General features: G+C 58.6%; 59 protein-coding genes, 1 tRNA gene, 1 pseudogene and 1 riboswitch (1 of these 62 only partly in view). Of the genes and pseudogenes, 21 read left to right on the top strand and 40 right to left on the bottom strand.

The annotated features are described in order from the left end of the window. The 5 genes and pseudogenes from PKC81_RS05410 to msrB all read right to left on the bottom strand — a co-directional run. Nucleotides 1-653: pseudogene (locus PKC81_RS05410) on the bottom strand (Fe-S cluster assembly protein SufB); the annotation flags it as partial. Next, nucleotides 650-1,054, bottom strand: a complete 405-nt coding sequence (locus PKC81_RS05415; RefSeq protein ID WP_324333881.1) for an SUF system Fe-S cluster assembly regulator — start codon at nt 1,052-1,054, stop codon at nt 650-652. The pseudogene PKC81_RS05410 and the gene PKC81_RS05415, both read right to left, overlap by 4 nt. A gap of 73 nt (nt 1,055-1,127) precedes the next feature. Continuing rightward, nucleotides 1,128-2,063, bottom strand: coding sequence for a helix-turn-helix domain-containing protein (locus tag PKC81_RS05420; RefSeq protein WP_324333883.1), 936 nt, complete (start codon nt 2,061-2,063; stop codon nt 1,128-1,130). 115 nt (nt 2,064-2,178) lie between these two features. Then, on the bottom strand, nt 2,179-4,200 hold the full coding sequence (locus PKC81_RS05425) for a PBP1A family penicillin-binding protein (protein WP_324333995.1): 2,022 nt from the start codon (nt 4,198-4,200) through the stop codon (nt 2,179-2,181). Between the two features lie 105 nt (nt 4,201-4,305). Continuing rightward, nucleotides 4,306-4,698: a peptide-methionine (R)-S-oxide reductase MsrB gene (msrB, locus tag PKC81_RS05430; RefSeq protein ID WP_298604543.1), complete on the bottom strand. Its 393-nt coding sequence runs from the start codon at nt 4,696-4,698 to the stop codon at nt 4,306-4,308. 89 nt (nt 4,699-4,787) lie between these two features. On the opposite strand from msrB, the gene PKC81_RS05435 reads away from it, so the two are divergent. Beyond that, nucleotides 4,788-5,306: a DUF4402 domain-containing protein gene (locus tag PKC81_RS05435; protein ID WP_324333885.1), complete on the top strand. Its 519-nt coding sequence runs from the start codon at nt 4,788-4,790 to the stop codon at nt 5,304-5,306. Between the two features lie 3 nt (nt 5,307-5,309). Here PKC81_RS05435 and holA read toward each other — a convergent pair whose 3' ends face one another. From holA to PKC81_RS05460, 5 genes are read right to left on the bottom strand one after another with little or no spacing between them, the layout of a single operon-like run. Then, entirely contained in the window at nt 5,310-6,338 is a 1,029-nt protein-coding gene (gene holA, locus PKC81_RS05440) for a DNA polymerase III subunit delta (RefSeq protein WP_324333887.1), read from the bottom strand. After that, a complete protein-coding gene (lptE, locus tag PKC81_RS05445) occupies nt 6,335-6,826 on the bottom strand; it encodes an LPS assembly lipoprotein LptE (RefSeq protein WP_324333889.1) in 492 nt (163 codons plus the stop codon). The genes holA and lptE overlap by 4 nt, the downstream gene beginning before the upstream one ends. Beyond that, complete coding sequence (gene leuS, locus PKC81_RS05450; RefSeq protein WP_324333891.1) at nt 6,823-9,396, bottom strand: leucine--tRNA ligase; 2,574 nt, start codon at nt 9,394-9,396, stop codon at nt 6,823-6,825. Before leuS ends, lptE begins: the two co-directional genes overlap by 4 nt. A 60-nt stretch (nt 9,397-9,456) precedes the next feature. Further along, nucleotides 9,457-9,885, bottom strand: a complete 429-nt coding sequence (locus PKC81_RS05455) for a DUF3576 domain-containing protein (protein ID WP_324333893.1) — start codon at nt 9,883-9,885, stop codon at nt 9,457-9,459. 38 nt (nt 9,886-9,923) lie between these two features. After that, nucleotides 9,924-10,298 (bottom strand): hypothetical protein, encoded by a 375-nt coding sequence (locus tag PKC81_RS05460; RefSeq protein WP_324333895.1) that lies wholly within the window; start codon nt 10,296-10,298, stop codon nt 9,924-9,926. Between PKC81_RS05460 and PKC81_RS05465 the strand changes: the two genes are divergently transcribed. Beyond that, complete coding sequence (locus PKC81_RS05465) at nt 10,285-10,896, top strand: hypothetical protein (protein ID WP_324333897.1); 612 nt, start codon at nt 10,285-10,287, stop codon at nt 10,894-10,896. The two genes, PKC81_RS05460 and PKC81_RS05465, sit on opposite strands and share 14 nt — an antisense overlap. Before the next feature lie 6 nt (nt 10,897-10,902). On the opposite strand, the gene PKC81_RS05470 is transcribed toward PKC81_RS05465, so the two are convergent. Next, the gene (locus tag PKC81_RS05470) at nt 10,903-11,406 is read right to left on the bottom strand and encodes a thiamine phosphate synthase (protein ID WP_324333899.1); all 504 of its coding nucleotides are present in this window, start codon (nt 11,404-11,406) and stop codon (nt 10,903-10,905) included. A 71-nt stretch (nt 11,407-11,477) separates the two neighbouring features. Here PKC81_RS05470 and PKC81_RS05475 point away from each other — a divergent pair, with 71 nt between their 5' ends. Further along, entirely contained in the window at nt 11,478-12,161 is a 684-nt protein-coding gene (locus tag PKC81_RS05475) for a YggS family pyridoxal phosphate-dependent enzyme (RefSeq protein ID WP_324333901.1), read from the top strand. On the opposite strand, the gene pdeM is transcribed toward PKC81_RS05475, so the two are convergent. Beyond that, nucleotides 12,135-12,821, bottom strand: a complete 687-nt coding sequence (gene pdeM, locus PKC81_RS05480) for a ligase-associated DNA damage response endonuclease PdeM (protein WP_324333903.1) — start codon at nt 12,819-12,821, stop codon at nt 12,135-12,137. The two genes, PKC81_RS05475 and pdeM, sit on opposite strands and share 27 nt — an antisense overlap. A 53-nt stretch (nt 12,822-12,874) precedes the next feature. Here pdeM and PKC81_RS05485 point away from each other — a divergent pair, with 53 nt between their 5' ends. Next, nucleotides 12,875-13,624: a rhodanese-related sulfurtransferase gene (locus tag PKC81_RS05485; protein ID WP_324333905.1), complete on the top strand. Its 750-nt coding sequence runs from the start codon at nt 12,875-12,877 to the stop codon at nt 13,622-13,624. A 6-nt stretch (nt 13,625-13,630) separates the two neighbouring features. Here the strand turns inward: PKC81_RS05485 and PKC81_RS05490 are convergent, their stop codons facing one another. From PKC81_RS05490 to PKC81_RS05515, 6 genes are all read right to left on the bottom strand, one after another. After that, on the bottom strand, nt 13,631-14,611 hold the full coding sequence (locus PKC81_RS05490; RefSeq protein WP_324333907.1) for a retroviral-like aspartic protease family protein: 981 nt from the start codon (nt 14,609-14,611) through the stop codon (nt 13,631-13,633). A gap of 79 nt (nt 14,612-14,690) precedes the next feature. Further along, complete coding sequence (locus PKC81_RS05495) at nt 14,691-17,225, bottom strand: ligase-associated DNA damage response DEXH box helicase (RefSeq protein WP_324333909.1); 2,535 nt, start codon at nt 17,223-17,225, stop codon at nt 14,691-14,693. Nucleotides 17,226-17,271: 46 nt separating this feature from the next. Continuing rightward, entirely contained in the window at nt 17,272-17,688 is a 417-nt protein-coding gene (locus PKC81_RS05500) for a hypothetical protein (protein ID WP_324333911.1), read from the bottom strand. Continuing rightward, entirely contained in the window at nt 17,685-19,070 is a 1,386-nt protein-coding gene (locus PKC81_RS05505) for a phosphoglucomutase/phosphomannomutase PgmG (RefSeq protein ID WP_324333913.1), read from the bottom strand. Before PKC81_RS05505 ends, PKC81_RS05500 begins: the two co-directional genes overlap by 4 nt. Before the next feature lie 124 nt (nt 19,071-19,194). Next, nucleotides 19,195-19,608: a hypothetical protein gene (locus tag PKC81_RS05510; RefSeq protein ID WP_324333915.1), complete on the bottom strand. Its 414-nt coding sequence runs from the start codon at nt 19,606-19,608 to the stop codon at nt 19,195-19,197. Then, nucleotides 19,608-20,390 carry a division plane positioning ATPase MipZ gene (locus PKC81_RS05515; RefSeq protein ID WP_324333917.1) on the bottom strand — a complete coding sequence of 261 codons (783 nt, stop codon included), beginning with the start codon at nt 20,388-20,390 and terminating at the stop codon, nt 19,608-19,610. The genes PKC81_RS05510 and PKC81_RS05515 overlap by 1 nt, the downstream gene beginning before the upstream one ends. Before the next feature lie 94 nt (nt 20,391-20,484). On the opposite strand from PKC81_RS05515, the gene panC reads away from it, so the two are divergent. Together panC and PKC81_RS05525 are read left to right on the top strand one after the other, a co-directional pair. Beyond that, entirely contained in the window at nt 20,485-21,327 is an 843-nt protein-coding gene (gene panC, locus PKC81_RS05520) for a pantoate--beta-alanine ligase (protein ID WP_324333919.1), read from the top strand. Nucleotides 21,328-21,425: 98 nt separating this feature from the next. Continuing rightward, the gene (locus tag PKC81_RS05525) at nt 21,426-21,722 is read left to right on the top strand and encodes a hypothetical protein (protein ID WP_324333921.1); all 297 of its coding nucleotides are present in this window, start codon (nt 21,426-21,428) and stop codon (nt 21,720-21,722) included. A 38-nt stretch (nt 21,723-21,760) separates the two neighbouring features. On the opposite strand, the gene PKC81_RS05530 is transcribed toward PKC81_RS05525, so the two are convergent. Both PKC81_RS05530 and PKC81_RS05535 read right to left on the bottom strand, forming a co-directional pair. Further along, nucleotides 21,761-21,836, bottom strand: a tRNA-Ala gene (locus tag PKC81_RS05530). A 49-nt stretch (nt 21,837-21,885) separates the two neighbouring features. Beyond that, complete coding sequence (locus PKC81_RS05535; RefSeq protein WP_298603488.1) at nt 21,886-22,512, bottom strand: TetR family transcriptional regulator; 627 nt, start codon at nt 22,510-22,512, stop codon at nt 21,886-21,888. 63 nt (nt 22,513-22,575) lie between these two features. Here PKC81_RS05535 and PKC81_RS05540 point away from each other — a divergent pair, with 63 nt between their 5' ends. Both PKC81_RS05540 and PKC81_RS05545 read left to right on the top strand, forming a co-directional pair. Then, nucleotides 22,576-23,457 carry a metal-dependent hydrolase gene (locus PKC81_RS05540; RefSeq protein ID WP_324333924.1) on the top strand — a complete coding sequence of 294 codons (882 nt, stop codon included), beginning with the start codon at nt 22,576-22,578 and terminating at the stop codon, nt 23,455-23,457. 112 nt (nt 23,458-23,569) lie between these two features. After that, entirely contained in the window at nt 23,570-24,514 is a 945-nt protein-coding gene (locus PKC81_RS05545; protein ID WP_324333925.1) for a metal-dependent hydrolase, read from the top strand. Here PKC81_RS05545 and PKC81_RS05550 read toward each other — a convergent pair. From PKC81_RS05550 to rplU, 3 genes are all read right to left on the bottom strand, one after another. Beyond that, nucleotides 24,511-25,098, bottom strand: coding sequence for a GNAT family N-acetyltransferase (locus PKC81_RS05550; RefSeq protein WP_324333927.1), 588 nt, complete (start codon nt 25,096-25,098; stop codon nt 24,511-24,513). The two genes, PKC81_RS05545 and PKC81_RS05550, sit on opposite strands and share 4 nt — an antisense overlap. Nucleotides 25,099-25,301: 203 nt before the next feature. Further along, nucleotides 25,302-25,571: a 50S ribosomal protein L27 gene (rpmA, locus tag PKC81_RS05555; RefSeq protein WP_115547506.1), complete on the bottom strand. Its 270-nt coding sequence runs from the start codon at nt 25,569-25,571 to the stop codon at nt 25,302-25,304. A 19-nt stretch (nt 25,572-25,590) separates the two neighbouring features. After that, entirely contained in the window at nt 25,591-26,001 is a 411-nt protein-coding gene (gene rplU / locus PKC81_RS05560) for a 50S ribosomal protein L21 (protein ID WP_324333930.1), read from the bottom strand. Nucleotides 26,002-26,220: 219 nt separating this feature from the next. Between rplU and PKC81_RS05565 the strand changes: the two genes are divergently transcribed. From PKC81_RS05565 to PKC81_RS05575, 3 genes are all read left to right on the top strand, one after another. Next, the gene (locus tag PKC81_RS05565) at nt 26,221-26,742 is read left to right on the top strand and encodes a hypothetical protein (RefSeq protein ID WP_324333932.1); all 522 of its coding nucleotides are present in this window, start codon (nt 26,221-26,223) and stop codon (nt 26,740-26,742) included. Between the two features lie 58 nt (nt 26,743-26,800). Continuing rightward, nucleotides 26,801-29,482, top strand: coding sequence for a phosphoenolpyruvate carboxylase (gene ppc, locus PKC81_RS05570; protein WP_324333934.1), 2,682 nt, complete (start codon nt 26,801-26,803; stop codon nt 29,480-29,482). A gap of 110 nt (nt 29,483-29,592) precedes the next feature. Then, nucleotides 29,593-31,422 carry a DUF885 domain-containing protein gene (locus PKC81_RS05575; RefSeq protein ID WP_324333936.1) on the top strand — a complete coding sequence of 610 codons (1,830 nt, stop codon included), beginning with the start codon at nt 29,593-29,595 and terminating at the stop codon, nt 31,420-31,422. 124 nt (nt 31,423-31,546) lie between these two features. Here the strand turns inward: PKC81_RS05575 and PKC81_RS05580 are convergent, their stop codons facing one another. Further along, on the bottom strand, nt 31,547-32,914 hold the full coding sequence (locus tag PKC81_RS05580; RefSeq protein ID WP_324333938.1) for a cytochrome P450: 1,368 nt from the start codon (nt 32,912-32,914) through the stop codon (nt 31,547-31,549). 237 nt (nt 32,915-33,151) lie between these two features. Between PKC81_RS05580 and PKC81_RS05585 the strand changes: the two genes are divergently transcribed. Next, the gene (locus tag PKC81_RS05585) at nt 33,152-33,997 is read left to right on the top strand and encodes a hypothetical protein (protein WP_324333940.1); all 846 of its coding nucleotides are present in this window, start codon (nt 33,152-33,154) and stop codon (nt 33,995-33,997) included. A 111-nt stretch (nt 33,998-34,108) separates the two neighbouring features. On the opposite strand, the gene PKC81_RS05590 is transcribed toward PKC81_RS05585, so the two are convergent. The 5 genes from PKC81_RS05590 to PKC81_RS05610 form a co-directional block, all read right to left on the bottom strand. After that, nucleotides 34,109-34,354: a hypothetical protein gene (locus tag PKC81_RS05590; RefSeq protein WP_298603509.1), complete on the bottom strand. Its 246-nt coding sequence runs from the start codon at nt 34,352-34,354 to the stop codon at nt 34,109-34,111. Between the two features lie 157 nt (nt 34,355-34,511). Further along, a complete protein-coding gene (locus PKC81_RS05595) occupies nt 34,512-36,254 on the bottom strand; it encodes a D-aminoacylase (RefSeq protein WP_324333942.1) in 1,743 nt (580 codons plus the stop codon). 60 nt (nt 36,255-36,314) lie between these two features. Next, entirely contained in the window at nt 36,315-37,670 is a 1,356-nt protein-coding gene (locus PKC81_RS05600) for an isoprenylcysteine carboxylmethyltransferase family protein (RefSeq protein WP_324333944.1), read from the bottom strand. 142 nt (nt 37,671-37,812) lie between these two features. Then, complete coding sequence (locus PKC81_RS05605; RefSeq protein ID WP_324333946.1) at nt 37,813-38,616, bottom strand: lipid II flippase Amj family protein; 804 nt, start codon at nt 38,614-38,616, stop codon at nt 37,813-37,815. A 12-nt stretch (nt 38,617-38,628) separates the two neighbouring features. After that, nucleotides 38,629-39,849: an argininosuccinate synthase gene (locus tag PKC81_RS05610; RefSeq protein ID WP_324333948.1), complete on the bottom strand. Its 1,221-nt coding sequence runs from the start codon at nt 39,847-39,849 to the stop codon at nt 38,629-38,631. Between the two features lie 168 nt (nt 39,850-40,017). Between PKC81_RS05610 and PKC81_RS05615 the strand changes: the two genes are divergently transcribed. Then, nucleotides 40,018-40,515: a hypothetical protein gene (locus PKC81_RS05615; protein WP_324333950.1), complete on the top strand. Its 498-nt coding sequence runs from the start codon at nt 40,018-40,020 to the stop codon at nt 40,513-40,515. A gap of 265 nt (nt 40,516-40,780) precedes the next feature. Here the strand turns inward: PKC81_RS05615 and PKC81_RS05620 are convergent, their stop codons facing one another. Genes PKC81_RS05620 through PKC81_RS05635 form a run of 4 tightly spaced genes read right to left on the bottom strand, consistent with a single transcriptional unit; the run spans nt 40,781 to nt 43,042 of the window. After that, nucleotides 40,781-41,155, bottom strand: coding sequence for a helix-turn-helix transcriptional regulator (locus PKC81_RS05620; protein ID WP_324333953.1), 375 nt, complete (start codon nt 41,153-41,155; stop codon nt 40,781-40,783). A gap of 12 nt (nt 41,156-41,167) precedes the next feature. Then, nucleotides 41,168-41,881, bottom strand: a complete 714-nt coding sequence (locus tag PKC81_RS05625; protein ID WP_324333955.1) for a DUF4386 family protein — start codon at nt 41,879-41,881, stop codon at nt 41,168-41,170. Nucleotides 41,882-41,891: 10 nt separating this feature from the next. Then, nucleotides 41,892-42,617: a hypothetical protein gene (locus PKC81_RS05630; protein WP_324333957.1), complete on the bottom strand. Its 726-nt coding sequence runs from the start codon at nt 42,615-42,617 to the stop codon at nt 41,892-41,894. After that, nucleotides 42,617-43,042 (bottom strand): hypothetical protein, encoded by a 426-nt coding sequence (locus tag PKC81_RS05635; protein WP_324333959.1) that lies wholly within the window; start codon nt 43,040-43,042, stop codon nt 42,617-42,619. The genes PKC81_RS05630 and PKC81_RS05635 overlap by 1 nt, the downstream gene beginning before the upstream one ends. Nucleotides 43,043-43,104: 62 nt before the next feature. Here PKC81_RS05635 and PKC81_RS05640 point away from each other — a divergent pair, with 62 nt between their 5' ends. Continuing rightward, nucleotides 43,105-43,683: a TetR/AcrR family transcriptional regulator gene (locus PKC81_RS05640; protein WP_324333961.1), complete on the top strand. Its 579-nt coding sequence runs from the start codon at nt 43,105-43,107 to the stop codon at nt 43,681-43,683. Here the strand turns inward: PKC81_RS05640 and PKC81_RS05645 are convergent. Continuing rightward, on the bottom strand, nt 43,680-44,246 hold the full coding sequence (locus PKC81_RS05645) for a TMEM165/GDT1 family protein (protein WP_324333998.1): 567 nt from the start codon (nt 44,244-44,246) through the stop codon (nt 43,680-43,682). The two genes, PKC81_RS05640 and PKC81_RS05645, sit on opposite strands and share 4 nt — an antisense overlap. A 65-nt stretch (nt 44,247-44,311) precedes the next feature. Next, a riboswitch (yybP-ykoY riboswitch) is annotated at nt 44,312-44,447 on the bottom strand. A gap of 33 nt (nt 44,448-44,480) precedes the next feature. Here PKC81_RS05645 and PKC81_RS05650 point away from each other — a divergent pair. After that, the gene (locus PKC81_RS05650; RefSeq protein WP_324333963.1) at nt 44,481-44,909 is read left to right on the top strand and encodes a DUF1801 domain-containing protein; all 429 of its coding nucleotides are present in this window, start codon (nt 44,481-44,483) and stop codon (nt 44,907-44,909) included. Nucleotides 44,910-44,917: 8 nt separating this feature from the next. Here PKC81_RS05650 and PKC81_RS05655 read toward each other — a convergent pair whose 3' ends face one another. Next, a complete protein-coding gene (locus PKC81_RS05655; protein WP_324333965.1) occupies nt 44,918-45,058 on the bottom strand; it encodes a hypothetical protein in 141 nt (46 codons plus the stop codon). A gap of 118 nt (nt 45,059-45,176) precedes the next feature. After that, nucleotides 45,177-45,974 (bottom strand): class I mannose-6-phosphate isomerase, encoded by a 798-nt coding sequence (locus PKC81_RS05660; RefSeq protein WP_324333967.1) that lies wholly within the window; start codon nt 45,972-45,974, stop codon nt 45,177-45,179. A 133-nt stretch (nt 45,975-46,107) separates the two neighbouring features. Between PKC81_RS05660 and PKC81_RS05665 the strand changes: the two genes are divergently transcribed. After that, on the top strand, nt 46,108-48,192 hold the full coding sequence (locus tag PKC81_RS05665; RefSeq protein WP_324333969.1) for a malate synthase G: 2,085 nt from the start codon (nt 46,108-46,110) through the stop codon (nt 48,190-48,192). 149 nt (nt 48,193-48,341) lie between these two features. Here PKC81_RS05665 and PKC81_RS05670 read toward each other — a convergent pair whose 3' ends face one another. Further along, a complete protein-coding gene (locus PKC81_RS05670) occupies nt 48,342-49,514 on the bottom strand; it encodes a M48 family metallopeptidase (RefSeq protein WP_324333971.1) in 1,173 nt (390 codons plus the stop codon). A gap of 93 nt (nt 49,515-49,607) precedes the next feature. Here PKC81_RS05670 and PKC81_RS05675 point away from each other — a divergent pair, with 93 nt between their 5' ends. Together PKC81_RS05675 and PKC81_RS05680 are read left to right on the top strand one after the other, a co-directional pair. Beyond that, entirely contained in the window at nt 49,608-50,021 is a 414-nt protein-coding gene (locus tag PKC81_RS05675; protein WP_324333973.1) for a response regulator transcription factor, read from the top strand. Nucleotides 50,022-50,115: 94 nt separating this feature from the next. Continuing rightward, a complete protein-coding gene (locus PKC81_RS05680) occupies nt 50,116-50,649 on the top strand; it encodes a DUF4199 domain-containing protein (RefSeq protein WP_324333975.1) in 534 nt (177 codons plus the stop codon). A 57-nt stretch (nt 50,650-50,706) separates the two neighbouring features. Here PKC81_RS05680 and trxB read toward each other — a convergent pair whose 3' ends face one another. Then, nucleotides 50,707-51,660 (bottom strand): thioredoxin-disulfide reductase, encoded by a 954-nt coding sequence (trxB, locus tag PKC81_RS05685; RefSeq protein WP_324333977.1) that lies wholly within the window; start codon nt 51,658-51,660, stop codon nt 50,707-50,709. A gap of 152 nt (nt 51,661-51,812) precedes the next feature. On the opposite strand from trxB, the gene PKC81_RS05690 reads away from it, so the two are divergent. Next, complete coding sequence (locus PKC81_RS05690; protein WP_298601223.1) at nt 51,813-52,130, top strand: 2Fe-2S iron-sulfur cluster-binding protein; 318 nt, start codon at nt 51,813-51,815, stop codon at nt 52,128-52,130. A gap of 175 nt (nt 52,131-52,305) precedes the next feature. On the opposite strand, the gene PKC81_RS05695 is transcribed toward PKC81_RS05690, so the two are convergent. Together PKC81_RS05695 and PKC81_RS05700 are read right to left on the bottom strand one after the other, a co-directional pair. Further along, the gene (locus PKC81_RS05695) at nt 52,306-53,571 is read right to left on the bottom strand and encodes a nucleoside transporter C-terminal domain-containing protein (protein ID WP_324333980.1); all 1,266 of its coding nucleotides are present in this window, start codon (nt 53,569-53,571) and stop codon (nt 52,306-52,308) included. A 4-nt stretch (nt 53,572-53,575) separates the two neighbouring features. After that, the gene (locus PKC81_RS05700) at nt 53,576-54,376 is read right to left on the bottom strand and encodes an NUDIX hydrolase (RefSeq protein WP_324333982.1); all 801 of its coding nucleotides are present in this window, start codon (nt 54,374-54,376) and stop codon (nt 53,576-53,578) included. A 115-nt stretch (nt 54,377-54,491) separates the two neighbouring features. Here PKC81_RS05700 and PKC81_RS05705 point away from each other — a divergent pair, with 115 nt between their 5' ends. Both PKC81_RS05705 and PKC81_RS05710 read left to right on the top strand, forming a co-directional pair. Further along, complete coding sequence (locus PKC81_RS05705; protein ID WP_324333984.1) at nt 54,492-55,061, top strand: sigma-70 family RNA polymerase sigma factor; 570 nt, start codon at nt 54,492-54,494, stop codon at nt 55,059-55,061. Beyond that, nucleotides 55,058-55,200, top strand: partial view of a hypothetical protein gene (locus PKC81_RS05710; RefSeq protein WP_324333986.1) — the start only. Its footprint extends 811 nt past the window's final position; 143 of the gene's 954 nt are visible here — the first part of the coding sequence; it begins with the start codon at nt 55,058-55,060; the stop codon falls past the right edge of the window. The genes PKC81_RS05705 and PKC81_RS05710 overlap by 4 nt, the downstream gene beginning before the upstream one ends.

Raw genomic sequence — 55,200 nt, forward strand, 5'->3', positions numbered from 1 at the left:
AGCTCCATCGGGCAGCGCACGCCTTCGGGGATGTAGACGAAGGTGCCATCCGAAAAGACCGCGCAGTTGAGCGTGGCTAAATAATTGTCGTGCATCGGCACAACCTTGCCGAGCCATTTGCGAACGAGCTCCGGATATTCCTTGATCGCCTCGCTGATACTGCGGAAAATCACGCCAGCTTTTTCCAGCTCCGCACGGAAGGTGGTGGCCACCGAAACGCTGTCAAACACCGCATCGACCGCGACCTTGCGTGCACCCTCGACGCCCGCGAGCACCTTTTGCTCCTCGATCGGGATGCCGAGCTTCTCGTAAACCTTCAGGATTTCCGGATCGACCTCGTCGAGGCTTTCTAGCTTCTTTTTCGCCTTGGGCGCGGCGTAATAATAGGCGTCCTGATAGTCGATGGGCGGGATGTTGAGCTTTGCCCAATCGGGCGGTGTCATTTCCTGCCACATGCGGAATGCCTTCAGCCGCCATTCGAGCATCCATTCGGGCTCGTTCTTCTTGGCCGAAATGAAGCGAACGGTGTCTTCGTTGAGGCCCTTTTCGGCAAATTCGGTTTCGATGTCCGATGCCCAGCCATGCTCATAATCGGCAACCTTGTCGGCTGCCTCGCGCGCCGCGCGGTCTTTAATCTCGATTTCGTCGGTCATGCTTGCACCAGGCTCGTCAATTTCACATCGGCAAGCGCACCGCGCACAGTCTTATTCACCACCGCCCAATGCGGTTTCACATTGCAGTCGGGTTCAATCGCGCAGTTGCAGCTTGCGGCATTGGTGCAGTTGGTCATCGCAATGGGGCCTTCGACCGCCTCGATAATGTCGGCGAGCGTGATCGCGGCAGCAGGGCGCGACAGTTGGATACCGCCGCCTGCTCCACGCACTGAACGCAACAGGCCGCCTTTGGTGAGGATGCTCACCAATTTCTGGACCGTCGGCAGGGCAATGCCGGTTTCATCGGAAAGCGCGGTCGCAGAGGTACGCGCACCCCCGCAATGGCGCGCGGCGGCACCCATAACGACAACAGCATAGTCGGCCATGTTCGAAAGCCGCATCGCGCGCTCCAGACTGATTCCACATAATCGGATTGGATTAGTCTGATTTATATGCGCCCCTCGGCAGGGAAAATCAACCCGGATAGGCCTCGAGCTGGCGAAAATTGTCCTTCGACAGCCAAACCCGCAGGATTCGGGTGTCATCGCTATCAAGCGCGCCGGGCGTTCTGCCGGTAAAATGGCGGATTTCCCGGATCATGTGCGGCTGATCGTAGAAGAGCGATTCGACCCGCGCACGCATTTCGGGCGTGGCATCGGGATCGCACAAAAGTGTTGCCGCGCGCAGGGCCCGATATTTGCGCATCAACTGTTTGGGCGAGGCGCCAAAATAGTTGCGGATGATGCGGGTCGCCGTGCTGCGCGATTGGGATAGCTTCGCAAACAGCGCCTCGACATCGGGATCGAACTCGCTCGAAATCCACTGACTAACCGTCTGGATCAGGGCAATATGGCTGGCGGGCACAGGCTTCAGGAACGGCAGCAGGAATGCCGTGGTCTGTTCGACCATGTCGCGCACCGACACGCTGCCTTTTTGCCGCCCTTCGCGAAACCGGTGCGCCATTTCGGTGATGCCATCCCCGAACAATTCGGCGGCGTCCACCATCCGGTCTGCATAGTCGGTTGCCGCCTTGCCGGTCAGCGCCACGAAACCCAGTGGCGACATCGCCAGCCCGAAATCTTCGAACGGCCCCTCTATATCGAATTCGGCATGCGCCATGCCGGGGCCAAATAATCCGACGGGGTCGTTCCAATAGGTCTGGCCGTCCTCGAACCGCAACGTTCCCCTGCCCTGCAGGTAGAAGACAATGTGCCCCAACGCCGCTGGTTGAGCATCGCGTACCCGCGGCTGATCGCAACGGAAATGGTAGAATTGGGTAACAAAGGGCGCGAGTTCGGGGGGCGGAACGAACTGCGCCACCTCGATCTGTGAGGACGTCACAAAGTGGCAAGCTGCGGAAGGCGCATCATCAGCAGCCGAAGCTGCACTGTCCATTCGTTCGATAGACATTTTTCGACCCCTGAAGACCAGGTGGAACCGGCCTCCGCGGGTCAGCTCTCAGTGCTACATAATGGTCAGGCGTCGATTAAAGTAAAGCGAAATAGAGCCTTACAAAACGACGTTGCTATCGCGGATCTGGGGCAGTCACAGTTTTGGGGCCAGTGTTGCGCGGGGTTGGCGGAGGTTGCGCGGCACCCTCCTCGTCTCCACCGCGGCCTAGCGCCTGATCGATCCAGGCCTCGTCCAATGCCTCCGGTTCGGTCAGTTCCGGAGGAATACCCCCTGCATCGCCGACAGGTTCGCCCTCGATTGGCATGCCATTCTCGTCGACCAGAATCTCCTCGCCATCCTCACCCAGCATCATCTCCTCATCTTCGAGCCGCTCGGGGAAGGTAACATCGGTGTCGAAATTCTCGACCGGGCGCTTGGCGACGGCCGTGCGCATGTAGGTCGCCCAGGCGGCGGCGGGCGCCGTTCCCCCCTGCAGATTGCCAACCGCGCGCGCATCGTCGCGGCCCATCCAGACACCGGTTGTCAAACCGGACGAGAAGCCGAGGAACCAGCCATCCTTGTTGCTGCTGGTTGTGCCGGTCTTGCCCGCGACCGGACGTCCGATCGACGCCGCGCGACCCGTGCCGGTGGCAACAGCGCTCTGCATCAGGTCGGTCATCGCACCCGCGACATAATCCTCAACCAGTTGGATCTGCCTTGCGGGCTTGTGCTGGTAGATCACATTGCCGTCGATAGTCGTAACCTTGCTGATCGCATAAGGCGTCACACTTCGGCCGCGCGCGGCAATCGATGCAAAGGCGCGGGTCATGTCGATCACGCGAGTTTCAGAGGAACCAAGCACCATCGCTGGCGTCGTCGAAATGGGCGTGGTGATGCCAAAACGCCGTGCCATGCTGGCAATGCTGCTGGTTCCGACCTCTTCACCGATCTTCGCAGCGACAGTATTCTTCGAATAGGCAAAAGCGGTGCGGAATGTGATTTCACCCGAATAGGTGCCGCTGCTATTACGCGGAGACCAGCCGTTAATAGTGACCGCTTCATCGACCACCTTGTCTTCGGGGCGGAAACCGGCCTCAAGCGCGGCGAGATACACAAACACCTTCCAGGCCGAACCGGGCTGGCGAAGCGCTGTCACCGCGCGGTTATAATTGCTGGTCGCGTAGTCGGTGCCGCCCACCATTGCGCGGACAGCACCGTCTCGGTCGATCGATACCAGCGCACCCTGCGCACCGCGCGGTACGCCCGCACGGATGGCATTGGTCGCAGCGCGCTGCATACCAAGGTCAAGCGTGGTCCAGACGTCGATCGGCTTTTCGGTCTCATCGATCAGATTGTCGAGCTGTGGTAACGCCCAGTCGGTAAAATAGCGCACGCTATCCTGCTTCGGCTCGGGCGCAAGCTGGACCTTGGCGGGCTCGACCGTCGCTGCCTCTTCGGGCGTGATCATCCCTGCATCCTGCATCACTTCCAGCACGACGCCTGCGCGCCCGATAGCCGCTTTGGCGTCGGCGGTGGGGGAATAACGCGAAGGGGCCTTTACAAGGCCCGCAATGATAGTGGCTTCGGCCAATGTGATGTCTTCGGCACCATGATCGAAAAAGCGACGGCTCGCGGCATCAACGCCATAAGCACCACCGCCAAAATAGACCTTGTTCAGGTATAGCTCGAGAATCTGTTCCTTGCTGAACTTCGTCTCCATCGCCATGGCGAGGATCATTTCGCGCAGCTTGCGGCCGATATCGCGGTTGTTGTTCAGATAGACATTGCGTGCCAATTGCTGGGTAATGGTCGAGGTTGCACGCAACCCGCCGCCATCGGTCAGGCTGACAAACACAGCACGGCCCAGGCCATAAGGATCGATTCCGGGATGATAGTAAAAACGGCGATCCTCGACCGCGACCATCGCATCCTTCATCTCATGTGGAATCTCATCGATCGGAATCCAGCGACCGAAACTTGGTCCAAGCGTCTGGATTACGGTGCCATCGGCTGCGCGAACACGGATCATCTGCCCGTTGGGTGATGATTTCAGATCCTCGAAGCTTTCGATTTCGCCCCGAGCAATCGCGACAAATATCCCTACGACCATCAGGCCCAAAAGGGCGATAACGGTTCCGACCTTGAGCGAAGTCATGGTCCAGCGTTTGAAGCGCGACCCTTCCGCTGCCTTATATCCAGCTTTTGCCATTGCCCAACCTGTTAATGGTTTGCCGGGAATCCGACAAGCGGGATTAAGGAACTAGTCCGGCTGAAAATCTAGCGAAACACTGTTGATGCAATAACGCAGACCATTTTCGCCCGGCCCATCGGGGAAAACATGGCCCAGATGCCCGTCGCATTTGGCACAGCGCACCTCGATGCGGATCATGCCATGCGATGTGTCACGATATTCGGCTATCGCATCGGGCGTTGCCGGTTCGGTAAAGCTGGGCCAGCCGGAGCCGCTGTCATATTTCGTGTTCGACCGGAAAAGCAACGTTCCGCAGCCACCGCACAGGAAATCGCCGTCCCGCTTTTCGACATTCAACGAACCGCTAAAGGCCCGTTCGGTGCCCGCTTCACGCAGCACATGATATTGCACCGGCGAAAGGCGTTGCCGCCATTCTGCTTCGCTGAGTTCCATTTTTTCCATGAATATAATGTGTGCCGCATAGGCCATGAGGTCAAGTGCGGTCGGAGAAATGGTTTTCACCGGAAATTAACCACATTCTCCGAAAATCTATGCAAATGTATCGGAACCTATCGATCCTTTTCTGCATGGGAGTCGCGCTGGCGTTGACGCCGGTCGCTTTCGCACAGGATTTCGGAGCGGATCTATTTGCGCGTGAATCCGGTGACAAGACGAAACCGCTCAACATCGAAATCCGCAGTTCGCTTGATTTCAGCCGTGCCACTTCGACGGGTGCGAGCGGCGGTAGCATCGCGATTGATCCCAATAGCGGCGCGCGCACGGTAAGCGGCGATATACTCGATCTGGGCGGTTCGCCTTTCGCCGGAAGCGCGTTAGTAACCGGAGAGTCCGGACGATCGGTACGCATTGAAATGCCGTCAACCATCCGCCTGAGCAGCGCGACGGGCGGCTCGGTTGAGATTGTCAACCTGCGTACCAACCTGTCGCCTGCACCCCGGCTCGATATGTACGGGCGGCTCGAATTTTCTTTTGGTGGCGATTTGTTGCTGAAAGGCAACGTATCCGGCCAATTCCGGGGGCGGATACCGATTACTGCGGAATATGAATAAGGCCTAGCGGCTGCGGGCTGCGGCGCGGGCGATGCGCACCAATTCTTCTTCAAGCACGGTTTCGGTCAGATCGGCGCCCGTCGCCATCAGCTTCGCCTCAACCTCCAGCAGGTGGGCATTGAGTCCTGCGAGGCGCGGTGCCGTCCAGCGTTGCACTTGTTGCGTGAAGGCGCCCTGCTCCTTCCAGAAGATTGCCCGGTTGGCGCGAACCACCGCCCCGGCATTGGCACCTTCCTCCACCTTGATACGCATTCCGGCAAGCAGGGCAATGCGTCGCTGAAGCGCGCGAACAATACGGATTGCCTCAATCCCCACAGCGCGAGCCTCGATGATGGTTCGACCCAGTGCCTTGGCATCGCCCGTCAGCACCTGGTTGACCAACGCGTTGATATCTTCTTCTGCTGTTTCGGCGGCGAGTGACGAAAGTGCCTGCGGCTCGACCGTCACCATCCGGTCAAGAGCGGAATCATAATAAAGCGATAGCTTCTCCAATTCCATCGCCACCAGTCGCCGATCCTGCCCGGTATAGCGCACAATCTGCGCCGCGAGCGTCCGGTCGATGCGCAGGCCGAGTGCGCCCGCCGCCGCAACGGCCTGATCAACCGCCTCTCCTTCGCTGGGCGGATAGCAGATATACGACAAGGCGCGGGAAGAGCCTTCGATCAGTGTCCGCAGCTTGCTGGTTTTCTTGAGGTCGCCCGCTGTTGCAATGACTGGATTGCCGGCATTTTCCGCTGAAAGCAGGTTCGCAACCGCATCCACCCCTTCTTCGCGCGCGAAGTGCAGCCTGATATGGCGCGCACCGCCAAAGAGCGATTGCGATGCCGCCTCATCAGACAGCAAGGCGGGGTCGCTCCGCAGCTTTGCGCTGTCAATCTCTATCGCCTCACTGTCGAGCCCAAGCCGCGCAATTAAAGCGCTCGCGATCGAAGCCGCTGCAGATTCATCCTGCCCGAAGACGAAAAACAGCCGGATATCATTCCGGCTTTCAATCGCGCCAATAAAATCCCGCTCGCTGAGCTTGCCGCTCATTGGGAATTTTGGGCGTAGAGCGACAGTCGCGTAACAATCTGTTCGGCAACCTTTTCCGTCAGATTCTCGAGCGCGGTGTTTTCTGCCGCGATTGTGGCATATTCCGAACTCACAACGTCGATGCCTGCATCCGAACCCGCCGTTGCGTCAAGCACGGTCTTGCTGCTTTCCAGATCAATTAGCTGATAGCGCGCGCGCAGCGTGCGCCGTTCGCGCGTGACGGTATCGTCCGCGCGAACGCCAAAGCCTTCGATCTGGTCATCCAGTTTGACTACCAGCCGATAGCGGGCGTTGCTGCCATGCGATGCGCCCAAACGGTCGTTCAGGGCATTGCGCATCAACCAGCCATTTTTGCCCTCGATCGCATCAACCGTGACCGAACCGAGCAACGCCGAAACCTGCCCCTGCGAACCACCGCTGTAGAGCGGCTTCATTCCGCAGGCCGAAAGCAACAGCGAAGCAAGGAATAGGGGCAGCAGTCGCATCATATAACGATATTCACCAAACGGTCGGGTACCACGATGATTTTCTTGGGGCTTGCGCCATCCATGGAACGCTGCACCTTCTCGCTGGCCAGCGCAAGCGCTTCAAGTACATCCTTGGACGATCCTTTGGCTACGGTTAGCGTATCGCGTAGCTTGCCCATCACCTGCACGGCGATGGTGACCTCGTCATCGACCAGCAATGCCGGATCATGTTCGGGCCAGGGCTGGCCCGCGATCAGGCCTTCATGTCCCAATGCGACCCAGGCCTCCTCGGCCAGATGCGGCAGCATCGGCGCGACGAGCAGCGGCAGGGTGCGGATTGCGGTGGTGCGCGACGCCGAAGGCGATGCCTTTTCAATGTCGTTGACAAGGCCATGGACCTTGGCAACGGCCTTGTTGAAATGCAGTGCTTCGATATCGGCGGCGATACCCGCAATCGCGCGGTGCAGGCTCTTGTCCAAAGGCGTCGCCCCGGCGTAGGCCGGGGCCGTTGTCGTTTGTTCCTCGGGGTTTTGGGTAGAGCCTTTAGCGGCCCCTGCCTGCGCAGGGGCGACGGAATCAACCAGCCGCCACACGCGGTTCACAAAGCGCCATGTGCCCTCAATCCCGCTTTCGGACCATTCAAGGTCACGCTCTGGCGGGCTGTCCGACAGCATGAACCAGCGCACAGCGTCGGCGCCATATTGGTCGAACATCGGATCGGGATCGACGACATTCTTTTTGGATTTCGACATCTTCTCGATGCGGCCACGCTCGACGGGCGCACCATCAATGGTGAATGCTTTGTCGCCCTCAAACTTGATTTCTTCGGGGCTCAGCCAAGCGCCTGCAGTCGACTTGTAGGTTTCGTGCGTCACCATCCCTTGAGTGAACAGCGCGGCAAAGGGTTCAGCGAAATCGAGCTTGCCGACCTTTTGCAAAGCGCGCGTCCAGAAACGGGCATAAAGCAAATGCAGAATCGCATGTTCAATACCGCCAATATATTGCCCGACCGGCAGCCAAGCCTCTGCCTCTTCCTTGTCGAATGGCTTGTCGTCAGGCTGGCTGGCGAAGCGGATGAAATACCAGCTTGAATCGGCAAAGGTATCGAGCGTGTCGGTCTCACGAACCGCCGGTTCCTGGCAGTTCGGGCACTTCACATGCTTCCAGGTCGGGTGGCGGTCGAGCGGGTTGCCCGGAATGTCGAAACTGACATCTTCGGGCAATTTGACTGGCAACTGGGTGCGTGGCACCGGCAAAACGCCGCAAAACTCGCAGTGTATGATCGGGATCGGCGTGCCCCAATAGCGCTGGCGGCTGACACCCCAGTCGCGCAGGCGATATTGCGTCTGCCCCTCGCCCCAGCCTTCGGACTCGGCCTTGGCGATGACAGCGGCCTTTGCGTCATCGACGCTCATGCCGTTCATCCAGTCCGAATTCACGATTTTGCCGGGGCCAGTGTAGGCGACATCGCCTTCAAATTCGAGATCGGTGACGTCGCCTTCCGCGACAACGCGGCGCACCGGCAGGTCATATTTGCGGGCGAAATCAAGGTCGCGCTGGTCATGGGCGGGGCAGCCGAAAACCGCCCCGGTGCCATAGTCCATCAGCACGAAATTGGCGACATAGACGGGCAAGTGCCAGCTGGGATCGAGCGGATGTTCGACCGTCAGATTGGTATTGAAACCCAGTTTCTCCGCAGTTTCGAGTTCCGCCGCCGTCGTCCCGCCGCGTTTGCACTCGGCGATGAAATCCTGCAGCGCAGGGGCATTTTCGGCCAACGACTGTGCCAGCGGGTGATCCGCCGCAATCGCAACAAAGCTTGCGCCGTACAGTGTATCGGGGCGGGTGGTGAACACATCGATCCCGTCATGCGTACCCGTCAGGTTGAAGGTCAGCTTCAGCCCCTTCGACTTGCCGATCCAGTTTTCCTGCATCAGCTTGACCTTCTCCGGCCAATGCTCAAGTCCGTCGAGCCCTTCGAGCAATTCCTCGGCAAAGTCGGTAATTTTAAGAAACCACTGGTTCAGCTTCTTGCGCTCGACCAGCGCGCCCGAGCGCCAACCGCGCCCGTCGATGACCTGCTCGTTCGCCAGCACGGTCATATCGACCGGGTCCCAATTGACCTCGCTTTCCTTGCGATAGACGAGGCCTGCCTTGTAGAAATCCAGGAACAGCGCCTGTTCATGGCCGTAATATTCGGGTTCACAGGTGGAAAGTTCGCGGCTCCAGTCGATAGCGAGACCCAACCGCTTGAGCTGCTTTTTCATCGCCTCGATATTCTGGCGCGTCCAGGCACCGGGATGAACCTTCTTTTCCATCGCCGCATTTTCGGCAGGCATGCCAAAGCTGTCCCAACCCATCGGATGCAGCACGGCATGGCCGGTCATCGCCTTGTAGCGTGCCAGCACGTCACCCATGGTGTAGTTGCGCACATGCCCCATATGGATGCGCCCCGAAGGATAGGGGAACATCTCAAGGATATAGCTTTTCGGACGCGGGTCGCTGGCCGGGGGCGCGTTGAACACCCCCTGCTCTTCCCAGATTTTCTGCCAATGCCCGTCCGCCTTGAACGGGTTGAATCGTGATGCCATGGCTGGCTGTTTCCCTGTTAGTCTTCGCGTCTTCAACGCGAAGACGCAGGATTTTCGATATTAGTCGGCGATAGCGCTGCGGCGAAGGTCGCGCGCCTTGGTAAGGATGATGCCCTCAAGCTTTTGCACAGTCGCTGCACGGGTTGCCGCAGCAACCCATTGACCATTCTGTAAAACTTCACGGGCAGCAGCAACGCGCAGCGCATCAGCGCGCAGATCCTGATCGAGAATCGACACGGTCAGCTTCATGCGCTCTCCCGGGCTGTTCGGGTTCACATACCAGTCGGTCACGATCACGCCGCCTGCGCTGTCGGTCTGCAGCAGCGGCATGAAAGACAGTGCATCGAGCGAGGCGCGCCACAAATAGCTGTTGACGCCGATGGTCGTTACCTGGCTTGCCGCCAGATCGGTCTTGGGCCGTTCCTTGCCGCCACAGGCAGCCAGTGCCAAAACCGAAGCCGTGACCAGGACGAACTGGTTAAAACGCATATTGAATCCTCGCGATTTCGCTGTTTGTGCGGACGTCTCTATTCACCTTTGTTGGCGCGGGCAAGCTTTCGCGAAACTGAACCGCTATTGGCTGTGCATATCGCCCGGAAAAGCGCGGATTCCGGTATCAGTTGCAACCGATTGTTGTGTATCGGCAACATATTGGCAAAATCACTGGCGTTGTGGATAAAATTATTTGTTGCCGATGGAATTGCGCCTATATTCCAGCTCAGATGGAGTCGTAATAATACGGACATGAAACGGGGTGTAGCAAATTCGGGCCTTAAAGGCCGCAGGGCAGTTGCCTTCTTGGCAACTGGAAGCTTGTTGCTGTCACCTGTGCTAGTCCCTGCTTTTGCAGCACAATTTTCAGAAGTCGGCGCGAATTCAAGTAGCTGGATGAGCCGCTTCACCCCCGCTGGCGTAGACAGCCGCCTCGCTGTCAAGGCAGAGCGCAAGGCCGTTGCTGGCAACCAGTTCCGTTTCACGCCCGCCGGTCTTGATCGCAAGGGCAATAATGTTTTGACCGTTGCAGCGCGCGCCGATCTGGCAAATTCGGCGAATGCGGTTTCGATTCGCACCGCGATAGAAAAGTTTGAAGCTGGATCGGGCACAACGGTTCGACTGAACAATTCGAACTACCAATTGTCCGCCGCTCGCGGCTGGCAGGGTTTCAAGCTGCCTGCGAAGGCGGTACAGGTTGAACAGCCTCGTTTGTCGGGCATGGTCGGCAAGGGCGATTTCCGCCTCGACGGTAACGACAAGAAGAAGCCCAGCCGCTTCAACACCGACCTCAGCGTCGATAAAGTCGGCAATGCCACCCCCAACCCGCGCGGTTCGGCAGCAGCAGGCGACTATGCTCTCAAGGTTGGCGGCAGCTTCTCAATATCGCGGCGTATCGACGTGACTGCGGGTGTTCGTTATGCCAGTGAGCGTGATCGCATCGCTCCTGCTGCGAACAGCAGTCCGGATAGCGAAGCCGTCTACGTCGGAACCAAAATCCGCTTCTAAACCAAATTAGCGTTTGAACGCGTCGATGGCGGCCCAGCCATGGACGATGCTGCGTGGCCATTTAGCGGCTTCCATCCTGTTCATTCCACCTAGGGCGATGACCAAAGCGGGTCGACAGAGGCTTGCCAGCCTGCCAAACGCCAAGGCGCCTAATGCGCGCTCACCAGGATGTGAGCGGGTTTTCCGCAGCGGGGAGAGAAACATTATGCCTGCCCCGTGCCTTTTTGCCCGTTCGATTTCACAAGGGTTGTGCACCGGCGCACTTAGCAACAGCGGCTTTGCCGATACGCCTCGACCGTGCACACCATCGGCACCCCACGCCCTTGCGGTTCTGGCATCTCCGGCCAGCAACAAGATATGCCCCCGCTGCACGCAAATATGACGGACACGCGCAAACAGATGCCTTCGTTGTTTCGTTTCCAGCGCATAATGCCGAAAGACCACGCCGGAACCTGATGGCAGCCGCCGGATGGCAGTCAGCAACTGGTCGTCCAGCCGGGGATCGGTCATCAGCCAGATACGCGGAACAGGCTTTCGCAATGGCTGGCGGGCGGGCATGGCAACCGCTATAGCGCGCGGTCATGCCCGATGCGACTCCCGAAACCCCCACCCGCCGCCTTACCGACATTCACGCCGAAATGGCCAAGGCCTGCAAGATTGCGAAGCGCTCGACCGATGATGTTACGTTGATTGCGGTATCGAAAACTCGCGATGCGGACGAAATCCGTCCGCTTCTCGACGCTGGTCACCGGATGTTCGGCGAAAATCGGGTGCAGGAAGCGGCAAGCAAATGGCCTGACTTGCGCACCGCATATCCCGACATTCAATTGCACCTGATCGGTCAGTTGCAATCGAACAAGGCCGAAGAGGCTGTGGAACTGTTCGACTGCATCCATTCGCTCGATCGCCTATCGCTATTGTCGACGCTGTCGAAAGCGATGACCAAGGCTGGAAAGCAGGTTCCCTGCTTCATTCAGGTCAATATCGGTGAGGAAGAGCAGAAGGGCGGTTGTGCCATTGCCGAGCTGCCTGGACTGCTCGACGCGGCAAAGGCTGCCCATATCGAGGTGGTCGGCCTGATGTGCATACCGCCCGCCGATGTCGAACCTGCGCCCTTTTTTGCCCTGCTGGCGGAACTCGCTGCTCGGCACGACCTTTCGCAACTCAGCATGGGCATGTCGGAAGATTTTCCAACCGCCATCATGCTGGGTGCCACGTATATCCGCGTCGGCACGGCCTTATTCGGCGCGCGCACGGCTGGCTGACAGCGGAAAGCAGAGCACCCTGCCAGCTGCCGGGACCAGAGCCTCACAAGCAAATCCGGCACAGGCTTCGCTGATCGCCGAATCGTCAGCATCGAGCCCCCCGGTAAGCGCACCGAAAGCAGGCAGGATCAGCTTGCTCGCGCTGCGCACGAAACAGCGCCGCGACACCAGACGTCCCCTGATTTCCTGCCGGAATTTGGGATGGAAGTGCCCGGACATTTCCGGTCGCCGATCATTGGGCTCTGCCTCATGGCGCAATGTGATGCCATCGACCCACAGTTCTTCATACACCACGCCGCCCCAATTTGCCGCAATGCCCGGATCATGATTGCCGACAATCCAGCGCCAGTCATAACTCACAGTCAGTTGCCGCAAAAGCCGGGCGGCTTCATCCTCGAGTCGGGCCTCTCCACCATCATCATGGAAATTGTCACCCAAGCAATAAATCGCCTCGACCGCATATTTGCGGGCAAGCCCGGCCAGCTCTTCAAGCGTCGCCCGGCTATCATAAGGCGGGAGGAATTGCCCGCGCATGGCATAGCTCGAAGCCTTTTCGAGGTGCAGGTCGGCAACGAGCAAAGCCCTGCGCGCAGGCCAAAAGAGCGCCGCCTCACCCGCCGCCTCGAAATCATGTCCGCCAAAGGAAATATGGGCCGTCACAGCGGGCGCTATGGGCAATGCGCTACGGGCTGACAAGCGGAGGCTTTTGCTTTATGCGCGCCGCCATCATGCTTTCGGTCGTTGCCCTTTATCATTTCGCGCCCATTGCCGACCCGCGTTCGGTTCGTGATCCGCTGTTTGCCTTTTGCGAGAAACGGGAGGTCAAGGGTACATTGCTTCTCGCCAACGAAGGCGTCAACGGCACGATTGCTGGTGCTCGCGAAGCACTCGAAGAAGTGGTTGCCTATATCCGCGGTTGGGACGGCTTTGCCGCGATGGAGGTCAAATATTCGCACGCGAATGCGATGCCTTTCGGTAAGCTGAAAGTCCGGTTGAAACGCGAAATCGTGACCATGGGCGTCGATGGCATCGATCCGCGTTCCGACGTTGGCCATTATGTCGATCCGGCAGACTGGAACGCGCTGATTTCCGACCCCGAAACCATCGTCATCGATACGCGCAATGATTTCGAGGTGCAGGCCGGAACCTTTGAACGCGCGATCAACCCGGAAACCGTTTCATTCCGCCAATTCCCGGCATGGTTCGATGCCGAAGCGGAAAAACTGCGTGCCGAAGGCATATCGCCTAAATTTGCGATGTTCTGCACCGGCGGCATCCGCTGCGAAAAGGCAACCGCCTATGTCCGTGCGCAGGGCTTTGACGAGGTCTACCACCTCAAGGGTGGTATCCTGAAATATCTTGAAGAAGTGCCGCCCGCTGAGAGCCGCTGGCAAGGCGACTGCTACGTCTTTGACGAACGCGAACTGATCGGTCACGGGTTGGAACTGCGTAAACCCGATTGAGCGACGCTACCGGCTTGCAATATTGAAACGGAGCAGCGGCTGCGCCCGGGCCCCTCGCGGAAGATCGAAACCGACCCTGCGATTGCCAAAATCGATTACAACCCGGTCAAACAGCTGAAGCGCATCCATACCAAAAAGGATCGCCGGACGATCATTCAGTTTCAGCGCGTGAAAGGCATAATTGTCTGCAAAAGTGATGGGCAGATTTGTTACGTCGAAATTGCCGATTTTGATTGCTCTGATCTGGCTGAAATCACCGGGAAGCTCCTTACCGGTCACGCTTTTCAGCATCACCGGCATAAAGTCGAAACGGAGGTGGCGTTTGCGCAATCGATCCCGCAACGCCGCGTTGCCCATGCTCGCCTGCGCGCCCGTGTCGAGGATGATGTCGACCTTGACGCCATCGACTTCGGCACTTGAAAGGATCATGCGCCCGGCGCGCCGTTTTGCGCTGACCACAATCATGCCTTGCTCCAGCTTGCCCGGTCGCTTGCCGATTGCAGAGGGCAAAACCTCTAGATGCTGGGTTCGGAAATCAAGCAGGACCTTGCTGTCCTCAAGGCTGTCTATACCCAACAGCCCGTTCCCGCCCAAATTGCTGCGTTCGAGTGCCGGAGCTTCAATCCCTTCCACCTTGTGCGAACTGAGCGCCAGTTCCTCAATGTAATAGGACGGTGCTGTGGTGGGGCCCGTTATTGTCGCCAGTCGCAACTCAGGGCCCGCTTCCAATGCCAGTTTTCGGGCAAGGTCGCCGGATATTACAGTACGTTCCGCGCCCGTATCGACAATGAAATCAACGGGTTCACTGTTGTTGATGCGCACTGGAACGGTCATCCGATCGGATTTGTCGATTTCGAATTGCTGGATGATCGACAATTCGGGGGTTATTGGAACGTCGGATGTCGGTGCCGACTGTTGACCAACACCCAAGGCCAGCAAAGGCATTGCGCTCAACAGTGCAGCCGAAATAACAAGCCAATGTCGCATGGCTTTTCTCCTCGATCATAACCCTACGCCCCGCACGTGCCGCTAACAAGCGCTGAGTGGATTATTCGACGAACGGCATTCAGGGGGTCATGGCCAAACCGGCCAGGCTCTCTGCCTCGACCAGCAGCGCGTCATCGACTGAACCCTGAGCCACACTTTCGCGCCCGATCATAACCATCAACGGCACCGCCATCGGGCTGACGCGGTCGAGCTGGATGTGCAGCATGGTATCCTCCGCACGGTCGAGCAAATCGCCCAGCCGCCCGACATCGGTAAGCCGTGCGCGTGCATCGTGCCATGCGGCCTCGAGCAATAAATGCCCGGGCTCATATTTGCGCAGCACATCAAAGATCAGGTCGGTGGAGAAGGTCACCTGCTTGCCGGTCTTGCGCTTACCCGGATGCTGACGCTCGACAAGGCCGGATATGATCGCGACCTCTCGAAAGGCGCGCTTTAGGAGGTAGCTGTTCTCGACCCAGTCGACGAACTCTTCTTCCAATATGTCGGACGAGAATAAAGATGCCGGGTCGGTTACTTCCTCCAAACTCCAGATACCCAGCGCATAATCGCTGGCGACGAAACCCATCGGTTTCAGCCCGCGCATTTCCATCCGCTTGGTCACCAGCATGCCAAGCGACTGGTGCGCGTTCCAGCCTTCGAACGGGTAGACCACCAGATAATGCCGCCCTTCATGCGGGAAGGTTTCGGCGAGCAATTGCCCTGGCTCAGGGAGTGCAGAGCGATAGTCCTGCATCTCCAACCATTCGCGCACATCATCCGGGAAACGCGCCCAGCCGGCCCGGTCGGTCAGGAAGGCGCGCACGCGGCTAGCCAGATGCGTGGTCAGCGGCATCCGCGCGCCCATGTACGACGGGATCTGGGCTGCCTTCTTCGCGGCGCGCACAATCAGGTCGAGGTCGCGGATCGCCTCAACCTCCAGCGCCATGCCGGCGAAGATGAAGCTGTCGCCGGGGCGAAGCGGCGCAGCGAAATATTCCTCCACCCGCCCGAGACTGCGGCCATTTTTGAACCGCACGTCGAGCATTGGGGCGTCGACGATGATTCCGGCGTTGAAACGGTGCTGGGCTGCGAATTTTGGGTGGGATAGGCGCCAGTTAGTCCCCCTCCCGCTTGCGGGAGGGGCTAGGGGTGGGAGCGAGCGTAGCGAGCCTTGCGCCTTTACAGGCCCTCCCCCTGCCCCTCCCGCAAGCGGGAGGGGAGAAGTAGGAACCAACTTCCGAAACTTGTCATAGGCTTTCAGCGCATAACCACCGGTCGCGACAAATTCGATCACCCGGCCGAAGGTTGCGGCATCCAGCCCGCTATAGGGCATCGCCGAGCGCACCTCGTCGAGCAGCTCTGCCTCGTTGAACGGTGCCGCGCAGGCGCACGCCATGACATGTTGGGCGAGGACGTCGTAGCCGCCGGGGCGGAAGACTTCGCCATCGCGCACGCCCTCCTCGACCGCATCGAATGCAGCCTGCGCCTCCAGATATTCAAACCGGTTGCCGGGAACGAGCAACGCCTTTGACGGCACATCCATCCGGTGGTTCGAACGTCCGATCCGCTGGAGCAGGCGCGAGCTGCCCTTGGGCGCGCCCATCTGGATCACGCAATCCACGTCACCCCAATCAACGCCAAGATCGAGGCTGGCGGTACAGACGAGCGCCTTCAATTCCCCCGCCGCCATCGCGCCTTCGACCTTGCGCCGCGCCTCGACCGAGAGCGAGCCATGGTGGATGCCGATGGGATATTTGGGATCGTTCGCGTCCCACAATTTCTGGAAGATAAACTCGGTGAGGAAGCGCGTGTTGCAGAAGATCAAAGTGGTGCGGTTGCGCCCAATCTCCTCGATCAGCTGCGGCACTGCATATTGCCCGCTATGCCCCGACCAGGGCACGCGGCCTTCGGGGAGCAGGATTTGCAGATCAGGGTCGGCGGCGGGCTCGCCCTCAACCAGCCGCACCGCATCAATCTCTCCATAAGGTGCGAGCCAGGCGCGATAGGCATCGGGATCTGAAATCGTCGCCGACAGCCCCACGCGTTGCATTTGCGGAGACAGCCGTTGCAGCCGCGCGAGGCTCAGCGACAGTAGGTCGCCGCGCTTTGAATTGGCGAAGGCGTGGACCTCGTCAATAATCACGCGCTTCAACCCCGCGAATAGCAACAGGCTGTCTTCATGGCTGAGCAGCAGCGACAGCGATTCCGGCGTGGTCAGCAGGATATGCGGCGGTCGCACCCGCTGCCGCGCCTTGCGCTCCGAAGGGGTGTCGCCGGTGCGGGTTTCGATGCGGATGGGCAGCCCCATTTCCTCGACCGGCATCAGCAAGTTGCGCCGTACATCGACAGCGAGGGCTTTTAGCGGGGATATGTAGAGGGTGTGGAGTGCATTAAGCCCCTCCCCTTCAGGGGAGGGGTTGGGGTGGGGGGCAATCAGCTCCACCAAAGTCGGCAAAAAGCCCGATAGCGTCTTCCCTGCTCCCGTAGCCGCGACCAGCAAGGCATGCCGCCCCTCCGCCGCCGCATCGACCATCTCCAACTGATGCCGCCGCGGCGCCCAGCCGCGTTGGGTAAACCAGTCGGTGATGGTGGGTGGGAGGGGCGAGGCAGTCACTCCGGTTATCTGCACTCTTTGCCGGAATGTTGCCACCAATTATGAATCAGAATGGCTGTTCGGTGTCCCGGCTGAAGCGGCCTCTGAGCATGAAGATTGTCAGCGCTTCCGAGGCTCCGATAATAAGCTTTTTCCAAGGTTCGCTATCAAGGACTTGCTCAATGGACCAAGGCATTGGCTCGGGCAAAACTTCAACGACTTCATCCCAAATTTTGTGAAATCGCCGTATAGCGGACGCTTCTTGCTCGGAGAAAACTGGCTCGTCGAACCAATCGAAATCGGAAGGACGGACCGAGTCCTCCCACTGACTAACGACCTCAACAGGAACTATGCCAGGCGCTTTCGCTTCAACTAATGATCTTTCATACTCTCGTTGCTCCAAAGACGAGGACGCCAATTCGAGATAGTCGATGATGTTTTCTCGAATACGTTGCTTCAGAAGTTGTTGGGATATGTCGGTCAATGCCCCACCGTCTCCCCACGTTCCAGCCCGCTCGCGGCGAGTTGCGCATCGATCTGCACCATCAGCCGCTCCAACCCAGCCTCTGACGAAGCCTCTGCCCGCGCGACCAGCACATCCTGCGTGTTCGAAGCACGCAGCAACCACCAGCCGTCGGGCGTGTTGACCCGCGCGCCGTCGGTGGCGTTCACGTCCGCGCCCTCCGCCGAAAGCCGTGCCAGCACCTCATCGATCACCGCAAATTTGCGGCTTTCATCGACCTGGAAGCGCATTTCGGGCGTGTTGATCATTTCGGGCATCGCCGAACGCAATTCGGTGACGCTCTTGCCCAGCCGTGCCGACGCGCGCATCAAGCGGAGGCCGGCATAGATCGCATCGTCAAAACCATAATAATCATGCTTGAAGAAGATGTGGCCGCTCATCTCGCCGGCCAGCGGGGAGGAAACCTCCTTCATTTTGGATTTGATCAGGCTGTGCCCGGTTTTCCACATTAGCGGCTTGCCGCCGAGCGCTGCGATCCGGTCGTACAGCGCCTGTGACGCCTTGACGTCGGCGATAAGCGTTGCTCCCGGTACATCGGCGAGCACATCTTCGGCGAAAATCTGGAGGAGCTGGTCGCCCCAGATCACGCGGCCCCGCCCGTCTATCGCGCCGATACGGTCGCCATCGCCATCAAAAGCCAGTCCGAAATCGAGGCTTTTCTCCGCGACAAGCCGCTTCAGGTCGACGAGGTTCTTCTCCTCGGTAGGATCGGGATGATGATTTGGAAAATTGCCATCGACTTCGGTAAACAGCGTATAATGCTCGCCCGGAAGCAGCTTCACCAGCCGTTCTACCACCGGCCCGGCGGCACCATTGCCCGTATCCCAACCGATGCGGAACGATTTGTCCGGCGCAGCTTCGGCAATGCGCGCGACATAGCGGTCGATGATATCGAACGAGGAAGCACTACCCGCCCCCTCGGCCCAATCGCCCGCTGCCGCCATCGCACCGAGCTGCTGGATGTCCGCGCCGAAGAACGGACGTCCCTGGAAGACCATCTTGAAGCCATTATAATTGGCGGGGTTGTGGCTGCCGGTTATCTGGATGCCGCCATCAACATCCTCCAGAACGGCTTCGGCATAATATAGCATCGGCGTCGGCCCCATGCCCACCGAGACGGCATCGAGCCCGCTGTCGTTGATCCCCCGGATCAGCGCCTCTTCAAGCATCGGCGAACTGGTGCGGCCGTCATAACCGACCGCCACCTTCTTTCCGCCCGCGCGGCCCAGCAGCGTCGCAAAGCCGCGTCCGATGGCATAGGCATCCTCTGCCCCCAGCGTTTCGCCGATAATCCCGCGAATGTCATATTCGCGCAGCGAGGTGGGGTGAAAATTGTGCGGCATGGGAGAACTCCGGGAGATTGAAGTTGAACCGTAGTCCTGAGCCTGTCGAAGGACGCCTAACAGCCCGGCGTAAACCTTGAGGCGCCCTTCGACAGGCTCAGGGCTACGGTAATTGGGACAGCCCCTAACCTTTTTTCCTTTTCAAATCATCTAGCAAAAGGTCGCGGGCTTCGTTCAATTTACGTTTGCGGTCTTCGCCATCGTTGCGATCAGGTTCGCTCTTGGCGACCAGTTCCTTGTGCCGCGCCTTGATCTTGGCGGCATCGTCATTGGCCGATACGCCGAGCAACCAGCGCGCGGCGGCCAGTTCATATTCGCTGCTCGGTATCTGTCGCAATTTGGACAGCCGCAGCGTCATCCCGCGAAACCAGAAAACACCCACGCCAATCGCGGGCAACCCAAGCAACCATGCCCCGCGCAACGAAAGCACAGCGCCGGCTATCACCAGCGCCAGCGGCGGCAATTGCTTCAGCATCAACTTCCCCGACCAGAGCCCCCAACCGATACCGGCAGCGACAAGGAGAAGGAAAGGTATCATCAGACCAGTTGCGGCTGCGCGAATTCGGGAAGCGCGAGCGCCGAAACCAGCTCGCGCAACTCCTGCCGCGCAACAATATGCGCCGTGCCAAGATTGCCGAGATGCCCCTTGTCGACCAGTGTAAGGCCGGACGGGAACAGTTCGCGATAGATGACGCGTTCGTTGAGGCCGGGGACTACGCGGAAGCCCGCACGCTTCGAAAGTTCGGCAATCGCGTCGGTCATGCGTTGCTGGTTGCGCGCCTCCATATTGTGCAGGCGGTTGCGCAGCACCACCCAGTCGATGGTTGTGCCATCAGCGCGGGCGCGCGCCATGCGCGCCTCCCACATCAGCTCGGCATAGAAGCTCAGCTTCTTGACCTTGAAATTCTCCGCATCAACGCGGCCCATCAGATCGAAATCGATGAAGCTATCGTTAATTGGCGTCACCAGCGTGTTGGCCCGGGTGGCTACAAAACGCGCATAGGGATCATCGCGCCCCGGCGTATCGAAAATCAGGAAATCGCTCTCGGCTTCCAGCTTTGCAATCTGCTCCTCAAGGCGCGCTTGCGATTCTTGTTCGAACACATCGAAAGCAGGAAGCGGCAGGTTGATATCGCGTCGCGCCATCGTGTCTCGGCGGTTTTCGAGATAGCGGTACAGCGTACGTTGGCGCGAATCGAGATCGAGGCAAGCTACGCGGGCCCCACGCGAAGCAAGGCCAATGGCAACATGGATAGCGGTGGTCGACTTCCCCGTTCCGCCTTTTTCATTTGCAAATACAATATGATGTGCCTTGGCCATGTGCCGGCTTTACCCCTGATTCTGAAATTCGTCTTGCACAGTGCTGCGCGCGGCGCTGTATGCGATGACCTGCCATAACCAAGGCCCAAATGACGTGCAAACCATCAATAGGTTAACCGAGCTTCGTGCCGCCACCCGAGCGATAAAAGCTGAGGATAAGTCTCTGGCGCTTGTCCCCACCATGGGCGCACTCCATGCCGGGCACCTTCAGCTGGTCGAGGAAGCGAAGCGGCGCGCCGATGCCGTGGCCGTATCGATCTTTGTGAACCCGACCCAATTCGGCCCCAATGAAGATCTCGACGCCTATCCGCGCATGTTGGAGGAAGATTCGGCCAAATTGCGCGCTGCCGGTGTTGACCTGCTCTGGGCCCCCCCGGTCAGCGAAGTCTATCCAGAAGGTTTTGCCACAAAGATTCACGTCGCCGGGCCGAGCAGCGGCTATTGCGGCGGCGCGCGACCGGGCCATTTTGATGGCGTCGCGCTGGTGGTGACCAAATTGTTCAATCAGGTCGAACCCGATATCGCCTGTTTTGGCGAAAAGGATTTTCAGCAGCTAGCCGTTATCCGCCAATTTGTGCGTGACCTCGACATCAACGTCGAAATTGTCGGCGTCCCCATCGTGCGCGATGCGGATGGTCTAGCGCTATCGTCACGCAACGCCTATCTCTCCGCCGAAGACCGCCAGGCCGCACTTGCCTTGCCACATGCGTTGCAGAAAGCGCGCGAAGCTATCCTTTCGGGTGGCGACGTAGCGTTGATTCTCTCCGATGCGCAGAAAGCCATATTGGCCGCCGGTTTCGCCAATGTGGACTATTTTGCCTTGGCTGATGCGCAAACGCTTGCACCCGTATCGGCGCTCACCGGCAGGCCGTTACGCTTGCTGGCAGCAGCTAAGATTGGGAAGACACGGCTGATCGACAATCTCGCGGTGGAATAGCATTTCCCCATAGCGGATTAAAAAAGTTCGATTTGCGTTAACCATTTATTAGCCACGTTCGGGCGAACACTCCCTCAACAACAGAGGGAAAAATCGTCATGGCCAATAGTTTGAAAAGCGCCACGTTTTTAATGGAGAGCCGGATTGCGGACGCGGCACGGGGCAGTGCTGGTGCGTTGTTCGATCTGGGGGTAGCCTACTCAACCGGGAGCGGCGGCATCGATGTCGATCTGGTCGAGGCACATAAATGGTTCAATCTCGCTGCACTCAATGGAAACGAAGAAGCCGTCTATTGCCGTGCCGAAATCTCCGACGAGATGACCGCGCGTGAAATTGCCGAAGCGCAGAAACTCGCCCGCGCCTGGCTCAACGAAAATATGCGTCGCGCCGCATAATTCCGAAGAAGCTGGCTTGCCAGCCGAAGCCCGTATACTGGTGGAGCCGAGGGGAATCGAACCCCTGACCTCGTCATTGCGAACGACGCGCTCTACCAACTGAGCTACGGCCCCGTTCCAGCATCGCGAATATAGGAAGCAGCCGCAGCGCTTGCCAAGGCATTTATTGATTTTGCAGTGCTTGCCAGGCGGCAAAAGACTGCGCCAGACGTTCGGCGGCAATATCGCGCCCGGCACCCCGATCAAGCCCGAGCGATGCCGACAGCGGACCTCCCATTAACGAATCCCCCAGCGCCAGCAGCACCAGCTCCATCGTCAGCTTGTGCAGATTGCCGTCTTCATGGCCGCCCTCGCCCACTTCATCGACCAGCCGGTGGATCGCCTCTACCACTGGATTGAGCGCGTCTTCATTCCCGCTAAGCAGCATCCATGCCGCAAGCGCCCCGGCTCCTGCCTTGTCAAAATGGTCAAATATCATGTCAACCAGATCGCGTGGGCCAATATCGCCGCCGCGGAAGCGGTGAATCTGCTCGCCAATGTCGATGCAGATCGACTCGGCATGATAAGCCGCCAATTCACGCTGCAAACCAGATGCCGAGCCAAAATGGTGAAGCAAATTGGCATGAGTACGACCGATCCGTCCGGCAACCGCCTTCAGGGTAACCGCCTGCGGACCAGCCTCCATCAATATGTCACGCGCAGCCTCCAGCGCCGCAAGGCGGCTGGCCTCAGGTGACAGGCGTTTGCGCGCGACCGCTTCACCCTTGATCGGGAATTTCACTATTGACATTGATGTTAGTTACCCTAAAAGCCCTGCACTGTAAAGTCTTCCCCAACTGCAAAGGGACAACTCGTGAACGCTCCTGTCAAGATCGACACCGAATTAGCTGTGCAAAAAGCGGTTCCGACACCTGCTGACCTGACCATTACCCCCCGCGATCGCCGCTTCGGGCGCAGCGATGGACATGTGCAGGGTCGCTGGTGGAACAATGGCAATCCCTTTGCCACTGCCTTTTTCAACGCCCTCTCCACAACTTTCCCTAAAGGCGAAGCTTTCTTCATCGAAAGCGTAAAGGCCTTCCGCGACGGCGCATCGCCCAAGCTGGCCGAGGAAATCCGCGCCTTTACGATGCAGGAAGTCATGCACACGCGCGAGCATGTCGCGTTCAATCGCCGCGTCGTCGATTCGGGCTATGATGTGACCTTCCTCGACCAACAGGTCGATCATGTGCTGGATCTGATCAAGACACGCCCGGCCATCGTAAATCTGGCGGCAACCATGGCGCTGGAGCATTTCACTGCGATCCTCGCCCGCGAATTGCTTGAAAACCCAAAGCATCTGGTTGGAGCCGATCCGGAGGCCGCGGCCCTTTGGCGCTGGCATGCGGTGGAGGAAATCGAGCATAAGGCGGTCGCCTATGACACCTGGCTGCATGCGACCAAGGGCTGGAGCCGCTATCGCCGCTGGAAACTGAAATCGATGATGATGCTGGTCATCACCACCCGTTTCATCCCCGAGCGCATCAAGGGCATGCTCAACCTGCTGGAGCAGGATGGCATCACCGGCTGGAAGGCGAAGCGTGGCATTTTGTGGTACGCCTTTGGCAACCCGGGCATGTTCCGCAAGATTTTGGGGGCATGGGCGGCCTATTTCCTGCCCGGATTCCACCCGTGGAATAGCGATGAAAAGCACCTTATCGCACGCTACGAGGCCGAAAATCCCGTCGCAGCGTGATTTGGCGTTAACGCCGCAACACGTTGAGCAAACTGTAAAATCGCTAATCCTTCCGCGGGATTAACCTTTCCCGTTAAGCGGGGTTTATCCCGACGCGCCTATTCTGGGTTGCATGGATCAGACCAACAGTTTGAGTGTAATTGCGGCCTCACCGGGAGAGCAAACGGGCACACAGCGTATGCATGTGCGCCAGTTCCGCGCGAAACCGGCACAGCAAGCTGCACGGCACTGGGTGCGCGGTGACATGTTTGCGACCGCCTTCCTCAACGCCCTGTCCGTCGTTTTTCCGCGCGGCGAAGCCTTCATGATTGAAGCTTTACGCCCCTGGAAAGACCGCGCCGATTGCCAACTGGCACAGGACATCGCAACCTTCATTACACAGGAAGCCGCACACAGCCGCGAACATGTCGGCTTCAACAAGGCGATTATCGACGCAGGCTATGACATCGAGGCGCTTGATCGCGCGATCAAGCAGTTTGTGTCCTTCTTCTCAGGTTGCGGTGAAGTCACCAAATTGGGCGCAACAATGTGCATCGAGCATCTGACGGCGATCGTGGCTGCCGAAATCCTCAAGAATCGCGAGCATCTGGAAGGAACCGATCTCGAACTCCGCAAGCTGTGGCTCTGGCATGCGGTCGAAGAGGTCGAACATAAGGCTGTCGCCTTCGACGTCTGGATGTTCGCGACCCGCGAGTGGAGCGGCGCGCGGCGCTGGTTGACCCGCAGCGCTCTGCTGCTCGCGGTGTCGCTGAGCTTTTTCATCAACCGCACGCGCGGGCAGGTCGAACTGTTGCAGCAGGATGGCTTGTCGAAACCCACGGCTTGGTGGAAATGTATCCGCCATGGGTTTGCCAAGGGCGCGATCGGGCGGAATGTCATGGGGCCTTGGGCCGAATTTTTGCGCCCCGGTTTCCATCCGCACCAGATTGATGACAGCGAGCTTTTGATTCGTGGAGAGAATATGCTCGCGGCCATCAAACTGGTGACCGAAGGGTCGGCAGGCGATGCTGTGCGAACCACCCCAACCCTTTCCGAAAAACTTGCAGTCAACGCCTAGGCGGCACGCAATGCTTCACCCATAGTGGGTCGAATTCGCCACATCGACGCGGTATCGGAAATGTCACCGTCACCGCCCGACAGATCCTGCTCGTACAACACCGTAGTTGCGGCATAGCCCCGCCCCGCGCTGAAGCGTTCCTCACGCTTTCCGGTCTGGCGGAACCCCAGCTTGCGCAAAACGGTACCTGATGTGGGATTGTCTATGAAGTGCGAAGCCACCAGCTTTTTGTGGCCGACTGTCTTCGCAATATCGACCACGGCTCGACCTGCCTCGCTGGCAAAGCCGCGGCCCCAATAGCTGCGCGCAATCCAATAACCCATCTCGGTGGCATCATCGCGTTCGCTGAGGCCGCAAGCCCCGACGATGACTGGCGCGCCCTCGGTGCGCAGATACAGGATGAATGTCGGGAACAATTCGGCCTGTTCACCGCCAACAAAGCGCAGCGCATCCTCGAACGAATAGGGCCAAGGTGCTTTCGCAAGATTGCGGACGATGCCTTCATCGGCGATTGCACGATAGAGCGGACCCGCATCTTCGGGCCAACTGGGTCTTAACAACAGTCTTTCGGTTCTCGCGAACATGGGTCTCTCTCCTGACCGGACGGCTGCCCCTTGAAACTCTTTAGTGACAGCCTTGTGAAATTTTCCACGCCTGATGGGGTGGGGTGCAGGGAGAATGGGACAAAAAGAAAGGGAGCCGGATGACCCGTCTCCCTTGCGCGATGGGAGGTGTTGCCACGCTCCCCGGGTCGTCCAGACGGACAACCCGTTTTGGTTGTCCTATGTTATTCGGCTGCCATCGCCATAGTGTCCACCGACACATATTTGCGGCCGAGTTTGCCGGCGTGGAATCGGACGCGACCTTCGACGAGTGCGAAGAGGGTGTGGTCCTTGCCCATGCCAACGCCAGCGCCCGGGTACACTTTGGTCCCGCGCTGACGCACGATAATGTTGCCGCCGATCACTTCCTGACCGCCGAACTTCTTCACGCCAAGGCGACGACCGGCTGAGTCGCGACCGTTACGGCTGGAACCACCTGCTTTTTTATGTGCCATGGTCTAAACTCCTGAATTCTTATTCGGCTGTTTTGGCTGCGGCCTTTTTCGGCGCGGCCTTTTTGGCGGGTGCGGCATCTGCCGCAGCTTCGACTTTTTCAGCCTTGGGGGCAGCAGCCTTTTTCGGCGCGGCGCCACCAACGGCAGTGATGCGAAGCAGCGTCAGCGACTGGCGATGGCCCTGCTTACGGCGATAGTTGTGCCGACGGCGCTTCTTGAAAACGATGACCTTTTCGCCACGCTCCTGCGCAATGATCTCGGCCGAAACGACCAGACCCTTGGCGTCCTTGACTTCGCCACCGTCGCCCGCGAGCAACACATCGTCCAGCGACACGGTGTCACCAGCGTTTCCGGGCAGCTTTTCAACTGCGATCTTGTCTCCGGCGGCGACGCGATACTGCTTGCCGCCTGTGCGCACGATAGCGAACATGGCTCTATCTCAATCTCTTTATATCTGCTTTTCACCCAGTTTAACGGGCATTTCCAACGCGCAACAACAAGACGCGAGTCCCGAAGGCCCGCATTGGAAGGCGCGCAGCTAGTGTATTGAGTCGGCTTTGTCAACGGCCTTTGCCGCAAATATCGGCGGTTTCCGGGCGATGGGTTGCGCAAGCTTGCCTGCGCGCTGCAGGCCGCCTAAACCCTCAGGATGTTCCGCGTCAACAATCCCGCTTATTCGCTGCCCGTCATTGCCGTTTTGCTGCTGGCAGGCTGTTCGCTGCCCGAAGGAGAATTTCCATCGTTGGCGAAGCGGTCCTATGAAACCAGCGAACCGGTCGGCGAACCATCGGCGGAACCGGAACAGTTGACGACCAGTATTCCTGCGGATGTTGACGCATCAGTTAATCTCTTGCTTGCAAGGCATCAAAAAGCGGAATCAGCATTCCGCTCCGCTTTGGGAGGCGTGCGGAAAGCCGCACAGTCGGCAGCTGGATCGGCAATCGGATCAGAAAGCTGGGCATCGGCAGAGGTTGAACTTTCCAGACTGGACGTAGCGCGCGGAGATTCGGTCGCTGCACTGGCCGAAATGGATAAGTTGATCGCCGACCAGCGGGAGCGGGGGGCCGATTCGGGCTTGCTCGGCCTGCTCGCGGAGCCACAATCCCGCCTTGCAGCGGACGTAGCTGCACAAACCGCGGAAATCGAGGCTTTGGCCCGCCTGATAGGCTAAACAGCCTGCATAGCTATGTCGCTTGACGATGACGCTGCACCGCAGCAATTCTGCAGCGATGAACCGCACCGCGCCGCAACCTATCCAGCAAAACCCGGACATCCGCTTTCTCGGCAAGATGCTGGGCGATGTCATTCGCGCTTATGGTGGTGAAAAGCTATTCCGGCAGACCGAATATATCCGTGCAGCAAGCGTGGACCGGCACCGCGGCGTCGAAGGCGCGGTCGATACCGGACTGGAAGCATTGAACCTTGATGACACCATCGCCTTTGTCCGCGGCTTCATGCTTTTTTCGTTGCTCGCCAATCTGGCCGAGGATCGCCAGTCCAACTTGCAGGAGGGCGGGTCAACGCTGGCAGAGGCTGTCGAGCGGCTGCGGGCCGAGGGCATCAGCGCTGAACAGGTCGGAGAACTGTTAGGTCAGAGCCTAATTGTTCCCGTGCTCACCGCGCACCCGACCGAGGTGCGGCGCAAGAGCATGATCGATCACAAGAACCGGATCGCCGCGCTGATGCGCCTGCGCGACAACGGGCAGGATGTGACCGAATCGGGCGACCGGATCGACGAAGCCATTTACCGCCAGATTGCGCTCCTGTGGCAGACGCGCCCGTTGCGCCGCGAAAAACTGGTCGTCGCCGACGAGATTGAAAATGCCCGCGCCTATATGGAAGATGTCTTCCTCGTCGCGCTGCCCAAGCTTTATGCGCGCTGGGAGCGCGATCTGGGAACCCGTCCACCTTCCTTTTTGCGCCTCGGTAGCTGGATCGGGGGAGACCGCGATGGAAACCCGTTCGTCAACGCCCAGACGCTCGACACCGCGTTGTCGCGTGGGGCCGCAACCGTTTTGGGCCATTATCTCGAATGCGTCCACCATCTGGGGGCTGAAATCTCGATCTCATCGGAATTGGCGCATGTCCCGCAAGCCGTACTCGATCTGGCAGAGAAGAGCGGCGATCTGGCCTCCAGTCGCGCGGACGAACCCTATCGCCGCGCCCTGTCTGGCGTCTACGCGCGGCTGGCGGCAACCTACACCCGGATAGTCGGTGAAACGCCGCCACGGCCTTCGCGGCTGGAAGGCGAGCCCTATTCGTCCCCGGACAGCTTCCGCCGTGACCTTGTCGCCATTGCTTCAGCGCTGGCCTCCGAAGGAAAAGGCGCGCTTTCCAGTGGCGGCGCATTGGGACGGCTGATCCGTTCCGTCGAAACATTCGGGTTCCACCTCGCTACGCTGGATCTGCGCCAGAACAGTGATGTGCATGAACGGGTGGTGGCCGAACTGCTGCGCGAAGCAGGGGTTGAGCCAGCCTATCTTCAACTTGACGAAGACGCGCGTGTCGCCCTGCTAACACAGGAGCTGGCACATAATCGCCCGCTTGGCGGAGCCGCGACAGCGCTGGGCGAGGAGGCCAATAGCGAACTCGCCATTCTCCACGCGGCGGCGCATGCGCACGAGATTTTCGGGCAAGCTGCCATCACCACCTATATTATCAGCAAGACAACCAGCCTGTCCGACATGCTTGAAGTCTATGTGTTGCTGAAAGAGGCAGGCCTCTATCGGATCGACGCAAACGACGCGGCCGACGCACCGATCATGGTCGTGCCGCTGTTCGAAACCATCGGCGACCTTGAGGCTGCTCCCGCCATCATGACGGCTTTTTTCGAACTACCCGCAATGAAATCGCTGGCGAATGCGCGCGGGCATCAGGAAGTGATGATCGGCTATTCGGATTCGAACAAGGATGGCGGCTATCTCACATCGACCTGGGGGCTAAATCAGGCCTCACTGGCGCTCGCCCCCGTATTTGAGGCGGCGGGCGTAACCATGCAGCTTTTCCATGGCCGCGGCGGGGCGGTCGGGCGTGGAGGCGGTTCGGCTTTTGGTGCAATCCAGGCGCAGCCGCACGGCACCGTCAACGGCCGTATCCGCATCACCGAGCAGGGCGAAGTCATCGCCGCCAAATATGGCACGGTAGATAATGCGGTAGCCAATCTGGAAACCATCGCGTCGGCCACATTGCTCGCATCGCTAGAGCCCGATCCGGTGCCGCGCGCAGAAGCGGACCGATTCTCAGCGGCAATGGACCAATTGTCGGCCAGCGCCTTCGCCGCCTATCGCGGGCTGGTATATGAGACGGACGGTTTCACCACTTTCTTCCGGCAGATGACACCCATCTCCGAAATCGCGACACTGAAGATCGGATCGCGTCCTTCGAGCCGGACCAAGAGCGACCGGATCGAAGATTTGCGCGCCATTCCCTGGGTGTTCAGTTGGGCGCAGGCCCGCGTGATGCTACCGGGTTGGTATGGCGCCGGACAAGCGCTGGCTGATTTCGAAGATAAAGGGCTGCTACGCGCGATGGCGCAGAGCTGGCCCTTCTTCCAAACCATCCTCGCCAATATGGAAATGGTGCTCGCCAAATCCGACATGGAAATTGCCGCGCACTATGCCACGCTGGTTGAGGACAAAGCGCGTTCCGAACGGCTATTTGGCGAAATACGTTCGGGCTGGAATTCGGCGCATGACAGCCTGCTCGACGCCACCGCGCAATCTGCACTGCTCGAAGCCAGCCCGTCGCTCAACAACTCGATCCGGCTGCGCATGCCCTATATCGAGCCACTCAATCACCTTCAGATCGAACTGATGAAGCGGCACCGTTCCGGCGAAGAAGACCCCCGCATTGCAGAGGGCATTCAGCTGACGATCAACGCAGTGGCGACAGCGCTCCGAAACAGCGGCTAAGGTCCGACTTCGATAAACGCGCATCGCTATTCGACTAGCGGAGAAATTGCGTATTCTTATCCTGCCTGTGGCTGTTAAAGCTCCCACAATCAAATTTCCGGAGCTTTGTCATGCGCGTCACAAGAACAGCCCTTTCCGCTATAGCTATTGCCGTTGCCACCTTGGGTATCAGCACAGCTGTTTATGCCCAAACCACCGCTTCACCCACAGCCGAAGTTGACCAGAATGCAGCCATCATGGCGTTCTTTGACGAAGTCGATGCGGAGCAACTGGCCCGCTCCCCTCTCAGCAAATCCTATCGCGGCATCAAGGACAGCGATTATGGCAAGTGGGACGACGGCTCCGAAGCGGCCGAAGCGCGCGCTATGGAGGCAGAGAGATCTGCGCTGAAAGAAATGCGGGCCCGTTTTGATCCGGCCAAGCTATCACCCGAAAATCAGCTGTCCTATCGTCTGTTCGAAAAGCGCGCCGCCCGCAGCGAAGCAGCGTATAAATATAATGATTACGGCTATATCTTTGACCAGATGAACGGCGCGCAGAGCCAGATTCCTGCATTCCTGATCAACATACACCGCATCGACAGCAAATCGGATGCACGCGCCTATATCAACCGCCTCTATGGCATCGGCCCCGTCGTGAACGAAGCCATCAGCCAGGCAAAGTCGCGCGCAGCCAAGGGCATCATGCCGCCCAAATGGGTCTATCCCTATGTTATCAGCGACGCCCGCAATGTGATCACTGGCGCCCCCTTTGGCGACGGCGCCGACGCGCCGCTATTTGCGGATTTCAAGAGCAAGGTTGCCAAGCTGGCGATCAGCCAGACCGAAAAGGACCTGCTGATCGCCGACGCTGCGCAAGCGCTGACCACGTCAGTGAAGCCCGCTTATGAAGCACTGATCGCCGAAATGACCGCGCAGGAGAAAGTCGCCGGTACCGATGATGGCATCTGGCGGTTCAAGGATGGCGCTGGCTATTACGCGCAGCTACTCGGCAACTACACCACTACCGACATGACGGCGGACCAGATCCACAATCTGGGCCTCGCGCAGGTCGCGCGCATCCATAAGGAGATGCAGGTGGTGCAGAAGAAGATGGGCGTGAAGGGCGACCTCAAGACCTTTTTCAACTATATGCGCACCGAACCCAAATTCTACGCACCCGATGGCGAAGAGGGCCGTGCGCTGTATCTGGCAGAGACGCAAAAGGCTTATGATGCGATCAAGCCACTGTTGCCCAAATGGTTCGGTGTGCTGCCGCAAGCGCCTTTGGTCGTGAAACCAGTCGAGGCGTTCCGCGAGAAATCGGCTGGGAAGGCGTTTTACCAGCGTCCCGCACCCGATGGCTCACGCCCCGGCACCTATTATGCCAATCTCTACAAAATGTCGGACATGCCGCTGACCGAGGTTGAGGCGCTGTTCTACCATGAAGGTGTTCCCGGCCACCATTTGCAACTCGCAATCCAGACCGAGCTCAAAGACGTTCCGGCATTCCGGAAATTTGGCGGCGTGACCGCCTATAGCGAAGGCTGGGGGCTTTATTCGGAGAAACTCGCCAAGGATATGGGGCTCTACACCGATCCGGCGCGCGATTTCGGCAGGCTGCAGCTCGAACTGCATCGGGCAATCCGCCTCGTCGTCGATTCAGGTATCCACCACAAGCGTTGGACGCGCGAACAGGCGATCAAATATGTCGAAGAAAACTCGGCTGACGCCCCGGGCGGGATTGTGAAAGCGATCGAGCGCTACATCATCTATCCGGGGCAGGCGACCGCTTATATGGTCGGCCGCCTGAAGATCAGCGAACTGCGCGACAAGGCGCAAAAGGCGCTGGGCAAGAAGTTCGATGTGCGCGGGTTCCACGATACCGTGCTCAAGTCAGGCCCGGTGCCGCTTGATGTCCTTGAAGAACAGGTCGACGCCTGGATCGCTTCGCAGAAATAGATGTTAACGGGTTAAAACATTACCGCAGCCCTGAGCTTGTCGAAGGGCGTTTCTCAGCCCTTGCGCAAACCTCTAGGCGCCCTTCGACAGGCTCAGGGCTACGGTATTGTATATGTATCGTGCTCTAAAGCGGAACCATCCGCACCCGGAGCCCATCCTTGGGCTTCGGGATCGGCCAGGCCTGCCAAGCCGGATCATAGCCATCGGCCACCTCCACCCGAACCTGCGTCAGCAAATGGTGCATGAACAACTTCATCTGCATATAGGCAAAGTGCAGGCCAAGGCACATATGCGCGCCGCCGCCAAAGGGAACCCAGGCATATTTGTGCCGACCCTTTGAATTTTCGGGCGTGAAGCGCATTGGATCGAAGGCAGCCGGGTTTTCCCAATATTCGGGCATCATATGGGTGACCGTCGGATTGATGCTGACGGTCGTTCCCTTGGGGATGGTGTAGCCCATGAATTCGAAATCCTTGAGCGCACGACGCGGGATCGAGGGCACTGGCGGGATCATCCGCAGCGATTCCTTGAAGGCATATTCGGTCAGTTCAAACGCATCGAGCTGATCGGGCGAAATCGCGCTTCCGGCAGGAGCGATCGACAGGCATTCGGCGCGCACCTTTTCCTGCCACTCGGGATGCTTGGCGAGCAGCCAGATCATCGAGGTGACCGATGAGGTGATCGTGTCATGCGCCGCCATCATCAGGAAGTTCATATGGTCGATGATCTCGCCATCGGTCATATATTGCCCATCGTCGCGGGTGGCGCGACAGAACTGGCTGAACATATCCTGCCGGTTGGGGTTGCGGCGGCGTTCTTCAATCTGCGGACCGAAATAGTTGATGAGATAGTTTCGCCCGGCAACGCCGCGGCCCATTTGCGTGAACGGCAACGGTCGGCGGATCGGCGTGATCGATGCCGCAACCATGTCGACAAAGGCCTTGTTGATCCGGTCTGCCTCTGGCCCCAATGGCACGCCAAGGAAGGCGTCGGCGGCAACATCGAGAGTCAATTGCTTGATCGCCGGATAGAAGAGCATGTCGCCGCGCCACTTCGGCAGTTGCTCTGCAAAGATGCGGTTCATGTCGGCGACATAGCCGCGCATCGGCTCCGGCTTGAACGCGATACCCAAGGCACGGCGATCCATGCGGTGATGGTCAAAATCCATCAGCATCAGACCGCGCGGGAACAGCAGGTTAAGAACCGGCCCCCAGCCTTGCTCCGACGAAAACAGCTTCTCGCGATCGAAAAGCATCAACTCGTTCGCCTCTGCCCCGATCAGCGAAAGGTTGACCGCACCAAAGGCACTCGACCGGTACACCTTGCCATATTTGCCGATCATGTAATTGATGAAGGCCGGCGGATCGCGCAGGATGCGGAAGGCGTTACCAATGAACGGCAAGCCATTCTCTCCCGGAATATGATCCAACGCTTCCGGTTTCGCGCGGGGCGTCCAGTGGGGATTAGCGGCTTCGCTGCTGGCAAGGGCCATGGGAGGTCTCCGGTCTCTTTTAATTATTCGATTAACTTGCTTACTGCCATCAGTGTTAACAAGGTGCAAGCGGGTTGCAGAAGGTGGTTACAAAGCTGAACGGCAGCCAACAGGCACATTCAGATGCAATTCAACTGACGAAGCGCATTCGCCTGCTTACGATGGACCGTGCCTGCGAATCGGCCAGCTGGGAAACAGAGCCGACGGGTACATATTGGGGTAAGTTTTATGACGGGAATGCGTGCAAAATTGGCCGCGCGGATCGCAGCACTGGGTGCGGCGACCATGGGGCTTTCAGCCTGCTATTATGATGCCGGTGTCGGCCTTGGCTATTATGACGATGGCTATAGCTATTATGACGACGGCTATGGCTGCGATCCCTATAGCCCGTTCGACAGCTATTATGACTGCGACTATCGCGGCGGTTTCTACAACATAGGCTATGGCGGCGGCTGGTATCAGGATTACTGGTATCCGGGCTATGGATTTTACATCTTCGACCGTGGCGGCAAACGGTACAAGATGTACGATCATCATCGTCGCTATTGGGGCAGTAAGCGCCATGAATGGTATCGCGAACATCATGGCCGCCGTAACGGACATGAAGGGCGCGGGGGCCATGAGAATCGGCGCGACTACAATAGCAGAGCGAACGGCAACATAGGGCGGCCCGAGCAGCATGGTGGCCGGGTTGAGGGCGACCGGTCGCGCGAACGCTATCGCGATCCCAATGCCGTAGGCAACGGACAACCCGGTATCTGGCACCGCGACCGTCGCCGTGAGGATCGCCGGGGCGATGGCCGGGGTGAACGCCGCCGGGATTGGCAACAAAGCGGGCAAGGAGCCGTCGGACAAACACCGCCGGTTGCGGCGCCCCAGAATCCGCCACCAGCACGCGGGGATAGCGGAAACTGGCGTCGTAGCGGGGATGGTGAACGGCGGAACTGGCAAGCGACCGCAGCACCCCAGACTTCGCAAGGGACCGCCACTCGCGCTGCAGCACCCCAACCGCGCACGGCGCGACCAAGCGGCGAGCGAGCGCGTATGCCCCGTAATAACGAGCGAGTTCCTCGCGAAAACTAAAAAAAGCGGTCGTGCCGGGGGGCTGGCACGACCGCTATGATCCAGGGAACAGATGACGGTGCCTGCGTGGTTGGCTACCGTGGTGGACCAGATCGTCCCCGGATATCCGAATTAACTTTCGCCTTCCCAGCGGCCCAGCTTCTTGCCGGTTTTGCGGGCCTCGATGGCTTCGTCCGCCACACCGGTCAGATAGTTCAGATGCGCAATCCGCGCCTGCTTACGTGCCGAAGGCGTCAGGCTGGCCATTGACGAGACGACCGATTTTGGATCGGCATCGGTCAATCCAATCACCATCGCGAGGAATACCGAGGCAAAACCAAGCGATGTAATTGCGACCATTGCGGTGTCGGGCGACATTATTTCCTCCTGAACAAAAGACCATTTTTTCTAGTGAAGAAACTTATCGCCATTGCTGGTTAACTTCCTGCCGCGATGCGCGGTTAAACAAAAATTAGGCACGAAAAAATGGGGCGCCCCGCAGGACGGCCCATTCCTAATAACATTTTGGCCGGACTTATTCGGCAGCGATCGCCAGCTCCACGCGTTGCGGACCACGAATGAGGCCGCCGGGGTAAACACCCAGGCATTCGCCATTTTTGAAGGTCATCTGCCCCGATTTGATCGTGCAGACATAACCATCGGCCTTTTGCAGCAGGCGCTTGCCACCTGCCGGCAAATCGAAAGCCAGCCAGGGCTTGCCGAGCTTAATCTTTTCGAGATCAATGATGTTGAGGTCGGCCAGATAGCCGGGCGCCAGCACGCCACGATCTTCCAGGCCATAAAGCACGGCCGTATCGCGGCATTGTCGCTTCACGGCATTTTCAAGGCTGATCCGCTTGCCGCGCTTGCGATCGCGCACCCAATGCTGGAGCATGAAGGTCGGCGAAGCCGCATCGCAAATGGTGCCGCAATGCGCGCCGCCATCGGACAGCGAATTCACCGTATCATCCGATTCCTGCAGCGCCTCTAGGAAATCGAGATTGCCGTCGGCATAGTTCAGGATCGGGAAATAGATGAAGCCCTTGCCATCATCCTTCATCAGCAGGTCATAGGCATATTCAACGCCCGATTTGCCCGCCGCTGCCGCACGCGCCATGATGCTGTCTTCGGCTGTCGGTTCATAATCGAAATCCGGGCCCATTTCATATTGCACCATCCAGCCGCCTGCGATGATGCGGTAAAGGTCGGCCACATCGACATCGGGGATTTCCGAAGGCGTATCGATCATCCGCTGGCGGAATTCGGGATCCTTGAGTTTCGCCAGTTGCTGTTCCCACGGCAGGGCGTCAATCTCCGCCCAGACGGGTGAGAAGCGGAACGGATGCACCGTTCCCTGCCAGGCCATGATGATGCCATTGCCGCGCAAGGCAATCTGCGCAACGATATTGGCGCCATTGTCGTTCTGTGCGCGCATTTCGGAAATCTGCTCGTGTAGCGGCAATTCCTTGGCAATCGACTGGAGCGCCGCAAAGGTGACGGGCAGGCCGGTTTCGCGGCTGAGCGCGCCCATCCATTCAAATTCCTTCCACTCACGCTTCAGGTCGGATGCCATTTCGAACACGCCATAGCCGACGCGGCCCATGCCGCGCCCGATTTCGATCAGTTCCTCCGCAGTTGCGGTGGTGCCGGGCACCAGTTCGCCATCTATAGACTTGTGCAGGATCGTGCGCGAGGTTGAGAAGCCCAAGGCCCCTGCCCGCACGCCTTCCTCGACAATGCGCGACATTTCGGCGATATCGTCGTCGGTCGGAATCGCGCCCGGCTGTTCACGATCGCCCAGCACATACGCGCGTACTGCGCCATGCGGAACATGCGTACCAATATCGACGGTGCGCGGCATCCGCTCCAGCTCATCGAGATATTCGGGAAACGTTTCCCAGTTCCAGCTCATGCCTTCGGACAGCGCAGTACCGGGAATATCCTCGACGCCTTCCATCAGGCTGATCAGCCATTCGTGGCGGTCGGGCTTGGCAGGCGCAAAACCCACGCCGCAATTGCCCATGATGACCGTGGTCACACCATGCCAGCTTGAAGGCGCCATTTCCTGATCCCAGGTGGCCTGGCCATCATAATGGGTGTGCACATCGACCCAGCCGGGGGCAACGATCATGCCAGTGGCATCAATCTCTTCCTTGCCGCTGCCGCTGACCTTGCCGACCTGGCTGATCAGCCCGTTGTCGATTGCAATATCCCCTGTGAAGCGCGCTGCGCCCGTGCCGTCGACGATCGTTCCGCCGCGGATAACCATATCATGCATGGCCGACTCTCCTCCTCTAAAGTGCAAGGAGGCTATCATATTAAGCGTTCGGTTAAACCCCTATTCGGCTGGATGCGCCGGGGCGTTCGTCCTGATCCGTGAACCGAGCAGCGCGCGGAGGCGATTGAAGCCGCGCGTAATCAGGGCATTGCGATCCGCCCATGCAGCATATTCCGCATAAGCGGGATCCGTCATCAGATGCTTTTCCTCGGTCTTGGCGCGCCAATAATAGACGGCACTCACCAGCGCGAGCAGCGCCGTATTGCGCACCATGTCTGTACTGCTGCCGCTGGTGACGAGGAAGGGCAAGGTCGCCAGCCACCAATAGGCATTCTTGCTCAGATAGGCAGGGTGCTTGGTCCAGCTATAGGGCCCGTGGGTCAATATGCCGCGATGCGTGAGGTTCGAAAAGCGCAGGCCGAAGGCAACGGTGGCCCACGCATAAATAGCAGTCAGGATGACGAGAACAGCGCCCCACACCCACAGCAGCACCGCGTGCCCTTCGAACCAATAAGCCCAGTCGCTGGTCGCGACATGATAGTCAAGCGGCCCGCCATTGTTCATAAGGATGAAGGGCGGATAGCAAATCAGTGCCGCGACCCAGCCCGAGAGATAGGGGTTGGCGGTGCGGATATGCGCGTCGAGCGGCTTGATCGTCAGCGCATAGCCGACCGTCGCGAACTGCACGTCGACCACGAACATCGTCGTGATCAGCGCATTGGCCAGCCACACCGGGTTCTGCCAGACCTCGGCAAAACTCATGTTCACCAGATCGCGAAAACCCAGCGGAACAATGGAAACCATGAAGGCGAGGAAAAATCCCTTCACCGCCCATGCGCGCAGATGGTGGCGGATTTCTTCTCCGTCCCAATCATCGCGCCCCGCTATCCATGCACCGAAATGCCAGCCGCCGTCGCGGGGGGTCACCATATAGCGGTCGAGCCAGACGACATAGGGTACCGAAGCGATAACCAGCGGTATGGCGATGAGGGTGAAGACCTCCATCGAGAAGAGATAGTTGCCTGCCCAATACCAGCGGCAGAGCATGTACAGCGCGGCAATCCCCGCCCATGTCGCCCACAGTCCGGCGATCTTGATGATGCTGGTGTCGAGCACGTTGGCTACCGGGCGTTTTAGCGACCAGTCGAGCCCGGTCGAGGGGCGGCGGTGAACCTTGTCGACAAAGAGCGACCAAAGCACCATGGGCAAGCCGCAAGCTGCAACGGCTGCCAGTGCCGACAAAGGTCCGTCTGCCCGCTCCGGCCAGCCGGGAGAACCTATGGCGTCCATAATGGCACCCCAGTTGCGCGCAACAATCACCGACAGCGCCAATCCCACCAACCCGGCTACACCAACGGCGGTGCTGACGGCGGAGGTCGGGCGCGGATCGGCGCTTGCAGTTTTTCCCTTGATCACAGCCCGCGCGAATAGCGGAAAAGGGTTAAGAAAGCGATTGCCATGTGCGCCCGAAAAACCGTAGCCCTGAGCCTTTCGAAGGGCGCTTGTCAGTCAAACGTGCTTCGACAGGCTCAGCACTGCGGTGTTGCAAGTCGAAACCTTAAACCCGCACCGCCACCCAGACAATCAGCGCCGCTGCGGGCACCAGCATCGCCTGCGCGAGCAGCGTGCCTGCAATCCGGCTCATCGACAGCCAGACGATAGTGCGGCGATATTCGGGTTGGCTAACGCGGCCTTCGACGACATCGTCGGTCATCACCGACAGCTGCGGATCGATGAGGACGAAGAGCAGGATGGTCGCGAAACCGTTGACCACCGCTGACAATTGCGAGGCAGTGACGCGGAATTCTGGGTGGAGATATCCGGCGTAAAGCGAGGCAATCACACCCACGGTTAACAGCGCCTGTGCCACAACATTCATTGCAATCACCCGCCACGACACAGCGGCTGGCTTGGTCCAGAGTTTCAGATGCTGGCTGCTCGGAAGCTTCACCGCCTTTACCACGGTCTTCATGCCCTTGGGCGTCATCGCGCTCCACAGCAATTTGCCGACCGAACGATGGTGCTGGAACTCGTCAATCGCAGCAGTGAACCAGCGCTGCACCGTCGGTACCGCAAGCGCACCGAGGATGGTTGCGATCGTGGCCGACAGCAGCACCAGCCGCATATCTATCAGCAACCGCTCGCCGGTCCCGTCAGCAATCGCATTCTCGATCCGCTTGGCAAGGAAGGGCCCCAAAAAACTGTTCGAAGTGCGCGAAACAAGCACGAGCACGTTGAACAAGGCAAAGCTGAGCGCAATTTTGTGCGTTCGCACCCCGGCTATCCGTGCGGCATAAGCGAGCGCACCGATCAGGTGGATCACCAGCGTGAGCAGGCAAATGTTGAAAAGCGGCCAGTCCATCGGCCGCTTCTATCAATCCTTACCTTGCCGCGCCAGCAAGCGCAGGCGGAGCGCGTTCAACTTGATAAAGCCCGCCGCGTCCTTCTGGTCATAGGCACCGGCATCATCCTCAAAGGTCACGACCTTCTCGCTATAAAGACTGTTAGGCGATTTGCGCCCCACCACCGAGGCGCTGCCCTTGTACAGCTTCACACGCACCGTGCCCGAGACATTGACCTGACTATGGTCAATCGCCGCCTGCAGCATCTCGCGCTCGGGGCTGAACCAGAAACCATTGTAGATGAGCTCTGCATATTTGGGCATCAACTCATCCTTGAGGTGCGCTGCACCCCTGTCGAGCGTGATGCTTTCAATCCCACGATGCGCACGAGCATAAATTTCGCCGCCGGGCGTTTCATACATGCCACGCGACTTCATCCCGACAAAGCGGTTCTCGACCAGGTCGAGGCGACCAATGCCATGCTTGCGGCCCAAATCGTTAAGCGCGGTAAGCAAGGTCGCAGGCGACATCGCTTCCCCGTTCAACGCAACGCCATCGCCCTTTTCGAAATCGATGGTGACATATTCAGGGGTGTCGGGTGCGTCTTCGGGGTTAACCGTGCGCGAATATACATAGTCTGGAGTTTCTTCCCAGGGATCTTCAAGGCATTTGCCCTCGGATGAGGTGTGCAGCAGGTTTGCATCCGTGCTGAACGGGCTCTCCCCGCGCTTGTCCTTGGGCACAGGAATCTGGTGTGCCTCTGCCCATTCGATCAGGCGCGTGCGGCTGGTCAGATCCCACTCCCGCCACGGTGCGATGACCTTGATATCGGGGTTGAGCGCATAAGCCGACAATTCAAACCGCACCTGGTCATTACCCTTGCCGGTCGCGCCATGCGCAATGGCATCGGCGCCAGTCTCGCGGGCAATCTCGATCAACCGCTTCGAAATCAGCGGGCGGGCGATCGATGTGCCGAGCAGATAATCACCTTCATAGCGGGCATTGGCGCGCATCATCGGGAAGACGAAATCGCGGACGAATTCTTCGCGCAGATCATCGATATAGATGTGATGGTCAGGAATACCCATAAGCACCGCTTTGGCGCGCGCAGGCTCCAGTTCCTCTCCCTGACCAAGATCCGCCGTGAAGGTCACAACCTCACAGCCATATTCAACCTGCAGCCATTTCAGAATGACACTCGTGTCGAGACCGCCCGAATAGGCAAGAACAACGCGTTTGACCGAATCTTTCATGGGAGAACCTTTGCGTGCAACAATCGTGGCCGCGCCGCTAGCAGGGGGCGGGGTTGGGTGCAAGCAATGCGCTCGAATTGACCCAAATGTTCCGGTACATCAAAAACTTGCTCCGATTGCTGCAATTGCCCACCATCCATTCGAACAAACTGCAACCAGAAGGCTCACATGAATTTCGCTCGACCAGTCCTTGTACTACTTGCTGCGACCGTCACGCAAGTCTGCTACATCAACGATGCGCAAGCTGCACAACAGTCCCCCTTATTGGGTATGTGGAGCCTGGATGTCGAACAGATGCAGGCTCCGGCCGAAATGCGGCCCAAAAGCGTGACAATTACTTTTGCAGAGGCTGGTGAAGATAAGTGGTCAACTAAAGTTTCTATCGTTGCACCAGACGATAGCGTCAGGGAAATGACCGGCATTTATGCATTGGGCGGGACAGCCGCGCCGATTGCGGGCGACCAGCTGGAAGCTGACACTGCGGCGGTTACCACACCATTGCCTAATGTGATGTTGCTTGCCTTGGCAAAAGAGGGGCACCCGGCGTCAACCAGACTCTACACGGTTTCATCAGACGGCGGGCTGATGACCGAAAAGGCTGTAAGCTGGGACGACAAAGGAACCCCGATCATTCGAACCAATATTTTCCGACGCAATAGTCCATGAGTTGACGAAGTTTTCGATTTCGACTTGCGTCGCAGCAAAATCAACCTTCTTCGGCCTTGCCATCTTGACAGTCCGCTGATCCTGCATGCTTGGCGTGACAATACCGCGAGGCGGGCATGTCACGCTTAGCGCCAACCTGCATCCTGTCGCCAGCAGACGCAGGCGAGTAAAGACAGGCATTAGGGCTTGCAGTCGCACCGACACTTTATCCCAGCTTTCTGTTGCAAACCGGATGGCGCTTTAGTGTGGCAGCGTCGCACATTGCCTATGCCGCCCGCAGCTCCTGACGCTTGGACACATTTAGTATATTCAGCAATTTTGAGACGTGATTTCTGACGGTAAAGTTGGAAATGCCCAAAATTCTGGCGATTTCCTTGTTGGTCATTCCTTTGGTCACATAGTGCAGAATTTCGAGCTGGCGGGCCGTAAGTATGAGCTGAGCCGGGACTTTTGCGGGGTCATGTTCAGCAAATAAATCCGGCTGGAGGCCGGTCGGTACAATGTCGGCTTCCGGCAAAAGTGCGCAAAGGCGATCCATTGGCACCGAGTCGTCTTTGTTGATGATAACCAGCAAGACCACGCGATCGGTGCTCCGCTCTTCCGACTTGCCTCCTGCAAAGCAAATGTGCGGGTAGCTCACTTCCGACACGTTTCAACTTTGCGACTGTCGCAGCGCCGGATCTTCCGAAGTCGGATCCGCTACAAACCCACGCCATAGAAGCCATAGCCCAACGACAAGTTGAACCAGCGCTAGCGGTGCGAGAAAATAGAATATCACCTCGCCAAAGAGGACGCCTGTGAACACGCCTGTCATTTGCGACGCTGTCGCCAACAGGCCGGCTGTAGCCAGCCACCGCGGAATCCAGCGGCTTTGGTACAAGATCACATAGAAAACGAATGCGCCGGCGCCGCCAAGCAACATATGGGGGAAATGCAGCCCATCGCGCTGGCTCGTTACCAGTGTCCAGATAGGTTCGGCCAGCTTCGCCAGATCGCTGCCCGGCGCGGCAAGCATGGCGTCGCCAAGCGAACGGAAAAGTGGGTAGCTGGCGATTTCACCGCCGCCCATCCCGAATGAACTCGCCTTCAGGCCGAGATACAGAAAGGCAAGCCAAGCATACGGCCGCGCCGTGGAAAGCTGGCAGAGCAATCCCGCCCAGACGAGCGAAATCACGCCAGATACCATTCCAATCAGAACTATCAGGCTGATCAACCCGGGCTGTTCTGCCGCACCACCAAAAAGGCCCATGGCACCCGTACCGTTTCGGATCATTGGCTGTAGAAAGAAGTTGGACGCAATATCGAGTATATAGCCAGCAAGAACGGCGCCACCGATCCATCGGCCGGCATTGGTCAGATTGGTCATTATATATCCTTTATATTTGGGCCAGTTTCGCTTGCGCCGCATTGGCGGAGCGATTGCCCAGCCAGTTGCGGGCAAAGCGCACCCGAATTGCCCAGAATGTCAGAAAACCGAGAGTGAAAAGCGAAGGGAGGAGAAGAATTGGGGAACCCTTCATGAAGGGAAACACATCATCCTGCTGACCGAGGAAAAGTGAGGTTGCAGCAAGGAAGTAGGCTGCCATCATGCGCCAAAGGTGGCGGGCGACGCGTTGCCGCGGCTGCAACCCACCGCGATAAAGCACACTCAAATCGAACAGAAGGCTCAACGAGGCGAGCGAACCGAACACAAAATAGGCGGTTGCGGGCATATCCTGAAATTCGCCATTTGCGGAATCGAGCGCTATCAGGCCACCGTGCAGAAACAGCAGCGTTGCAAACAGACCAACAGGTGCCAACCATTGCGATACCCGATCCAGTTTGCCCGCCCGACTTATCGCTGACTGGCGCGAAGTGTGCACGAGGTAGAACGTCCAGATCGCGGCACCTAGCGACAGCCTGTCCGGTTCCCATGCCGTCAGCAGCGCGGCCGATACGGCCATGGCCGACATCGACAGGTAGAAATAGTGGCCAGCCCGGGCGTGAAGACCGCCACCCGACTTACGGCTCACCATGGCGACGACCCCGGATGATAGTGCCACGAGGCCGGCAGCTATATGCAGGATGAGCAGAGGGAGAAAAATGGCGCTGGGCATGGTCATTAAGCCTGCCCGTCCAAGCCAGATCGGCGTTCGCCGCTCATGCGACCGTCAAGATAGATGGCCAAAAGCCCAATGGTTGCGGCCACCATGACCGCCACCGCGAGGTTCACCCCGCCAAAGGCGATCTCCGTGCCGTCGCTGTGCCGCATCGTTCCACCGTAAAAAGGGGCCAGCAGCACCGATGCAAGAAAGGCCGAGTTGACCAGCAAGCCGAGCAAACTGGCCGTGTTGATGTCACGACGCGATAGGGCAAACCAGAGTGCGAGACCCGCCAGCAAAGCGTTTGTTATCAGTTGCCAAACTTCGTGAACCCGCGCATGTCCGGGCCAATCAGGATTGAAAACGTGCGTCGGTCCGATTTCCAATATGGGCGTGAGAACACCTATTGGTAACAGACAAAGAGCGAGAAGGATAATACGAGCCATGAAGATTCCAATATTGACACTGTCAATTTGACCAATCTTATTGACGGTGTCAATATAGAAAAATGAAAAAGGCCCACCATCATGGCGCTCTGAAGCAGGCTTTGATCGAAGCAGCATTGCATCTGCTCGATTCAGAGGGTGTCGAAGCGGTTACGATACGCGCGGTTGCACGGCAGGCAGGCGTTTCACATGCAGCGCCAGTCAATCACTTCGCGGACCGAAGGGCGTTGCTGACCGGCGTCGCGATATTCTGCTTTGAAGAACTGCAGCAGGCGATCGCCGCAACCGGTATCCGGAACATGTCCGACGCGCGGGAGAAGATGCTCGCCTTCGTCGACGCTTTCTACAATTACGGCCTGAACAACCCCAATCGCTATCGCCTGATGTGGCGGCAGGATATGCTCGATTCATCTGACGTCAAATTGACCGAAATGACAGAAAAGCTGTTCGGCCACGTCACCAACATGATCACCGAATTCGGCGATCCGCCGAATATCAGCGTCATGAGCCGTGTGGTCGCGGCCTGTTCGATTATCCATGGCTATGTGCTGCTTCGGATCGACGGAAACTTCATCGGTTTTGCGGACGAAAAAACCGGCCACCCGCGCCATATTGCATTGATCGAAGCGCTTTTACCCTAACCGGCCAGACCCCATATCTGCCAAACACCAAGCGCCAGGAACAATGTGGCTGCGATCCAGCGCATGACGTTCAGCGGCACACGCTTCACCAGCTCTTCACCCAGATAGACCGCAGGCACATTGGCAATCATCATGCCGAGCGTGGTGCCGGCGGCGACGGCAATTACCGATTGATACTGTGCGCCCAACGCAACCGTTGCAACCTGGGTCTTGTCACCCATCTCGACGATGAAAAAGGCGATAGCAGTCGTCAGGAATATACTGCCCCTGTGGCTTATATCACCTTCATCCTCGTCCATCGTGTCGGGCACCAACGTCCATAGCGCCATTGCGACAAAGCCCAACGCAACTGCCCAGCGGAACCAAGGCGCGTCGAGGAGTCCAGCCACCTGTTGCCCAGCGAAGGCCGCCAGCGCGTGGTTGAGAAGCGTGGCGGCCAATATGCCCAAAATAATGGGCAGCGGCTCACGAAAACGCGTCGCCAGCAATATGGCGAGCAGCATCGTCTTGTCGCCAATCTCGGCAAAGGCAACGATGGCGGTAGAAGTGAAAAAGGCTTCCATGAAATACTTCCGGGGCCGGGCAGGAAACAGACGCAATGCCACCAGCAGCCCCGCCCAGCCGGAACAGACCGCCGATGCCATTGGTCTCGCCTTGAACCGCAATCAGCGATCCCACATGCACCATGGCCTCTCAGCCAAATATGTTGATGCATGTCCCGCTTCTAAACCGAAACGGCTGGCTACTCCCCAGATGACGGACTAGCCTCTAGGAGAGTCGGATTGAGGAAGCAAGCCATGGCAAAGGCAGAAAACAAGACAAAGGAAACAGCCGTCAGCGTCGACGACTTTATTGCTGCGGTCGCCGACGCCAACCAGCGCGCCGACGCCGAAAAGATCCGCGCTCTGATGGAGCGGTTGTCGGGCGAGCCTGCAAAGATGTGGGGTCCGTCGATTATCGGATTTGGCAGCTATCACTACAAATATGAAAGCGGACGGGAAGGCGACATGTGCCGCATCGGCTTTTCACCACGCAAGGGGCAGACCGTGCTCTATCTGATCGACGGATTCGAAGGCCAGCCCGAACTGATGACGCGCCTTGGAAAGCACAAAACCGGCAAGTCGTGCCTTTATGTCAAGAAGCTGTCGGATATTGACGAAGCTGTGTTGGAAGAGCTGTGCGCCCGTTCGCTCGCCTATATGGCGGATAAATATCCACCAGTCTGAAACCGCTTTCAGTCGTTGATCGACTTGCCGCGACCTGACTGACGATACTCAAATGCGCGCTTTGCGCTAATTCTCCGGGCAATCAGAAATGCACCGATAATCAGCATCACGGCAACAAGGCCAAGAGCGATCAATTCCCTGTCTTCCATCCCGTATAAACCCTCTTGAGCGGAGGATTGTTATCCTTCCGCAAATTGTAAAGCGGGGTGTCTAGCAGAGGCTGATTCACTTTCAAGTCGCAGGTTGTACTAGTGGACGGTTAACCACTCATCCTTTCGCAATGCCCGCAATCAGCAATGAAGAATCTCGCTCCACGTGAATTTGTTCTAGCGAATCAACCATGATGCAATCGCCGCGATTCATTGGCACTCCATTCAGCATCGAATGTCCTGAAATCGGCACGATCCAATGGGATCCACTCGTTTTAATGGTGCCTTTTCCTGCATCATCCACTATATGGTGAAACCAGAAATGTGGTCCTTCAGCCAGTTTCAGATTGCCCGAAACATTCCCAGACCGCGCATCCTTATAAGGCACCGGAATCGCCACAGAGACGCCATCTTCAAGGTGCAATTCGCGCGGGCGTCCATAATCGTACAGGCGATAGGTGATGTCCGCAGGTTGCTGAACCTCGACCAGCGTGATGCCTGCGCCAATGGCATGAACTGTGCCCGCCGGGATATAGAAATAGTCGCCAGCGCGCACAGTCTTCCAGTCGAGAAGCTCTTCGATTTCTCCGGAGAGTGAGGCAGCCCTCAATTCGTCAGCCGACAGCACCCGCTTCGTGCCAATGCCCAATACCGCACCCGGCTCGGCGTCGACAATATACCAGCATTCTTCCTTGCCCGAAGGCAATCCTCGCCGCCTTGCATCCGCCTCCGAGGGATGGACCTGGATCGACAGTTTTTCCGAAGTGAACATCCATTTGACCAGCAGCGGAAGCGGTGTTTGCCCGACGCCATTATACCAGATTTCGCCGATCCGCTGCCCGCCGAGCGCGCCAAATTCAGGCGGGAGGTCATCCCGCCCCCAGGGCTTTTCAACAAATTGGCGTTCCAGAAACATCGAAACTCCCTTTAGCAGCAACAGCTTACCATATCCTATCCAACTTTCCGCTTTGGAAATCCGCAAAGTCTCGCTAGGGCCCGGCGAACAATATAACTCTCCCCGGGCACCATTGTTCACTCTGGAGCCAAAAATGACAGTCTATGTAAACCGCGCCGGATTGCAGGTTGCGTCCGCCCTCGCCGAATTTGTCGAAGCCAAAGCACTGCCGGGAACAGGTGTGCAGGCCGATGCGCTCTGGCAAGGTCTGGCCGACATTCTCACGCGCTTCGTCCCCGTCAACCGCGCCTTGCTCGCCAAGCGTGATGATTTGCAGGCAAAGCTTGATGCGTGGCACAAGGCCAATCCAGGGCCGATTGCGGACATGGCTGCCTATAAGGCCTATCTGACTGAAATCGGTTATCTGGTCCCCGAACCCACCGGCTTCAAAATCGGTACGCAGAATGTCGACGCCGAAATCGCGACCATGGCAGGCCCGCAGCTCGTGGTGCCTGCGCTTAACGACCGCTTCGTCCTCAACGCCGCCAATGCGCGCTGGGGCAGCCTTTACGATGCGCTTTACGGCACCGACGTGCTTGATGCGCCCGCAGCGCGGCCGGGTGGCTATGACACTGCGCGCGGCGATGCGGTGATCGCCTATGCACGCAAATTCCTCGACTCCGCAGTTCCACTTGCCAGCGGCAGCTGGGCCGATTGGGATGGCGGCGACCTGCAGCTTGCCGATCCGGCAATCCCGATCATCCGTCGCGGTGACGATATCCTGCTGCGCAACAACGGCCTTGGCATCGAAATCGTCATCGACCGTAATCATCCGGTCGGGAAGACCGACAAAGCAGGTATTGCGGACGTCATCCTTGAAGCCGCGCTGACCACGATTATCGACCTTGAGGATTCGGTCGCGGCGGTCGACGCCGAAGACAAGGTCAAGGGTTACACCAACTGGCTCGGCCTGATGCGCGGAGACCTGACCGCGAGCTTTGACAAGGGCGGGAAAACCATGACCCGCGCGCTCGAAGACGACCGCGAATGGGATGAGGAACTGCTCCACGGCCGCTCGGTAATGTTCGTACGCAATGTCGGCCATTTGATGACCAACCCGGCGGCACGGCTGCCCGATGGCAGCGAAGCGCCCGAGGGCATACTCGACGCAGTCTTCACATCGCTCTGCGCGATGCACGACCTGCTTGGCCTCGGCAAATATCGCAACAGCCGCGCGGGCAGCATCTATATCGTCAAGCCCAAACAGCATGGCCCCGAAGAATGCGCCTTTACCAACGACCTGTTTGACGCGGTCGAAGATCTGCTCGGTCTCGACCGGCACACGATCAAGGTTGGCGTGATGGACGAGGAACGCCGCACCAGCGCGAACCTTGCGGCGTGCATATATGCGGTGAAGGACCGCATCGTCTTCATCAACACCGGCTTCCTTGATCGTACCGGTGACGAGATGCATACCGCGATGCAGGCCGGCCCGATGATCCGCAAGGCGGACATGAAGACGAGCGCATGGATTCAGGCCTATGAAGCGCGCAACGTGCAGATCGGCCTTGCCGCCGGACTGTCGGGCAAGGCGCAGATCGGCAAAGGCATGTGGGCCGCACCCGACATGATGAAGGATATGATGACGCAAAAAATCGGCCATCCCAAATCGGGCGCAAACACCGCATGGGTCCCCTCACCCACCGCCGCGACCCTGCACGCGATGCATTATCATATGGTCGATGTGTTCGAAGAGCAGAAGGAACTGGCGAGCAAGGAAACGCCTGCGCTCGACGCACTGCTCACCATTCCCGCGGTGCCACGCGGCCACAACTGGTCTGCCGAGGAAGTGCGGCAGGAGCTGGAAAACAACGCGCAGGGCATATTAGGCTATGTCGTGCGCTGGATCGATCAGGGCATTGGCTGTTCCAAGGTTCCCGACATCCACGATATCGGCTTGATGGAAGACCGCGCCACGCTGCGCATTTCTTCCCAGCATATCGCCAACTGGCTGCTTCACGGCGTCTGCACCCCCGAACAGGTTGACGCCGCCTTCGCCAAAATGGCCGCCAAGGTCGACGCGCAGAATGCCGGCGATGCGCTGTACGAAAAGCTTGAAGGCAACAGCATCGCCCTCAAGGCCGCCCGGGCATTGGTCTATGAAGGCGTTGCCCAGCCCAGCGGCTATACCGAGCCGTTGCTGCACAAATTCCGGCTGGAGAAGAAGGCGGCGGCATAATAGCCCGATGCCGTAATAAAAAATATCGTCACTCCCGCGTAGGCGGGGGTCCATCACCGGCGGCAAAAATTTCATCGGCGGGTGATGGATTCCCGCCTTCGCGGGAAAGACGAATGTGGGGCACGAATAGTTGGATAGGCATGACCTTATTACTTCTTCGTGGTAGCCCCTAGCCCCTTCGCCTTCCACTCCATCGAATTGCGCACCCGCCATTCAACGCTCGGGTGGGTGTAGAACAGGGATTCCTGCAAGGCGCTCGGGCGCGGATAGCGGTATTCGGCAGTTTTAACCAAGGCACTGGCTAGTGCATCCGGCAGATTCACGTGCTTGAGGGAATAATTGTCTGCCTCACGCTCACCAGCACGAACAACGGCATTCATGGCTGGCTGGGCGAACAAGCCCAGAAAGCCGACCAGGAAAATCAGGATCGGCAAACCGACTGGATCGCCAATGTGTGCGTTGCTGCCAAACAGTCGGGCGAAACGCGGGAACAGGCGGTCGGCAAGGAAAAACAGCACCATCGCGAGCAACACCAGCACGCCCACCATCCGCCAGATATGGCCGCTGACATAATGGCCGATTTCATGGCCTGTCACCGCCTTCACCTCGTCAAGCGACGCGCCCTTCAACGCGACATCCGAAATCGCGATCCGCTTTGAACCAAACAGTCCAGAGACATTGGCCGTAAAATTGTTCGATTGGCGCGAGCCATCATAAACAAAGATGCGATCGGCAGGGATGCCCGCCTCCGCCGCCATATCGACGAGGGCTGCCTTAACAGGGCCATCCTGAAGCGGCTTATATTCGTTGAACAGTGGTTCGATCAGTACAGGCGAGAGAATCATCGTTGCTGCGCCAGCAAAAGCCGCCAGCCCACCTGACCAGAGCCACCAGCGTTTCCCGGCCTTGCGGATCAGCGCATAAATGCCAAGGAAAAACAACGCGCCGAGAAGGCTCGACAGCAACGTTCCGATCGCATTCTGCATTAGAAAGTCCCCAAGTGGCTGGCTGGTACGGCCATAGGATTTTTCGAAACCCCATTCCTGATAGATGCCCCAAGGCAAGCCAATAAGGGCTGAAGCGAGGAAATAGGTGACGCCCACCAGCCATGTCCGCAGCCCCCAGCCGCGCGTGTCGAGTTTCGCCGAAACCTTGTCGAGAATGCCCAGCCGGACAATGATCCAAGTCACCACGGCAGATGCCAGCAGCCCCCACAGCAGCATCCAATGGCTCGCGCTGGTATAATCCGCCGCCTTCTGCAGCACCTCTGGCCCCAAACTGTCAATGTAACGCGCGGTTTCCGCTGCCGGATTGAATGCCATGCTATTTCCTCCTGATGGTGTATTGCCTATGTCATACAGCCCAGATAGGCAAGTGGCTTGCCTCGCATCGCGCCAAATGGTTTATTCGCGCGTATGTGGAGGGTTATGATCCTGTATGGATTGGCGCTGGCGGGCGGGGCATTGTTGCTCGAATGGCTCGATTACAAGCATGCGGTGCGGGCCTGGTCGACCGAATTTTATGTTGGCATCGTCGCCGTCCTCTTCGTGGTTTTGGGGATCTGGGTTGGCAATCGGCTGACTGCACGGCCGCGCGGACCTGCATTCGAACGCAATATTGCCGCGATCCGGTCGCTCGGCATCAGCGATCGCGAATGCGAGGTGCTCGATCTGCTTGCCTCGGGCGCGGCGAACAAAGTGATTGCGCGGCGGCTCGGCATCTCCCCTAATACCGTGAAGACCCATGTCGCAAGGCTGTTTGAAAAGCTGGAGGCTGCCAACCGGACCGAGGCGATCCACAAAGCACGAACGCTGGATATATTGCCGTAAAAATGGACGAGAGTGCGCCAATCACCCGTTTGGGCGATAGCCTGCATCGTTGAGGCGGCTTAGCTCCGGCCCGTCCAGAAAAAGGAGACAGGATATGGGACGGATTATCGGAATTTACGGCACTATAAGCGGTTTGGTGCTTGCCAGCAGTTTCCTGGTCGGGTGGCTGATGGGTGCGGAGATCGACGATCATAATGTGTTCGTTGGCTACTCCATCATGCTGCTCGCACTGAGCATGGTGTTTATCGGCGTGAAAAAATATCGCGACACGGCATTGGGCGGTGTGATCCGCTTCTGGCCCGCGGTTGGCGTCGGGCTGGGCATCGCGGCGGTGGCGTCGCTATTTTATGTGATCGGCTGGGAAATCTATATGTACGCCACCGATTACAGCTTCATGCGCGCTTATGTAGACAGCACAATCGCGGCCAAACAGGCGGCAGGTGCTCCGGCGGCTGAAATCGCCAAATTCACCGCCGAGATGAAGGCATTCGAGGCACAATATGCCAACCCGCTGTTCCGCATTGCAATCACCCTGGCCGAAATTGCACCTGTAGGGATGCTGGTTGCATTGATTAGCGCCGCGCTGCTCCGCAAAAGCAACTTCATGCCGGCAAAAGCTGCAGTCTAGGTTGCCGTATAACCTCCCCTCCCGCTTGCGGGAGGGGGATTTTGTAGCATCAGTCTTTTAGCTGCCAGCGTCGATAAACCGCTCGGCATCGAGCGCGGCCATGCAGCCTGTGCCCGCGCTCGTGACCGCCTGGCGATAGACATGGTCCATCACGTCGCCACAGGCAAAAACGCCGGACACGCTGGTTTCGGTTGACTGTTGCTGGTTCCCGCCACGCACCTTGATATAGCCGCCCTCCATATCGAGATGGCCTTCGAAAATCTGCGTGTTGGGCTTGTGACCGATCGCAACGAACACGCCGTGCAATTCGACATCCTCGGTCGCGCCATCCTGCGTCGATTTGATCCGCATACCGGTGACGCCCATCGCATCGCCGAGCACTTCATCGAGTGTGTGGTTCCATTTGATCGTCACCTTGCCCTCGGCTTCGCGCGCGAAAAGGCGGTCCTGGAGGATCTTTTCGGCTTTCAGCTTGTCGCGACGGTGCACCAAAGTCACATGGCTGGCGATATTGGCAAGGTAGAGTGCCTCCTCTACCGCGGTATTACCACCGCCGATGACGGCCACAGGCTTGTTGCGATAGAAGAAACCGTCGCAGGTCGCGCAGGCCGAAACGCCCTTGCCCATGAAGGCGGTTTCGCTGGGTAGCCCCAGATATTGCGCGCTGGCGCCCGTCGCGATGATCACGGCATCGGCGGTATAATCGCCAGCGCCGCCGGTCAGCGTAAAAGGCCGCTTCGAAAAATCGACCTTTTCGATAAAGTCATTCTCGATCCGCGTGCCGAAGCGTTCGGCGTGCTTCTTCATCCGCTCCATCAGTTCTGGGCCCATCACACCGGCATCGTCGCCCGGCCAGTTGTCGACCTCGGTCGTCGTCATCAACTGCCCGCCAACCTCGACCCCGGTGATGATCATCGGCGTCAGGTTCGCGCGCGCAGCATAGACCGCCGCAGTATAGCCGGCGGGGCCGGAGCCGATGATGATGACGGGGGCGTGGCGATCGTTCGACATTTAGAGAATCCTGCTGCTATTCGCAGCGGACATAGGGAGCGCGCTTGCATAGGCCAAGGCCCTCAAATCGTTTGTCCACAAAAAGAGGCTTCCCTTAACGTAAGGGCGCTTTTATCAGGCCCGCGAAACAGTTTCGAACAGGGGAGTCCCGCATGCCCAAAATTACCGTCATTTCTCGCAATGGATCAGCGCGCGATGTAGAGGCCGAAAATGGCCTGTCGCTGATGGAAGTGATCCGCGACAATGGCTTTGACGAGCTGCTGGCGCTGTGCGGCGGCTGCTGCAGCTGCGCGACCTGCCACGTCTTTGTCGACAGCGCCTTTGCCGACAAGGTTCCGGCAATGAGCGAGGACGAGAATGACCTGCTCGATTCGACCGACAGCCGCAACGAAAGCTCGCGCCTGTCGTGCCAGATCCAGATGAACGACAGCCTCGAAGGCCTGGTCGTCACCATCGCGCCGGAAGATTGATTCAAACTTTACCTCAATACTGAAAGCACACACTCAAGGTCATTTTGTATATTCGCCACCCCCGCGAATGCGGGGGTCCATCACCGGCGGAATAAATTTCATCGACGGGTGATGGATTCCCGCCTTCGCGGGAATGACGAGTTTGAGTTGCGTCGGGGAGTCGCGTCACTTCCGCTCAAACCGCCGTCACCAACCCGATGGCCGCGCCGGTCATCGCCGAGGCGAGATTTCCGGCAACCCAGCTTTTCATCCCCAGCGCCGCGGCCTCGCCCCGGCGTTCGGGACAGAGCGTGCCGATGGTCGAGACCAGCAGGCCCACACTGGCCAGATTGGCGACGCCGCACAGCGCATAAGTGACGATCAACTGGCTGCGCGGTGCCAATTCCCCCGCAGGCAAGGCCGCCAAATCGAGATAGGCGACATATTCGTTGAGGATCGCCTTGGTACCCATCAGCGCACCTGCCGTCGGTGCCTCGTTCCACGGCACGCCGATCGCCCACATTAGCGGCGCGAACAGCCAGCCGAACATGCGGTGCAACGTCAGTTCCTCACCCCCCACCAGCGGCAATATGCTGAGCATCTGGTCGACCAGCGCGACCAACGCGAAGACGACAATGATCACACCGATCACCGCGAGGAACAGTTGCACCCCGTCCATCGTCCCGCGGATGATCGCGTCGATGCTGCTGTAATATTTCAGACTGGTATCGTCAGGGTCGGTCGCAGTCTTGCCGTCGCCCGGCACCATCAATCGTGCGATCAGCACGGCTGCGGGCAGCGAGATCAGCGAGGCGGAGATCATGTGCCCGACAGCATGGGGAACGGTCTTTGACAACGTGGTGGCATAGAGGATCAGGATCGCACCCGATATCGTCGACATGGTCAGCACCATCACCATGAACAATTCGCTGCGGCTCATCCGCTCGAAATAGGCGCGCAGCACGAGCGGTGCCTCGACCACGCCAAGGAAGATATTCGCTCCGCCACCAAGACCGACCACACCGCTGACGCCCAATGTCCGCTGCAACGCCCAGCTCAGGCCGCGCACAATCCACGACAGGATTTTCCAATGCCAGAGCAAGGCCGAAATCGCGGAAAAGACGATCACCAGCGGCAGGATCTGGAAAGCGATGATCAGCGGTGGCTGGCTGCCCTCAGCCACCGGAAACGGCAAAGGCGCGCCACCCAGATAGCCGAACATATAGCTCGACCCCACCAGCGTCGCTTTCTCGATCGCCTGCACGGCATGGTTAGCAACGCCAATCGCATCCCAGACAAACGGCACCCGCACGATAAACAGCGCGAGTGCAAGTTGCAGCAGCAATGCTCCGCCAATCCAGCGCCAGCCGGGGAGCTGCTTCCGGTTTTCCGAAAATACCCATGCCAGCAGAACGATCAGGGCAACGCCCAACAGCCCCTGGAGCTGTGCAAAAATCGCCAAGCGCCTAGCCGCGGGTCGCGGTGGTCATCGCCTCGGCAACCACCGGATAGCCATGGCCTTCGGGGATGCAGATATGCGGCACGCCATCGCGCTCCTCGACATAGGTAAGCAACAGCTTCACCGGATAGTCGGCAGCATGCGCAGCAGCATCGTCAAAACTTTCGAACAGCGCCAGCCGCTCCAGATTGCGCACCGTGGGGAAAATGGCCTTGACCTCTTTGCGCGCAATCTTGTCGAGAATGCCCGGCGCGCTATCCCAGAAGAGCATGCGGTTTTCGGTGTTGTCGACCACGGCAGGCAAATGCGCATCGCCTGCATTGAGCAGATAGAAGCGGGTATCGAACACGCGCGTCTCCAGATTGGGCGGGCGCCAGCGGGCCCAAGGAACCAGCCTGTCGAGTTGTGGCGTCCAGCCATTATCGTCGCAGATTTCCTTCAGGCTCGCGCCGTCATGCAGCGCGGCGCGCGCCTCGGCGCAATCGGCTGCATCAACGACGCCATCCAGCGCAAGAGCAAGGCCTGCCTCTTCAATCGTTTCGCGGATTACCGCCAACCGCGCAGCGGCTTCGTGCAGATCAAGCCCATGGTCGATGATCCCCGCATAAGCGCGGTCGTGATCGTCGACCTTCCCACCCGGAAAAACAACCATCCCCCCGGCAAAGGCCATCGACTTCACCCGCTCGACCATCAGGATCAGCGGCGGGCCGCCTTCCGGATTGTTGCGGAAAATGACCATGGTGGCGGCGGGGGTCGCGGGCGGCATGACTTCGCCGGTGACGGGGTGGATCAATAATTCTTCAGACATCGGTCCCTTTGCAGCATGGAAAGACGCGTCTGCCAAGCTATCATTTTTTCGCGAAGGGTTTTTGTAACCCGCACGTTATAGCATCAATGGCAGTGAAGCGAAGGACCAGAGCTGAATGGCGACAACCGCGCAAGCGATAGCGACCGAAAGCGATGATGCGCTGATGGTGCGTGTCGCCGCGCGCGACCCGTCTGCGCTACGCCTGCTCGCCGATCGGCATGCCGACATCCCCTGGCGGATTGCCTATCGCATGTTGAACGATGCTGCCGAGGCCGAGGATGTCGCGCAGGATGCGCTGCTGCGGCTGTGGCAATATGCCGAGCGTTGGCAGGCAGGCGGCCCCGGCGTGGCCGCATGGCTGACGCGGGTATCGACCAATGCCTGCCTCGATCGAATCCGTCGGCGTCGCTTTGTCGGCGACGATGCGGTGCCCGAACGCGCCGATGAAAGCCCATTGACCGACGAGGCAATCGAAGAAGATGAAGTCCGCACCGCCGTTGCCGCCTGCATTGAGGCACTGCCCGACCGGCAACGTGCAGCGATTGTGCTGACCTATTATGAGGAAAGGCAAAACAGGATGGCCGCCGACATATTGGCCATGCAGATCAAGGCGTTTGAATCGCTGCTGTTCCGCGCGCGGGCCAGCCTGCGGGACTGCGTCGAAGGCAAAGGGGTCACGGCATGACCGATCCTGCCTTCCCGCCGCATATCGCCGCCGCGCTCGACCGGCTGACGGTTCCGCCTTTGCCGCATGGCTTTGGCGACCGACTGGCCGCACGCATCACAGCGGGTGATTTGCCTGTCGAATCTTCTTCAATCACGCC

Origin of the sequence: Sphingorhabdus sp. (genome assembly GCF_035329025.1) — a bacterium.
In the GTDB taxonomy this organism is placed as follows: domain Bacteria; phylum Pseudomonadota; class Alphaproteobacteria; order Sphingomonadales; family Sphingomonadaceae; genus Sphingorhabdus_B.

Excerpts from the sequence above, each read along its gene's own strand:
- PKC81_RS05415 (WP_324333881.1), bottom strand. The coding sequence starts at position 1,054 with ATGCGGCTTTCGAACATGGCCGACTATGCTGTTGTCGTTATGGGTGCC.
- PKC81_RS05420 (WP_324333883.1), bottom strand. The coding sequence starts at position 2,063 with ATGTCTATCGAACGAATGGACAGTGCAGCTTCGGCTGCTGATGATGCG.
- PKC81_RS05425 (WP_324333995.1), bottom strand. The coding sequence starts at position 4,200 with ATGACTTCGCTCAAGGTCGGAACCGTTATCGCCCTTTTGGGCCTGATG.
- msrB (WP_298604543.1), bottom strand. The coding sequence starts at position 4,698 with ATGGAAAAAATGGAACTCAGCGAAGCAGAATGGCGGCAACGCCTTTCG.
- PKC81_RS05435 (WP_324333885.1), top strand. The coding sequence starts at position 4,788 with ATGCAAATGTATCGGAACCTATCGATCCTTTTCTGCATGGGAGTCGCG.
- holA (WP_324333887.1), bottom strand. The coding sequence starts at position 6,338 with ATGAGCGGCAAGCTCAGCGAGCGGGATTTTATTGGCGCGATTGAAAGC.
- lptE (WP_324333889.1), bottom strand. The coding sequence starts at position 6,826 with ATGATGCGACTGCTGCCCCTATTCCTTGCTTCGCTGTTGCTTTCGGCC.
- leuS (WP_324333891.1), bottom strand. The coding sequence starts at position 9,396 with ATGGCATCACGATTCAACCCGTTCAAGGCGGACGGGCATTGGCAGAAA.
- PKC81_RS05455 (WP_324333893.1), bottom strand. The coding sequence starts at position 9,885 with ATGCGTTTTAACCAGTTCGTCCTGGTCACGGCTTCGGTTTTGGCACTG.
- PKC81_RS05465 (WP_324333897.1), top strand. The coding sequence starts at position 10,285 with ATGAGCCGCTTCACCCCCGCTGGCGTAGACAGCCGCCTCGCTGTCAAG.
- PKC81_RS05470 (WP_324333899.1), bottom strand. The coding sequence starts at position 11,406 with ATGACCGATCCCCGGCTGGACGACCAGTTGCTGACTGCCATCCGGCGG.
- PKC81_RS05475 (WP_324333901.1), top strand. The coding sequence starts at position 11,478 with ATGCCCGATGCGACTCCCGAAACCCCCACCCGCCGCCTTACCGACATT.
- PKC81_RS05485 (WP_324333905.1), top strand. The coding sequence starts at position 12,875 with ATGCGCGCCGCCATCATGCTTTCGGTCGTTGCCCTTTATCATTTCGCG.
- PKC81_RS05490 (WP_324333907.1), bottom strand. The coding sequence starts at position 14,611 with ATGCGACATTGGCTTGTTATTTCGGCTGCACTGTTGAGCGCAATGCCT.
- PKC81_RS05505 (WP_324333913.1), bottom strand. The coding sequence starts at position 19,070 with ATGCCGCACAATTTTCACCCCACCTCGCTGCGCGAATATGACATTCGC.
- PKC81_RS05510 (WP_324333915.1), bottom strand. The coding sequence starts at position 19,608 with ATGATACCTTTCCTTCTCCTTGTCGCTGCCGGTATCGGTTGGGGGCTC.
- PKC81_RS05515 (WP_324333917.1), bottom strand. The coding sequence starts at position 20,390 with ATGGCCAAGGCACATCATATTGTATTTGCAAATGAAAAAGGCGGAACG.
- PKC81_RS05525 (WP_324333921.1), top strand. The coding sequence starts at position 21,426 with ATGGCCAATAGTTTGAAAAGCGCCACGTTTTTAATGGAGAGCCGGATT.
- PKC81_RS05535 (WP_298603488.1), bottom strand. The coding sequence starts at position 22,512 with ATGTCAATAGTGAAATTCCCGATCAAGGGTGAAGCGGTCGCGCGCAAA.
- PKC81_RS05545 (WP_324333925.1), top strand. The coding sequence starts at position 23,570 with ATGGATCAGACCAACAGTTTGAGTGTAATTGCGGCCTCACCGGGAGAG.
- PKC81_RS05550 (WP_324333927.1), bottom strand. The coding sequence starts at position 25,098 with ATGTTCGCGAGAACCGAAAGACTGTTGTTAAGACCCAGTTGGCCCGAA.
- rpmA (WP_115547506.1), bottom strand. The coding sequence starts at position 25,571 with ATGGCACATAAAAAAGCAGGTGGTTCCAGCCGTAACGGTCGCGACTCA.
- rplU (WP_324333930.1), bottom strand. The coding sequence starts at position 26,001 with ATGTTCGCTATCGTGCGCACAGGCGGCAAGCAGTATCGCGTCGCCGCC.
- PKC81_RS05565 (WP_324333932.1), top strand. The coding sequence starts at position 26,221 with ATGTTCCGCGTCAACAATCCCGCTTATTCGCTGCCCGTCATTGCCGTT.
- ppc (WP_324333934.1), top strand. The coding sequence starts at position 26,801 with ATGAACCGCACCGCGCCGCAACCTATCCAGCAAAACCCGGACATCCGC.
- PKC81_RS05575 (WP_324333936.1), top strand. The coding sequence starts at position 29,593 with ATGCGCGTCACAAGAACAGCCCTTTCCGCTATAGCTATTGCCGTTGCC.
- PKC81_RS05580 (WP_324333938.1), bottom strand. The coding sequence starts at position 32,914 with ATGGCCCTTGCCAGCAGCGAAGCCGCTAATCCCCACTGGACGCCCCGC.
- PKC81_RS05585 (WP_324333940.1), top strand. The coding sequence starts at position 33,152 with ATGCGTGCAAAATTGGCCGCGCGGATCGCAGCACTGGGTGCGGCGACC.
- PKC81_RS05590 (WP_298603509.1), bottom strand. The coding sequence starts at position 34,354 with ATGTCGCCCGACACCGCAATGGTCGCAATTACATCGCTTGGTTTTGCC.
- PKC81_RS05595 (WP_324333942.1), bottom strand. The coding sequence starts at position 36,254 with ATGCATGATATGGTTATCCGCGGCGGAACGATCGTCGACGGCACGGGC.
- PKC81_RS05605 (WP_324333946.1), bottom strand. The coding sequence starts at position 38,616 with ATGGACTGGCCGCTTTTCAACATTTGCCTGCTCACGCTGGTGATCCAC.
- PKC81_RS05610 (WP_324333948.1), bottom strand. The coding sequence starts at position 39,849 with ATGAAAGATTCGGTCAAACGCGTTGTTCTTGCCTATTCGGGCGGTCTC.
- PKC81_RS05615 (WP_324333950.1), top strand. The coding sequence starts at position 40,018 with ATGAATTTCGCTCGACCAGTCCTTGTACTACTTGCTGCGACCGTCACG.
- PKC81_RS05625 (WP_324333955.1), bottom strand. The coding sequence starts at position 41,881 with ATGACCAATCTGACCAATGCCGGCCGATGGATCGGTGGCGCCGTTCTT.
- PKC81_RS05630 (WP_324333957.1), bottom strand. The coding sequence starts at position 42,617 with ATGACCATGCCCAGCGCCATTTTTCTCCCTCTGCTCATCCTGCATATA.
- PKC81_RS05635 (WP_324333959.1), bottom strand. The coding sequence starts at position 43,042 with ATGGCTCGTATTATCCTTCTCGCTCTTTGTCTGTTACCAATAGGTGTT.
- PKC81_RS05640 (WP_324333961.1), top strand. The coding sequence starts at position 43,105 with ATGAAAAAGGCCCACCATCATGGCGCTCTGAAGCAGGCTTTGATCGAA.
- PKC81_RS05645 (WP_324333998.1), bottom strand. The coding sequence starts at position 44,246 with ATGGAAGCCTTTTTCACTTCTACCGCCATCGTTGCCTTTGCCGAGATT.
- PKC81_RS05650 (WP_324333963.1), top strand. The coding sequence starts at position 44,481 with ATGGCAAAGGCAGAAAACAAGACAAAGGAAACAGCCGTCAGCGTCGAC.
- PKC81_RS05655 (WP_324333965.1), bottom strand. The coding sequence starts at position 45,058 with ATGGAAGACAGGGAATTGATCGCTCTTGGCCTTGTTGCCGTGATGCTG.
- PKC81_RS05660 (WP_324333967.1), bottom strand. The coding sequence starts at position 45,974 with ATGTTTCTGGAACGCCAATTTGTTGAAAAGCCCTGGGGGCGGGATGAC.
- PKC81_RS05665 (WP_324333969.1), top strand. The coding sequence starts at position 46,108 with ATGACAGTCTATGTAAACCGCGCCGGATTGCAGGTTGCGTCCGCCCTC.
- PKC81_RS05670 (WP_324333971.1), bottom strand. The coding sequence starts at position 49,514 with ATGGCATTCAATCCGGCAGCGGAAACCGCGCGTTACATTGACAGTTTG.
- PKC81_RS05675 (WP_324333973.1), top strand. The coding sequence starts at position 49,608 with ATGTGGAGGGTTATGATCCTGTATGGATTGGCGCTGGCGGGCGGGGCA.
- PKC81_RS05680 (WP_324333975.1), top strand. The coding sequence starts at position 50,116 with ATGGGACGGATTATCGGAATTTACGGCACTATAAGCGGTTTGGTGCTT.
- trxB (WP_324333977.1), bottom strand. The coding sequence starts at position 51,660 with ATGTCGAACGATCGCCACGCCCCCGTCATCATCATCGGCTCCGGCCCC.
- PKC81_RS05690 (WP_298601223.1), top strand. The coding sequence starts at position 51,813 with ATGCCCAAAATTACCGTCATTTCTCGCAATGGATCAGCGCGCGATGTA.
- PKC81_RS05700 (WP_324333982.1), bottom strand. The coding sequence starts at position 54,376 with ATGTCTGAAGAATTATTGATCCACCCCGTCACCGGCGAAGTCATGCCG.
- PKC81_RS05705 (WP_324333984.1), top strand. The coding sequence starts at position 54,492 with ATGGCGACAACCGCGCAAGCGATAGCGACCGAAAGCGATGATGCGCTG.